The sequence below is a fragment of the Pseudomonas sp. BF-R-30 genome (assembly GCF_019956175.1).
Lineage (GTDB): Bacteria > Pseudomonadota > Gammaproteobacteria > Pseudomonadales > Pseudomonadaceae > Aquipseudomonas > Aquipseudomonas jessenii.
This window is the reverse complement of the sequence record NZ_JAHBDE010000024.1, coordinates 1-57,671: the sequence shown is the minus strand read 5'-3', so window position 1 is coordinate 57,671 and position 57,671 is coordinate 1. Positions and strand designations below refer to the sequence as shown.

46 protein-coding genes (1 of these 46 running past the window's edge) are annotated in these 57,671 nt (G+C 59.3%); 27 read left to right on the top strand and 19 right to left on the bottom strand.

Annotated features, from left to right (window positions below; translation table 11 throughout):
• The 5 genes from KGB20_RS14840 to KGB20_RS14820 form a co-directional block, all read left to right on the top strand.
• Positions 1-894 carry the 3' portion of a KamA family radical SAM protein gene (locus KGB20_RS14840; protein ID WP_154947917.1) on the top strand. It extends 447 nt beyond the left edge of the window, so 894 of the gene's 1,341 nt are visible here — the last part of the coding sequence; its start codon lies off the left edge, out of view; the stop codon is at positions 892-894.
• Positions 895-925: 31 nt separating this feature from the next.
• Positions 926-1,801: a branched-chain amino acid aminotransferase gene (locus KGB20_RS14835; RefSeq protein ID WP_154861638.1), complete on the top strand. Its 876-nt coding sequence runs from the start codon at positions 926-928 to the stop codon at positions 1,799-1,801.
• A gap of 18 nt (positions 1,802-1,819) precedes the next feature.
• Positions 1,820-2,578, top strand: a complete 759-nt coding sequence (locus tag KGB20_RS14830; protein WP_102669145.1) for a TauD/TfdA family dioxygenase — start codon at positions 1,820-1,822, stop codon at positions 2,576-2,578.
• A 67-nt stretch (positions 2,579-2,645) separates the two neighbouring features.
• Entirely contained in the window at positions 2,646-3,605 is a 960-nt protein-coding gene (locus KGB20_RS14825) for a diiron oxygenase (RefSeq protein ID WP_154861639.1), read from the top strand.
• Positions 3,606-3,619: 14 nt separating this feature from the next.
• On the top strand, positions 3,620-4,420 hold the full coding sequence (locus KGB20_RS14820; protein ID WP_154861641.1) for an N-acyl homoserine lactonase family protein: 801 nt from the start codon (positions 3,620-3,622) through the stop codon (positions 4,418-4,420).
• A 650-nt stretch (positions 4,421-5,070) separates the two neighbouring features.
• Here the strand turns inward: KGB20_RS14820 and KGB20_RS14815 are convergent.
• From KGB20_RS14815 to KGB20_RS14800, 4 genes are all read right to left on the bottom strand, one after another.
• A complete protein-coding gene (locus KGB20_RS14815; RefSeq protein WP_154947344.1) occupies positions 5,071-6,501 on the bottom strand; it encodes a PLP-dependent aminotransferase family protein in 1,431 nt (476 codons plus the stop codon).
• Between the two features lie 218 nt (positions 6,502-6,719).
• Positions 6,720-7,424, bottom strand: a complete 705-nt coding sequence (locus KGB20_RS14810) for a hypothetical protein (RefSeq protein WP_150815026.1) — start codon at positions 7,422-7,424, stop codon at positions 6,720-6,722.
• Between the two features lie 324 nt (positions 7,425-7,748).
• Positions 7,749-9,269 (bottom strand): sensor histidine kinase, encoded by a 1,521-nt coding sequence (locus KGB20_RS14805; protein ID WP_154947345.1) that lies wholly within the window; start codon positions 9,267-9,269, stop codon positions 7,749-7,751.
• On the bottom strand, positions 9,266-9,985 hold the full coding sequence (locus KGB20_RS14800; RefSeq protein WP_154947346.1) for a response regulator transcription factor: 720 nt from the start codon (positions 9,983-9,985) through the stop codon (positions 9,266-9,268). Before KGB20_RS14800 ends, KGB20_RS14805 begins: the two co-directional genes overlap by 4 nt.
• Positions 9,986-10,284: 299 nt before the next feature.
• Here KGB20_RS14800 and msrB point away from each other — a divergent pair, with 299 nt between their 5' ends.
• From msrB to msrA, 3 genes are read left to right on the top strand one after another with little or no spacing between them, the layout of a single operon-like run.
• Positions 10,285-10,803, top strand: a complete 519-nt coding sequence (gene msrB, locus KGB20_RS14795; protein WP_150815022.1) for a peptide-methionine (R)-S-oxide reductase MsrB — start codon at positions 10,285-10,287, stop codon at positions 10,801-10,803.
• Between the two features lie 34 nt (positions 10,804-10,837).
• Positions 10,838-12,613: a cytochrome c biogenesis protein DipZ gene (locus tag KGB20_RS14790; RefSeq protein WP_150815021.1), complete on the top strand. Its 1,776-nt coding sequence runs from the start codon at positions 10,838-10,840 to the stop codon at positions 12,611-12,613.
• A gap of 30 nt (positions 12,614-12,643) precedes the next feature.
• Positions 12,644-13,351, top strand: a complete 708-nt coding sequence (gene msrA, locus KGB20_RS14785) for a peptide-methionine (S)-S-oxide reductase MsrA (protein ID WP_154947347.1) — start codon at positions 12,644-12,646, stop codon at positions 13,349-13,351.
• 46 nt (positions 13,352-13,397) lie between these two features.
• Here msrA and KGB20_RS14780 read toward each other — a convergent pair whose 3' ends face one another.
• A complete protein-coding gene (locus KGB20_RS14780; protein WP_154861652.1) occupies positions 13,398-14,303 on the bottom strand; it encodes a LysR family transcriptional regulator in 906 nt (301 codons plus the stop codon).
• 102 nt (positions 14,304-14,405) lie between these two features.
• Between KGB20_RS14780 and KGB20_RS14775 the strand changes: the two genes are divergently transcribed.
• Positions 14,406-15,581, top strand: a complete 1,176-nt coding sequence (locus tag KGB20_RS14775) for an aspartate aminotransferase family protein (RefSeq protein WP_150815019.1) — start codon at positions 14,406-14,408, stop codon at positions 15,579-15,581.
• Between the two features lie 128 nt (positions 15,582-15,709).
• Here KGB20_RS14775 and KGB20_RS14770 read toward each other — a convergent pair whose 3' ends face one another.
• The gene (locus KGB20_RS14770) at positions 15,710-16,210 is read right to left on the bottom strand and encodes an adenylate kinase (RefSeq protein ID WP_154861653.1); all 501 of its coding nucleotides are present in this window, start codon (positions 16,208-16,210) and stop codon (positions 15,710-15,712) included.
• Between the two features lie 252 nt (positions 16,211-16,462).
• Positions 16,463-17,389, bottom strand: a complete 927-nt coding sequence (locus KGB20_RS14765; RefSeq protein ID WP_154861654.1) for a hypothetical protein — start codon at positions 17,387-17,389, stop codon at positions 16,463-16,465.
• Between the two features lie 466 nt (positions 17,390-17,855).
• On the opposite strand from KGB20_RS14765, the gene KGB20_RS14760 reads away from it, so the two are divergent.
• Positions 17,856-19,004, top strand: a complete 1,149-nt coding sequence (locus KGB20_RS14760; RefSeq protein ID WP_057716332.1) for a hypothetical protein — start codon at positions 17,856-17,858, stop codon at positions 19,002-19,004.
• A gap of 209 nt (positions 19,005-19,213) precedes the next feature.
• Here the strand turns inward: KGB20_RS14760 and KGB20_RS14755 are convergent, their stop codons facing one another.
• Complete coding sequence (locus KGB20_RS14755) at positions 19,214-21,136, bottom strand: alkaline phosphatase D family protein (protein ID WP_150815016.1); 1,923 nt, start codon at positions 21,134-21,136, stop codon at positions 19,214-19,216.
• Between the two features lie 204 nt (positions 21,137-21,340).
• Between KGB20_RS14755 and KGB20_RS14750 the strand changes: the two genes are divergently transcribed.
• The 7 genes from KGB20_RS14750 to KGB20_RS14720 all read left to right on the top strand — a co-directional run bounded on the left by KGB20_RS14750 (position 21,341) and on the right by KGB20_RS14720 (position 27,764).
• Positions 21,341-22,321 carry a quinone oxidoreductase family protein gene (locus KGB20_RS14750; protein WP_008050013.1) on the top strand — a complete coding sequence of 327 codons (981 nt, stop codon included), beginning with the start codon at positions 21,341-21,343 and terminating at the stop codon, positions 22,319-22,321.
• Between the two features lie 13 nt (positions 22,322-22,334).
• The gene (locus tag KGB20_RS14745) at positions 22,335-23,183 is read left to right on the top strand and encodes a TauD/TfdA dioxygenase family protein (protein ID WP_057716330.1); all 849 of its coding nucleotides are present in this window, start codon (positions 22,335-22,337) and stop codon (positions 23,181-23,183) included.
• Positions 23,184-23,298: 115 nt separating this feature from the next.
• On the top strand, positions 23,299-24,351 hold the full coding sequence (locus KGB20_RS14740; protein WP_150815015.1) for a 3-keto-5-aminohexanoate cleavage protein: 1,053 nt from the start codon (positions 23,299-23,301) through the stop codon (positions 24,349-24,351).
• A 92-nt stretch (positions 24,352-24,443) separates the two neighbouring features.
• Positions 24,444-25,775, top strand: coding sequence for an MFS transporter (locus tag KGB20_RS14735; RefSeq protein WP_154861659.1), 1,332 nt, complete (start codon positions 24,444-24,446; stop codon positions 25,773-25,775).
• Positions 25,772-26,434, top strand: a complete 663-nt coding sequence (locus KGB20_RS14730) for a DsbA family oxidoreductase (protein ID WP_223532636.1) — start codon at positions 25,772-25,774, stop codon at positions 26,432-26,434. Before KGB20_RS14735 ends, KGB20_RS14730 begins: the two co-directional genes overlap by 4 nt.
• Positions 26,431-26,757, top strand: coding sequence for a Rieske (2Fe-2S) protein (locus tag KGB20_RS14725; protein ID WP_057716326.1), 327 nt, complete (start codon positions 26,431-26,433; stop codon positions 26,755-26,757). Before KGB20_RS14730 ends, KGB20_RS14725 begins: the two co-directional genes overlap by 4 nt.
• Positions 26,754-27,764, top strand: coding sequence for a YeiH family protein (locus KGB20_RS14720; protein ID WP_154947349.1), 1,011 nt, complete (start codon positions 26,754-26,756; stop codon positions 27,762-27,764). Before KGB20_RS14725 ends, KGB20_RS14720 begins: the two co-directional genes overlap by 4 nt.
• 179 nt (positions 27,765-27,943) lie before the next feature.
• On the opposite strand, the gene KGB20_RS14710 is transcribed toward KGB20_RS14720, so the two are convergent.
• Complete coding sequence (locus KGB20_RS14710; RefSeq protein ID WP_150815013.1) at positions 27,944-28,960, bottom strand: AraC family transcriptional regulator; 1,017 nt, start codon at positions 28,958-28,960, stop codon at positions 27,944-27,946.
• Positions 28,961-29,316: 356 nt separating this feature from the next.
• Between KGB20_RS14710 and KGB20_RS14705 the strand changes: the two genes are divergently transcribed.
• From KGB20_RS14705 to KGB20_RS14670, 8 genes are all read left to right on the top strand, one after another.
• Positions 29,317-29,883: an RBBP9/YdeN family alpha/beta hydrolase gene (locus KGB20_RS14705; protein WP_154947350.1), complete on the top strand. Its 567-nt coding sequence runs from the start codon at positions 29,317-29,319 to the stop codon at positions 29,881-29,883.
• Between the two features lie 124 nt (positions 29,884-30,007).
• A complete protein-coding gene (locus KGB20_RS14700; RefSeq protein ID WP_154947351.1) occupies positions 30,008-32,011 on the top strand; it encodes a DUF1302 domain-containing protein in 2,004 nt (667 codons plus the stop codon).
• A 41-nt stretch (positions 32,012-32,052) separates the two neighbouring features.
• On the top strand, positions 32,053-33,411 hold the full coding sequence (locus tag KGB20_RS14695; protein WP_057716322.1) for a DUF1329 domain-containing protein: 1,359 nt from the start codon (positions 32,053-32,055) through the stop codon (positions 33,409-33,411).
• Between the two features lie 103 nt (positions 33,412-33,514).
• Entirely contained in the window at positions 33,515-34,606 is a 1,092-nt protein-coding gene (locus tag KGB20_RS14690; protein WP_154947352.1) for a WD40/YVTN/BNR-like repeat-containing protein, read from the top strand.
• A 16-nt stretch (positions 34,607-34,622) separates the two neighbouring features.
• Positions 34,623-37,142 carry an efflux RND transporter permease subunit gene (locus KGB20_RS14685; RefSeq protein ID WP_223473698.1) on the top strand — a complete coding sequence of 840 codons (2,520 nt, stop codon included), beginning with the start codon at positions 34,623-34,625 and terminating at the stop codon, positions 37,140-37,142.
• A gap of 6 nt (positions 37,143-37,148) precedes the next feature.
• Positions 37,149-38,927: an acyl-CoA dehydrogenase C-terminal domain-containing protein gene (locus KGB20_RS14680; protein ID WP_154947354.1), complete on the top strand. Its 1,779-nt coding sequence runs from the start codon at positions 37,149-37,151 to the stop codon at positions 38,925-38,927.
• A 24-nt stretch (positions 38,928-38,951) separates the two neighbouring features.
• The gene (locus KGB20_RS14675; RefSeq protein ID WP_154947355.1) at positions 38,952-40,595 is read left to right on the top strand and encodes a fatty acid--CoA ligase; all 1,644 of its coding nucleotides are present in this window, start codon (positions 38,952-38,954) and stop codon (positions 40,593-40,595) included.
• 293 nt (positions 40,596-40,888) lie between these two features.
• Positions 40,889-41,230, top strand: coding sequence for a potassium channel family protein (locus KGB20_RS14670; protein WP_154947356.1), 342 nt, complete (start codon positions 40,889-40,891; stop codon positions 41,228-41,230).
• A gap of 154 nt (positions 41,231-41,384) precedes the next feature.
• Here the strand turns inward: KGB20_RS14670 and KGB20_RS14665 are convergent, their stop codons facing one another.
• The 5 genes from KGB20_RS14665 to KGB20_RS14645 form a co-directional block, all read right to left on the bottom strand.
• Entirely contained in the window at positions 41,385-41,606 is a 222-nt protein-coding gene (locus KGB20_RS14665; protein ID WP_057716316.1) for a formate dehydrogenase subunit delta, read from the bottom strand.
• A complete protein-coding gene (gene fdhF, locus KGB20_RS14660; protein ID WP_154947357.1) occupies positions 41,603-44,479 on the bottom strand; it encodes a formate dehydrogenase subunit alpha in 2,877 nt (958 codons plus the stop codon). The genes KGB20_RS14665 and fdhF overlap by 4 nt, the downstream gene beginning before the upstream one ends.
• The gene (locus KGB20_RS14655) at positions 44,476-46,035 is read right to left on the bottom strand and encodes a formate dehydrogenase beta subunit (RefSeq protein WP_154947358.1); all 1,560 of its coding nucleotides are present in this window, start codon (positions 46,033-46,035) and stop codon (positions 44,476-44,478) included. The genes fdhF and KGB20_RS14655 overlap by 4 nt, the downstream gene beginning before the upstream one ends.
• On the bottom strand, positions 46,035-46,511 hold the full coding sequence (locus KGB20_RS14650) for a formate dehydrogenase subunit gamma (RefSeq protein ID WP_154947359.1): 477 nt from the start codon (positions 46,509-46,511) through the stop codon (positions 46,035-46,037). Before KGB20_RS14650 ends, KGB20_RS14655 begins: the two co-directional genes overlap by 1 nt.
• Before the next feature lie 750 nt (positions 46,512-47,261).
• Positions 47,262-47,573, bottom strand: coding sequence for a DUF3077 domain-containing protein (locus KGB20_RS14645; RefSeq protein WP_154947360.1), 312 nt, complete (start codon positions 47,571-47,573; stop codon positions 47,262-47,264).
• Between the two features lie 655 nt (positions 47,574-48,228).
• Between KGB20_RS14645 and KGB20_RS14640 the strand changes: the two genes are divergently transcribed.
• On the top strand, positions 48,229-48,723 hold the full coding sequence (locus KGB20_RS14640; protein ID WP_223473699.1) for a hypothetical protein: 495 nt from the start codon (positions 48,229-48,231) through the stop codon (positions 48,721-48,723).
• A 396-nt stretch (positions 48,724-49,119) separates the two neighbouring features.
• On the opposite strand, the gene KGB20_RS14635 is transcribed toward KGB20_RS14640, so the two are convergent.
• From KGB20_RS14635 to KGB20_RS14615, 5 genes are all read right to left on the bottom strand, one after another.
• A complete protein-coding gene (locus tag KGB20_RS14635) occupies positions 49,120-50,166 on the bottom strand; it encodes a hypothetical protein (protein ID WP_154947361.1) in 1,047 nt (348 codons plus the stop codon).
• Positions 50,166-51,701, bottom strand: a complete 1,536-nt coding sequence (locus KGB20_RS14630) for a hypothetical protein (RefSeq protein ID WP_154947362.1) — start codon at positions 51,699-51,701, stop codon at positions 50,166-50,168. The genes KGB20_RS14635 and KGB20_RS14630 overlap by 1 nt, the downstream gene beginning before the upstream one ends.
• Positions 51,701-52,513 carry a hypothetical protein gene (locus KGB20_RS14625; protein ID WP_154947363.1) on the bottom strand — a complete coding sequence of 271 codons (813 nt, stop codon included), beginning with the start codon at positions 52,511-52,513 and terminating at the stop codon, positions 51,701-51,703. The genes KGB20_RS14630 and KGB20_RS14625 overlap by 1 nt, the downstream gene beginning before the upstream one ends.
• Before the next feature lie 9 nt (positions 52,514-52,522).
• Positions 52,523-53,962, bottom strand: coding sequence for a DUF1542 domain-containing protein (locus KGB20_RS14620; protein ID WP_154947364.1), 1,440 nt, complete (start codon positions 53,960-53,962; stop codon positions 52,523-52,525).
• A gap of 740 nt (positions 53,963-54,702) precedes the next feature.
• Positions 54,703-55,032: a hypothetical protein gene (locus KGB20_RS14615; protein ID WP_154947365.1), complete on the bottom strand. Its 330-nt coding sequence runs from the start codon at positions 55,030-55,032 to the stop codon at positions 54,703-54,705.
• Between the two features lie 895 nt (positions 55,033-55,927).
• Here KGB20_RS14615 and KGB20_RS14610 point away from each other — a divergent pair.
• Positions 55,928-57,379 (top strand): DUF1254 domain-containing protein, encoded by a 1,452-nt coding sequence (locus KGB20_RS14610; RefSeq protein WP_218279796.1) that lies wholly within the window; start codon positions 55,928-55,930, stop codon positions 57,377-57,379.
• Positions 57,380-57,671: the final 292 nt, after the last annotated feature.

Here is a 57,671-nt window from a genome sequence, read left to right as displayed (position 1 = left end):
GCGTACTGCACCTTCTGTTTCCGCTGGGCGCAGTTCATCGGCGAGGAAGAACTCAAGTTCAACGCCCGTGAGTCCCAGGAGCTGGTCAGTTACCTGAGGGTGCACACCGAAGTGACCGACGTGCTGATTACCGGCGGCGACCCGATGATCATGAACACCCGCTCCCTGGCCGGTTACATCAAGCCGCTGCTGGATTTGCCACACCTGAAGAACATCCGCATCGGCACCAAGTCCGTGGCGTACTGGCCGCAGCGTTTTGTCAGCGACAAAGATGCACCTGAACTGCTGGAGCTGTTCCAGCGCATCGTCGCGGCGGGGAAAAACCTGTCGATCATGGGCCACTACAACCACCCGGTGGAGATCCGCCAGACCATCGCCCGCCAGGCCATCGAGCGTATTCGCTCGACGGGCGCGACGGTGCGCATGCAGGCGCCGGTGATCCGCCACGTCAACGAAAACCCCGCTGACTGGGCGGCGCTGTGGACCGAAGGGGTGCGGCTCGGGGCGGTGCCTTATTACATGTTCGTCGAGCGTGACACCGGGCCCAGCCACTACTTCGCGATGCCGCTGGCCCGGGCCTTCGAGATCTTCCAGGCGGCGTACCGCACGGTATCGGGGCTGGCGCGAACGGTGCGCGGGCCATCCATGAGCACCTTCTACGGCAAGGTGTTGATCAATGGCATCGAGACCGTCGCCGGGGAAAAGGTCTTCGTCTTGCAGTTCCTCCAGGCACGCAATCCGCAATGGGTGTTGCGCACGTTCTACGCGCGCTTCGATCCGCAAGTGACCTGGTTCGACGACTTGCAACCGGCCTTCGGCGAGCGTGCGTTCTTCTTTCAGACCGAGTTCACCGCCGTGCCGGAATTGATACCCGTGTTGCTGGAAACGGCGTAGGAAAATTCATGAACAATGGGGAGATATGGATATGAGCAGTATCCCGTTTGATCAGCGCGAGGGCGTTATCTGGCTCGACGGCGAGTTCGTCGAGTGGTCCCGGGCGCAGTTGCATGTGCTGACCCATGGCCTGCATTACGCGAGCACCGTGTATGAAGGCGAGCGGGTCTACAACGGCAGGATTTTCAAGCTGCGCGAACACAGCGAGCGCTTGTATCGCTCGGCGCAATGGATGGACTTTGCCATCCCCTATGAGATGGCTGAACTGGAAGCGGCGAGCCATGAACTGCTGCAACGCAACAAGGTTGTCGACGGCTACCTGCGCCCGGTGGCCTGGCGTGGCAGCGAGATGATCTCCACCTCGGCACGTTTCAACCGTGTGCATGTGGCCATCGCGTGCTGGCAGTGGCCGAGCTATTTCGACCCGGCGGCGCGCATGGCTGGTATCCGCTTGAAGACCGCGAGCTGGCGCCGCCCGCCACCGAGCAGCAGCCCGTTCGAGGCCAAGGCCTCCGGGCATTACCAGATAGCCACGCTGAGCAAGCACGACGCCGAGAACACGGGTTACCACGACGCGCTGATGCTCGACTGGCGCGGCCACGTTGCCGAGGCCACCAGCGCCAATGTGTTCTTCGTCAAAGGCCGGACGTTGCATACGCCGCTGCCGGATTGTTTCCTCAACGGCATCACCCGCCAGACCGTGATCGAACTGGCCAAAGCGCTGGACTACCAGGTGGTCGAACGCACGATTTTGCCTACAGAGCTTGGCAACTTCGATGAGTGTTTTCTCACCGGCACCGCCGCCGAAATCACCCCGGTGCAGAGCATCGATGAGCAGCATTATCGACCGGGTGACGCCTGCCGCGACTTCATCGCCGCTTACACCTCAACCGTCAACGCCGGATAACCCGCCAGGAATCTCACCATGTCAGACCAAGGGATTGTTGCGTCTCAACCTTGCATTTCGCTCGGCCATCGTCACGAAGAACTGTCGACGTTGGGCTGGACGGTGCTGATCCCGGACGAATTTGCCGATGATGTCGTAGGCACCTTGTGCGAGTTCGGTCGGATCATTCCGCAGTTCAACGGCCAGACGGCCTTTGCCATTACCCGCAAGCCGGGTTACGAAGACTTGCCATATTCCCAGAGCATGAACGGCATCGGCCCGCACACTGAAGCGCCTGTGTACGGGCCGCCGCCACGCTATCTGGCGTTGCATTGCCATAAACAGGCCAGGTGCGGAGGCGGGCACACCGGGTTGGTGGACGGTTATGAATTTCTCAAGTCCCTGGAGCGCAGCGAACCGCAACTGCGTGAGTGGCTGGATGACACACCGGTAGAATTTGTCGCCACCGCCAAACCGGGTGAACCGGGACAGCGGCGGGTCAAGGAATACATCCTCACGCCTACGGAAGACGGGGATATTTTCCGCTTCAGCTACAACCAGTTTCACTACGGCGACGTGAACCCGTCCAAGGAAGCGTTGCAGCAATCACTGGTGACCAACAACACCTCGCCGCTGGCCAGGTTTGCCGTGCTCGGCGAAGCGTACTTCGTCGAGCACAACGTTCCGGTGTTGATTCCCGACGGATGCCTGCTGATTTGGGACAACTGGCGGATGATTCACGCCCGCAGTCGTTACACTGACCCGGCGCGCAACCTGACCCGCTATTGGCTGGCCTGATTTTTCCGTCGCCCTACATTCTTTTGGCGTACCCCCTGGCGGGTACGCGCCTTACAGGTATCGCGTCATGCAAACAGCAATCGAGATCGCCCAGGTCGATCATCAACTGATCGTGCGGCTCAACCAGGCCTGGACCAAGCGCGCCACAGTGTGTTCGCCGGACAGGGGCCAGGCGGAAGAAGTTTTTGATCCCGCGCGGCCGGACTACCCGGAGTGCATGGTGCCGTTCTTCCATCATCCGAAATTCCAGGCCTTGAGCGACGAGCTCAAAAGCAGCGTGGTGACCTGGGGCTGGATCGGCTACAACCTGCGCACCGTCACCGCCGAAGAACACGTGGTCAACCCGGCACTCAGTGTCATCGCCAATCAGTACCTGGGCAAGGATGACTGGCATTTTCGCGAGGCCATGCAACAAACCCTGATCGACGAGCACTACCACACGCTGATGCACCTGCGCGCCATCGAACGGACCAAACTGGACCGGGCGCTGGATCAGGATCTGGACTTGCCACCCTCCGTCACTTACCTGCGCCTGAAAGCCCAGCGTGAAGCACTGCCCGAGCAATGGCAGCGGGATCTGGCGGCGATCACGTTTGCGGTGGTGGCCGAGATCAGCGTCAACGCCTATCTGGACTTGCTGGCGGACGACCAGACCATCCAGCCGCAGAACCGCCGGGTGGCCGAACTGCACAACCGCGACGAGTACGCCCACAGCAAGGTGCTGGCCGAAGTGGCGAAGGTCATGTACGCCAACATGCAGCCCACTCAACGGGAATTTTTCGCACGCAACTTGTCAGTGGCGCTGAGTGCTTTTATCGCTCAGGACTACTCCATGTGGGAGGCGATTCTGACGCAGCTCGGGGTCGAGGAGGCGGCGCTGATCATTGCCGACACCCGCGAGAGCAACAGGAATGCGACCATCATGCGTGACTACAGTGGCCTGCATAAATTGGCCCATGACCTGGGTATCAGCGACCAGATCGATTTCGACTTTCGTCCGACCCTCAAAACCACGGCGGTCGCCTGAACCCGGAGGTGCTTATGTCCACGCCTGTGTACGAAGTGTTCGCCATCCGTGTCGGTGCAAACGCCCAGCGCACCGCCAGGGAGAATTTTCTCTACGACGCCTGCTGCGGTGATCCGAATGCGCCGATGCCGCTGGACTACTACTTCTGGGTCATCCGCAATGAACAACAGGTGATCGTGGTCGACACCTGTTTCCAACCGTCCACGGCGCACAGGCGCAATCGTCAGATGTACCGCCTGCCGGAAGAATCCCTGCGGCAACTGGATATCGATCCGGCCCGGGTCGAGCACCTGATCCTTACCCATTTGCATTGGGATCATGCCGGCAACCTCGGGTTGTTCCCCAAGGCGACCGTGCATTTGCAGGACGCGGAGTTGCGTTTCTGCACCGGGCCGAAAATGGTCCATCGCACGGTGAACAAAACCTACGAAGTCGAGGACGTGATGTCGGCGTTGCCGCCGCTGTTCGAAGGGCGGATGCGTTTGCACAACGGTGTTGTCGAGGTCGTTCCGGGCGTGACCCTGCATCCGGTAGGCGGGCATACGCCCGGCAGTCAGGTCGTGCGGGTGAACACTGAGCGCGGCTGGATCGTGCTGGCCTCGGATGCCGCGCATTTGTGGATCAACATTCGTGAGCGCAGTCCGTTTCCGATTCTCGATGACCTGGCGCAAACCCTTGAAGCCTTCACTGAGATCGACCGTCTGGCCGACAGCGAAGACCATGTCATCCCCGGCCACGACCCGCTGATTGCCGAGCGTTTTCCGCACTGGAATGATGACCCGCATATCATTTGCCTGCACCTGAATCCGCTCTGAAGATCACCTACAACCCTGTGGGAGCGAGCTTGCTCGCGAAGACGGCGGCACATCCAGCAACGATGTGCCTGATACACCGCTTTCGCGAGCTAGCCCGCTCCCACATTTGGTCGCTGTCGTTCACCGATGTTGTGCCCACCGAAAGTCCCTTGTGGGAGCGGGCTTGCTCGCGAAGACGGCAGCACAGCCAGCGACGATGTGCCTGACACACCGCTTTCGCGAGCAAGCCCGCTCCCACATGTGGTCGCTGTCGTTCACCGATGTTGTGCCCACCGAAAGTCCCTTGTGGGAGCGGGCTTGCTCGCGAAGGCGGCAGCACAGCCAGCAACGATGTGTCTGACACACCGCTTTCGCGAGCAAGCCCGCTCCCACATGTGGTCGCTGTCGTTCACCAATGTTGTGCCCACCGAAAGTCCCTTGTGGGAGCGGGCTTGCTCGCGAAGACGGCGGCACAGCCAGCAACGATGTGCCTGACACACCGCTTTCGCGAGCTAGCCCGCTCCCACATTTGGTCGCTGTCGTTCACCGATGTTGTGCCCACCGAAAGTCCCTTGTGGGAGCGGGCTTGCTCGCGAAGGCGGCAGCACAGCCAGCAACGATGTGCCTGACACACCGCTTTCGCGAGCAAGCCCGCTCCCACAGGTTCGTGTTCAACCTTGGTTTTTCAGGATTTGTCCCAACGTCGCCAAAGCCTCATCAATCCGCGGCGAATACGGCGCGCCACAGCCAATGCGCACAAAGTGATCGAAACGCCGGGCATTGGAAAAGATATCCCCAGGTGAAATCTGGATGCCGGCCTTCAACGCGTCGTGAAAAAACGTCATCGATGAATGCCGGCGAGGCAGTTCCACCCATAACAGCGTGCCGCCTTGCGGGTGGGTCACGCTGGTGCCGATGGGAAAATAGCGGGTGATCGCTGCGCTCATCTGCTCGCGTTGTACGGTCAGGGTTTTCCTCAACCGCCGCAGGTAACGTTCGTAGGACGGGGTCTTCATGAACGCACTGGCCGCCAGTTGCGATAACGCCTCGCACCCGCGCGACTGCGTATGCTTGAGCATCTCCACGCGGTCGTGCCATTTGCCGGCGCTGATCCAGCCAAGGCGCATGCCCGGTGCCAGGGTTTTGTTCAGCGAGGCGCAATAGATCACGTTGTCGGTGCTATCCCAATGTTTGAGCGTGGACAGCGGCTGCTCAGTGTCCACAAGGTCGCCGTAGGTGTCGTCCTCGATCAGCACGGTGTCGTGCTCGGCGCACAGTTTCACCAGCCGTGCCTTGTTGGCGTCGGGCATGATGCTGCCCAACGGGTTTTGCAGGTTGGGGATGACGATCAGCGCCTTGACCCGTTCGGGGCCTTGCAGCAGCCGTTGCAGGGCCTGCAGATTGAGCCCGGTATGGGCCGAGGCCGGGACTTCCAGTACGCGCAGGTTCAGGCTTTCGAGAATTTGCAGCAGACCGTAGAAGGTCGGCGACTCCACGGCCACGGTGTCGCCGGGGCGGGTGACCGCACGCAAGGCCAGATTGATCGCCTCGGTGGCGCCGTTGGTGATCACGATCCGCTCGGGGGCCAGGTGGGTCTTGCTGGCCAGTGCCCGCCGGGCCAGGATGTTGCGCAATGCGCTGTTGCCGCAGGCGCCGCCCGCGGTGCCGAGCAGGCAGGCGTCGTAGCGCAGCGCCTTGATCATGTTGTCTTGCAAGGTCTTCAGTGGGTAAAGCTGCGGCGCGCAGTAGGCGCTGGCGAAATTGACCTTGATCGTCGCGCGCTGACTGGCCTTGAGCACCGCGCAGACCTGTTCATGAATGCCGACATACGCGCGGGTATCCAGCGCTGGCGCCGAGGTCGTCGGGATGGGCCTGGGCACAGTGTCGGGCTGGCGAATGTAGTTGCCGGAGCGTGGCCGGGCTTCCAGCACGCCATAGTCTTCCAGCTCCCGGCACACCTGCACGGCGGTCGACAGGCTGACGGCGTGTTTTTCCATCATCAACCGAATCGAGGGCAGGCGTTCACCGGTTTTCAGGGTGCCGCTGCGGATAGCGTCCAGGTAGTGGTTGGCCAGTTGGCGATACAAGGGGGGCGTGTTCATGATGACCTCGGCAGTTGCACCACTGAGGTCTGGGCTGGAAAGTGAGTTGACGCTCCCCGCAGGCGGACCCGTGGTGCTCATGGGTGAAGGGAAGTGGTGTTCTGCGTCGATACTGGAAGAGTAATCGCGGTTTTGCCCGAATCACGGGCAATAAAAAGCCCCGCACTGATGGCGGGGCTCATGGGGCAGTCCCTGAGGACCTTGTGGCGAGGGGCGCCTTACTGCGCGGCGATGCTGTACCCGTCGAACGCGGTCTGCTGCTGCAGGGCGGTGATGATGTTCTTGCGGTTGACCGCTTGCTCGGCGCCGCTGTTGTCCAGGAACGTCTCGCTTTCCAGTTCCGCCTCTTCGCCTTCGCCAACGAAGGTGAAGCCGAGGAATTCGAGGGCTTCACGGTCGACGCTCAGGCGCGAGCGCGGGGTGCGCATCGGCAGGGTGACGCTGATGCCGTTCTTGCTGATGGTGAACACTTCGACTTCTTTCTTCGCCTTGGCGGCTTTGCTCTTGCCGCCGCTCGGGTTGCTGATGGCCTGGTGGGTCTGGTTCAGCACCTTCAGGGCCAGGCCGTAGACGATTTCCTGGAACGCCGGATCGTCCTTGAAGCTGGACAGGATGCGGCTGATCGGGAATTTGCCGCTCAGGTCTTCGAGGGCGGCGATATCGGCGGCCTCGGCGTCCTTGAGCTGCTTGAGCTGGCCCATCAGTTCGTAGGCTTTATCGTCATCGAAGCTGTCGTGGGCCTGGCGGATCGCGGCGCGCAGTTCGCGGATCTGGTCGCTTTCGCGGGTGGACTGGAACGCGTCCAGCACCATCTCGCTGATGGTCTTGGCCTGAGGCACGTGTTGTGAAAGATTGATGGAGTTTTCGTATTCCGCTTTGGACGACAAGGTGATAACGGTTTCAGCGGTATTGGAATCGGACATTGAAATTTCACTACTTCTTTGAACTTGAATAGGGGCGAAAAAGCCCGGGGGCTTTTTCAGGCCGACTAATCTATTGGACCGGGGCGGCGTTGTCACGGATCAACAGGCGGCCGGTCATGTTTTTGCTCCCCTGTAGGAGCGAGCCTGCTCGCGATGGACGTTAACGATAACGCGTTCATTCCGGGTGTACGCGGTGCCCTTGAGACCATCGCGAGCAAGCTCGCTCCCACAGTGGTTTGGGTTGTTCGCAGATCTTGCGTACACCCACTCACCCTGTGGGAGCGGGCTTGCCCGCGATGGGGCCCTGTCAGGCACCACAACTTTTCAGGCCTGCCGCGGGGTATTCAGGTTCATCGACCGCACCGCCAACGCAGTCGCCGTTTCCTCATCGATCGGCAGCGAAAACCGGAACGTCGCACCCCGCCCCGGCACATCGATCAACTGAATCTCGCGCCCGTGCAATTGCAGGATGCGATGCACGATCCGCAACCCCAACCCGCCATCACGGCGTGCGCCGCCGATATTGAACGGCCGCAGGAACAACCCTTCGCGCAGTTCCGGGGCGATGCCGGGGCCGGTATCGCTGACCGTGACTTCGATGAATGAGCCTTGCGGGCGCAGGCCCAGTTCGACCTCGCCACCGGCCGGGGTATGGCGCAGGGCGTTGTCGAACAGGTTGGTCAGCACACGCTCGATTAGCCCAAGGTCGGCGCAGGCCGCCGAGACGTTGGCGGCAAAAGTGGCCTTCAACTCGACTTGACGCGCTTCGGCGGTGAGTTCGAATTTCTGGAAGATGTCCTGGGCCAGGTCAGTCAGGGAAAAGCGTTCCAGCACCGGCTGTACGAAGCCATGTTCCAGCCGCACCAGTTCCAGCAGCGACTGCGCCAGACCACCCACCTTGCGGCTCTGGTCCAGCGCGATGCCCAGATAACGACGACGGTCGGCAGGGGACAGCGTGGCGTCCTTGAGCGACAGGGTTTCCAGATAACCGTGCAACGAGGCCAGCGGCGTGCGCAAGTCGTGGGAGATGTTCGCCACCAGTTCGCGGCGCTCCTGATCCTGGCGGGTCAACGAGCGCCATTGCTCGCCCAAGCGTGTCTGCATCTGTCTGAACGCCGCATCGAGTACGGCGATTTCATCGTGGCTCGCGGCTTTCTCCACCGCGACGGGCAGGGCCGGTGTGACCGGCACCCCATCGATGTCGAACTGGCTGACGGTTTCGGTCAAGCGGCGCAACGGCCGGGTGATCAGGGCAAATGCGGTGAGACCGGCAATCAGGCACAGCAACGCCACCAGCCCGATGGACAACAGCGCGGTGTTGAGCGCTGCACTGGTCGCACCGCGTTCGGCCAGGCGGTCGTGATCCTCGCCGAGCAACACCACATAGAGATAACCGGCCGGCTTGCCGTCGACCTTCAGCGGCGCAGCACTGAACACCTTGCGCGCATCGACGCTGCGCGGGTCGTCGCCGAGAATCGGCAGGGCATCGCCCCGCAACAGGCGCTCGATCGGCGCCAGGTCGATCCGCTCACGACGGATCCGGCCTTCGGGCGCGGCGCTGCCGACAATCTTGCCCTCGGTGTCCAGCAGGTACACCTCGACGCTCGGGTTGACCTGCATCAGCTTGCTGAACAGGTCACGCACGGCATTGGGCATCAGGCCCTGTGTGTCCATCAGCACCGTGTCACTGGCGATGTGCTGCGCCAGGTCCCGGGACAAGCCTTGCACCACTTCCTGCTCATGCATCTGGTTGGAGCGCACCTGCAACCACGCCGACGTGCCGCAGCACACCAGCAGCAGCACGGCGAACACCAGGGACAGGCGTTGCGTCAGGGTCAGCCTCATGGCCGTGGTTCCTCCCCTGTGGCGAATTTGTAGCCGCGCCCCCAGACCGTGAGGATGCGCACCGGTTGCGCCGGGTCGGCCTCGATCTTGGCACGCAGGCGGTTGATGTGGGTGTTGACCGTGTGCTCGTAGCCTTCGTGGCTGTAGCCCCACACGGCATTGAGCAGGTCCATGCGCGAAAACACCTTGCCGGGCTGGCGGGCGAAGAAATACAACAAGTCGAACTCCCGGGGCGTGAGGTCCAGGCGTCGTCCATCGAGGGACACTTCGCGGGTGATCGGGTCGATGGCCAGGCCGTCGGTGAGCAGGCTGCCGGCGTCCATCTTCAGGTTGCGCGCCATGGCATCGACCCGGCGCAGCAACGCCTTGACCCGGGCCACCAGTTCAAGCATGGAAAAGGGCTTGGCCAGGTAGTCGTCGGCACCCAGTTCGAGGCCGAGAATCCGGTGCACTTCGCTGGAGCGCGCACTGGTGATGATGATCGGCGTGTAGCGGGCCATGGCGCGGGCGCGGCGGCAGATTTCCAGGCCGTCGACACCGGGCAGCATCAGGTCGAGGATCAGTGCGTCCCAGTTGCCTTGCTGCAGCAGGCGCATGCCTTCATTGCCATCGGCGCTGTGCACCACCTCGAACTGCTCGTCGCGAAGATGCAGGCAGATCAGGTCGGCGATATGCATATCGTCCTCGACCACCAGGACGCGTTTGGTCTGTTCCATACAGCTCAATCCTTCGGCGCATTGTGCGTAATGCCACTCGGTCAAGGTGCAAAAACTGTGGGAGCGAGCTTGCTCGCGATGGCGCAATGTCAGTCAACGACGATGCTGACTGTGCAATCGTCATCGCGAGCAAGCTCGCTCCCACAGGAAATGCATTGTTCAAAATTGGCGTTATGCATTGTGCGGGTTTTTCGGCGCCCGAGTTATCACGAATTGTTTAACTTCCCGTGAGGATTTGGCGATCACCCAAAGCCTAGGCTGTGTTCTATGAAACACCCCTGGATTTTTTGGAGGCGAGCATGTTTTCACGACGGCAATTTCTTGTAGCGAGCGGCGGGCTGGGGGTGGCAGCCCTGGCGATCGGCCTGTTGCCGAAGTTTTCCACAGGCTCGGCCTTGATCAGTGAAGCCAGCGCAGCGGAGGTATTCGAAGTGACCCACAGCGACAGCGAATGGCACGCTCTTCTGAGCGATGAACAGTACGAAATCCTTCGCGAAGAGGGCACCGAGCGGGCCTACAGCAGCCCGCTGAACAACGAGCACCGCGATGGCACGTTCGTCTGTGCCGGTTGCGAGCTGCCGCTGTTTTCCTCGGCGACCAAATTCGACAGCCGCACCGGTTGGCCAAGTTTCTGGGCACCACTGGACAAGGCCGTGGCGACCCGCCAGGACCGTGCGTTCGGCATGGTCCGTGAAGAGGTTCATTGCCGGCGCTGTGGCGGGCATCTGGGGCATGTCTTCGACGATGGCCCGAAACCCACCGGCCTGCGTTACTGCATGAACGGCCTGGCGATGAAATTCGTGCCCATGACGGTGTGATTCCATTCCACTCACTTTTTTGCAGGTAATCGCCATGTGGCTGCTGGTCCTCGCTTATCTCGGTGGTGTGCTGACGATTGTCAGCCCGTGCATTCTGCCGGTGTTGCCATTTGTCTTCGCCCGCACCGGGCAACCCTTCGTCAAAAGCGGTTTGCCGCTGCTGGTGGGCATGGCGCTGACCTTCGCGCTGGTCGCCACGTTGGCGGCGGTGGGCGGTGGCTGGGTGGTGCAACTCAATCAGTACGGGCGCTGGCTGGCGCTGGTGTTCGTGGCGTTGTTCGGTCTGACGCTGTTGCTGCCGCAACTGGCCGAGCGTCTGACCCGGCCACTGGTGGCGGCGGGCAGTCGTTTGTCGGAGGCGGCGGGTGCCGATGCACGGCCACGTCCCGGTGCTTCGCTCCTGATCGGCGTGGCCACCGGCTTGCTGTGGGCGCCGTGCGCCGGGCCGGTCCTGGGCCTGCTGCTGACCGGTGCGGCGCTGCAAGGCGCCAGCATTCAAACCACCTTTTTGCTGCTGGCGTACGCCGCCGGTGCCGCCACTTCCCTCGCGCTGGCCTTGTTGCTGGGCGGCAAAGTCTTCATCGCGATGAAGCATTCGATTGGCGCGGGCGAATGGCTGCGTCGCGGCCTTGGTGCGGCGATGCTGGCCGGTGTGGCAGCGATTGCCCTGGGTCTGGATACGGGGATTCTGGCGCGGTTTTCCACGGCGTCGACCGGTGGTATCGAGCAAGCGCTGGTGGAGAAACTGTCCGGCAAGTTACCGCGTAACAGCGGGGCGATGATGGCGCAAAACTCGACCTCCGCCGGCGCGGTGCAAGTGGCTGACAAAACCCCGGGCACCTTGCCGGTCGAAGGCAACCTGCCGTCACTGGAGGGCGCCGTGCAATGGCTCAACTCGCCACCCCTCGATGCCCAGGCCTTGAAAGGCAAGGTCGTGCTGGTGGATTTCTGGACTTACTCCTGCATCAACTGCCTGCGCTCGCTGCCCTATGTGAAAGCCTGGGCCGAGAAGTATCGCGATCAAGGCCTGGTGGTGATCGGCGTGCATGCGCCGGAGTTTGCCTTCGAACGCGATGTCAGCAACGTCACCAAGGCCATGAAAGACCTGGGCATCAACTACCCGGTGGCCATCGATAACGAGTTCAAGATCTGGCGCGCCTTCAACAACGAGTACTGGCCGGCGCATTACTTTGCCGACGCCCAGGGACGCATTCGTTATCACCATTTCGGCGAAGGCGCGTACGCCGAATCGGAGCGGGTCATCCAGCAATTGCTGCGCGAGGCGGGGGCGGCCAAGGTCGCCGACGGGCTGATCAGTGCCAAGGCCGATGGCGTGCAAATGGCCCCGGACAAGGACGCCGTGCAGTCGCCGGAAACCTATGTCGGCTACCAGCGCGCTGAGCATTTCGTGCCCGAAACCGCGCTGGTACCGGACAAGGTTGCGGCCTACAACCCGCCGACGCAACTGGCCCTTAACGACTGGAGCCTGGGCGGCCAGTGGCATGTCGGCCCGGAGCGGGCCACCGCTAGCGCCCCGGCCAGCCGCATCGTCTATCGCTTCCACGCCCGTGATTTGCATTTGGTGCTCGGCCCTGGCGCCGATGGCAAACCGGTGCGTTTCAAGGTGCTGATCGACGGCAAGGCCCCCGGCGATGCCCATGGCATGGACGTGGCACCCGATGGCAGCGGCACCGTGACGGACCAGCGTTTGTATCAACTGGTGCGCCAGAGCGGTGGCGTAACCGACCGGACCTTCAGTATCGAGTTTCTTGATCCGGGTGCGTCGGCTTACGCCTTCACTTTCGGCTGATAACTGTTCAACGCTTCAGGAGTTCGCCCCATGAAAACACTCTTTACCTGGCGCCGTACCCTGCTGGGGCTGGCGGCTGCCGGCATCATCAGCCAATGCTCGGCCTTCTCTTTCGGCGGTGCCGAAAAGGCGGTCATCCTTCCACCGCCGGCCCTTGATGAAACCACCCAGGCCCGCAGCGAAACCGCGGTGTTCGCCGGCGGCTGCTTCTGGGGCGTCCAGGGGGTGTTCCAGCATGTCAAAGGCGTGAAGAACGCCGTCTCCGGCTACGCGGGCGGGGCGGCCAATACCGCGCAATACGAGCGCGTCAGCAACGGCAATACCGGCCATGCGGAGTCGGTCGAAGTCGCGTTCGATCCAGCCCAGGTCAGCTATGGCACCTTGCTGCAGATCTACTTTTCCGTGGCGCACAACCCGACCGAACTCAACCGCCAGGGCCCGGACAGCGGCACCCAGTACCGCTCGGCGATCTTTACCAAAAACGCTGAGCAGCAGCGGGTCGCACAGGCCTATATCACCCAGCTCGATGCCGCGCATGTCTTCGACAAACCGATCGTGACCAAGCTTGAAACCTTCAACGGTTTCTACCCGGCGGAGGAGGAGCATCAGGATTTCCTGACCGAGCATCCGACCTATCCATACATCGTGATCAACGATTTGCCAAAAGTGGCGCAGTTGAAGCAGTTGTACCCGGATCGTTATCAGGAACAGCCGGTGTTGGTGAAGGCGGGGATGTAGTGAATGGGGAATCGACGACCCTGGCACTGAATCGTCGGTCAGCGGATCAGTGCTTGCCCCACAGCTGCATGGCGAATTCGACGAAACGGCGCAACTTCGGCAAACGGTGGCGATCCTGGGCATAGACCAGGTGCATCGGCCGGCTGGGCGGACAGTAATCGGGCATCAAGGCCAACAGCTTTCCGTCCTTGAGGTCCTGCTCGACCAAGGCGTCGGGCATCATCACGATGCCCATGCCGGTGCGCGCCGCTTGATGCAGTCCGGCGGAACTGTTGATCAGCATCGGCCCGCCGACCCCCACGCTGACTTCGCCATCGGGACCGGCCAGGCGCCATTCCTTTTGCACCGATTGCCAGTCATCTCCGGCCGGATAGGCAAAGGACAGGCAGTCGTGATGGCGCAAGTCTTCAGGTGTTTGCGGAGTGCCGCGACGGGCCAGGTAGTCCGGTGACGCACACATGGTCAGGGTGTAGTCGATCAGCGGGCGGGCGATCAGGTTGGAGGGCTCCAGCGCCCCGAGGCGAAACGCTACATCGAGGCCGTTTTCCAGCAGATCCGGGCGTCGGTTGGTCAGCACCACGTCGAGTTTCACCCGCGGGTTTTGCCGGCTGAACTCACTCAATGCCGGGGCCAGGCGCTCGGTCCCGAAGGTCAGGGGCGCGGTGATGCGCAAGGTGCCGCTCGGTTCGTCCAGAGCCTGCTCGGCCAGTCGCTCGGAATCGGCCACCAACCCCAGCACCTCCAGGCAGCGCTGGTAATACGCGGCGCCGAACTCGGTCAGCCGCTGGCGCCGCGTCGTGCGGTTGAGCAGGCGCACACCCAGCCGTTGCTCCAGGGCCTTGAGGTGATTGCCAACCATGGTCGTGGACATTTCACACTGCAAGGCGGCGGCGGTCATGCTGCCGGTCTCCACCACTTTCACGTAGACGGTCATTGCCTGGAATAAATCCATTATCAAGCTCTGCTTTTAAATGATTGAAGTTTTACGGTGTTTATCCAGCTCTGGTGGCTAACCATACTGCAAAAACACCGACCCTTGCTGGAGCTTGATGTCATGACCGCCGCCTGCCTGATGAGCACTTACCAACCCCTGGCCTTGAGTTTCAACAAGGGCCTGGGCACTCGCCTGTGGGATCAGGCCGGTCGCGAATACCTGGATGCGGTCGCCGGTGTGGCGGTGACCAACGTCGGCCACTCCCATCCGAAAATCGTTGCCGCCATTACCGAGCAGGCCGGGTTGCTGCTGCACACCTCCAACCTCTACAGCATCGACTGGCAGCAACGGCTGGCGCAGAAACTGACGCAGCTGGCGGGCATGGACCGGGCGTTTTTCAACAACTCCGGGGCCGAAGCCAACGAAACCGCACTGAAAATCGCCCGGCTGCATGGCTGGCACAAGGGCATCGAGCAGCCGCTGGTGGTGGTCATGGAGAATGCGTTCCATGGCCGCACCCTAGGCACCTTGTCTGCCAGCGATGGCCCGGCGGTGCGCCTGGGTTTCAACAAGCTGCCGGGGGATTTCGTCAAAGTGCCGTTCGGCGACCTCGGCGCGCTGGACAAGGTGCAACAGGCCTTTGGCTCGCGGATCGTGGCGATCCTGATGGAGCCGATCCAGGGCGAAAGCGGCGTGCAACTGGCGCCGCCGGGTTATCTCAAGGCCGTGCGGGAACTGTGCAACCGGCGCTCATGGCTGATGATGCTCGATGAGATCCAGACCGGCATCGGCCGCACCGGCCAGTGGTTCGCGTTCCAGCACGAAGGCATCGTCCCGGACGTCATGACCCTGGCCAAAGGCCTGGGCAACGGCGTGCCCATCGGCGCTTGCCTGGCCCGTGGCAAGGCGGCCGAACTCTTCACGCCGGGCAGCCACGGCAGCACGTTCGGCGGTAATCCGCTGGCCTGCCGAGTCGGATGCACCGTGCTGGATATCGTTGAAGAACAAGGGCTGCTGGAAAACGCCCGGCGTCAGGGGGCGCGCCTGCTCGAAAGATTGCGCACAGAACTGGCGGGCAACCCGAACGTCTCGCAAATACGCGGCCAGGGCCTGATGATCGGCATCGAACTCAAGCAACCGATCCGCGACCTGAGCCTGATCGCCGCCCGGGATCAAGGCTTGCTGATCAATGTCACGCGGGGGAAAACCATTCGCCTGCTGCCGCCGCTGACCCTTGATGAGCGGGAGGTGGAGATGATTGTCAGGGGGGTGAGTGGTGTGGTGAAGGTGGCTTGAAATACGCTCCCTGGGCACCGCAATACCTGTGGGAGCGAGCTTGCTCGCGATAGCGATGGGTCAGTCACCATTGATGTCGAATGTGTTGCCGTCATCGCGAGCAAGCTCGCTCCCACAGGTTTTGTGCTTTAACCGATGGGTAATATTCCTGCTTCTGAAGCGAAGTCGGTGATTTCAACCCGATTGGTCAGGCGGATCTTCGAGGCACCAAAGTCATCGAACATCCGCTGATGCGCCGCAAATCCACTTGAGTCGTCACGGGTGCGATAGTTGCTAGCCCACTCCAGCATTGCAATGAATCGTTCGTCATCGTTGGCTTCCCGCCGGCGAATGTTGGCAACGCAATCGACGTCATCGATACACAGCCAGATCAACGCCGTGGCCCGGTGGAGGATTTCACTGACGATCCAGCCGTAACCCCCTTCGATCACCCAGCGCTCTTCATCGGCAGCGATCCGCGCCATTCCCAGCGCTTCATTTCGGGGGCGGGGGATGCTGTGTTCGTCGGACAGCCAGTGAATCCGGTCGAGATCGGTCCAGGGCACACGCAGTTGCTCGGCCAGCCGCTGCGCCAGCCAGCTCTTGCCCGAGCCGGAGTTGCCGATGATCAAGGTTCGGGTGAGGTTCATGAGAGACACCGATCAATTGTGGGTGTGAACCTGCTCGCGAAAGCGGTGCTTCAGTCAGCATTGATGCTGGATGTGCTGGTCTTATCGCGGGCAAGCCTGCAGGTACACCAGAATCTGCCGGCCTGTGCGCCTTGAGGTCCATCGGTAACTTGCCGTGCGTCACTGCTTATCATTTCTGTAAGCCCTTTTATAGTGTCAGTTTTTAGACATCGCTGTGATGTGGGTGGTTGTAGTGAGAGCGATTAGGTTGGCTCAGTTGTGAGTTGGGCTTACCTTTACTGCTGGGCTCAGGAAATCTATGTGATAGCCAGAGGAACCGTCCCCAATTGCTATATGAACGCCATTAATTCCTTCGTTTAATTGAGAGTTGATTTTGTAGTCAATGCTATTTGCGATTGTTTCGTTTACTCCAATAGCAAACTCAGTCAGCTTGAGGCCTCTAGGTCCTGCTGCAAGATCCAATAGTTTTATGTGTTCATTGCCATTTATTTTCAGTGAGGTGATTGTGTTTTCTTCAATGGTCAATAGTGCGCCTTCTTCAGATATGCGATCATTCAACCATTTTAAAGAAGTATTTAAGCCTTCTGGTAAAGCTGGGTTGGGTCTTCTAAGAACTGTAAGTGTTCCGGATATTTTTAATGTTCCGTGAAAGGAAAACGGACTCGGCTCTTGTGGCTTCATGTGAGCATAATGGACTTCAAAAAACTCCGCCACGGACTGAATGAAATCGTTTTCTATATCCTCGGTAATCAAAGCATAAGGCTGAGCGTGAGGGGCTATCGTTATTTGCGCGTCAGCGTCATTTCCGGTCAAGAAAAATGAGTTGTGTGAATTGAGCATGTTCAGTACACGTCTTTGTGTGCTTAGCGCTTGTTGAAAGTCGCTTATCAATAACAGATTCAAACTATAAAGTGCTGCTTTTAAAGTAGGCTCGAATACTTGTGTTGCACAAAAGATGCTTTTTTTGTGTTTGGTATTTTTCGCAATTTCAAATGTCTTTTTCGCTGCATCATTAGTGAATGAAAAGATGATGCTGTTTTTGGGGAGTCTGTCGATGTCAGAAATGTTGAGTGTCTTGAATCCTAAATTAGAGCACTCTTGGAGGAACTCCTCAAAGTCCGCAATTATGGAAGGCTCTTCTTGACCAAAGAGCGTTGTTATCATCGTTCTGGATAACATTGGTACCTCCTTTTTTGTCGGTGGGCGGCAAGAGTGATCTTGACGCCCATTTTCATCATTTACTCTTCAGTATGAGCCCAAGCTAACGGCGCCCAGCCAAAATTTTCCGGGCCGGAAGTTATGCGGGTGAGCTTTTCTTTAACGACATTTTTCTTTTTCATTTGATCGTCCTTTTTCATTTTGTTGGTTTTGTGCTCCCTGGTGGTCCTGAGGGGGCGAAATAATTAACACAGGTTTTTTTTGATGTATTAAATAGGTTGCTTGAGGTTTTTTAGAACTAATGATGCTTTTGAAGTGTCTTGTGAGAGGCTCTTGGTTATTTGTGTAAGTAGTGGCTGTAGTCCTCTTCTGAAAATTTAGTTTTTCACCGAATTTGGTTGTGAAGGACGATCTGAAATCGTTAGGTTGGTCTACGGGACTCTTTTTACGGGGGGCTACATTCAATTGTTAGTAAGGGGGTTGTTTAGTGCAGGAATCAAAGAAATATCTGACGGATACGTCCGTACACCAAGCCTTGTTACTGGCTGATCTAACAGAACCCGCTGCACCCGATCACGCCATTCGATTATTACTCAAGGAGGTCCTTCAAGGATTAACGGATAAAGGCTGGCCACAAGCGCAAGTGCAGACGGGGCCGAGAATTGTCTCCGCTGAAGAAAACTACGGATTGCTCGGTTATGACCCAGCAGAAATCACCCTCGGAAGTGCACACACCCGCTGGGTCGATGAGTGTTCGTTGCTGCGAACGCAAACCACCAGTCAAATTCCAGCAGCGCTTCAGCGAGCTGCCCAGCTACGGCAACCGGGGCAGTCAATATTATTGGCCGCGCCTGGTATCACTTTTCGTCGCGACAGCCGGGATCGTTGGCATTGTGCGGAACCCCATCAGATGGATATCTGGGTGCTCGGTGATCCTGATTTGTCGACGCATGAGCATTTACTTTGCTTGGTCGGCGATATCCTTAAATCTGCCGTGCCAGATATGCCTTGGATCTACAGTGATAGTCCGCATCACTACACTGAGGGCGGGATCGAAGTAAACCTGTTGAATGACGGCGTCCCTGTCGAGGTTCTGGAGTGCGGTCGAATTGCCAAATCATTATTGGAGCGACTGAAGATCGATCCTTTGCGTCATGGAGGACTGGCGCTGGGAATGGGATTGGATCGCTTGACCATGCTGCGCAAAGGCATCCCGGATATTCGTTTGCTACGTGATCAGAACGAACGAGTACAGGCACAGATGCATGATCTGAATCTGTGGAGCGCCGTCTCTCGGTTGCCTTCGATTACTCGAGATATTTCGTTAGCGGTAACGCCGGGGCTGAGCGAGGAGGTGTTGACTGAAAGGATGTTGCAGGCAGCTGGCGATTGTTCAGATTGGATCGAGGAAATGCAGATCAAAGGGCGCTGGGCGTTCACAGAACTGCCTCTGCAGGCCATTGATCGCCTCGGATTGCTGCCGGGGCAGGAGAATGTGCTACTACGTGTTGTACTGCGTGATTGTTCGCGATCAATCACCACTGCTGAGGCGAATGCCTTGTATTCGAAAATTCAGGTGGCACTCCATGAAGGTACGCCGGGGGCGGGTTACAGAATGGATTCCCCCAATATTTAACTGGCCTCTTCGCGAGCAGGCCCACAGGATCTGGAAATAGCACAAGAAGTGTATACGCCAGAAATCCAGTGTGTGCGAGCCTGCTCGCGAAGGCGGTATGACAGTCACAATTGTAGAGTCTGACAGACAGCATTCGTCGGTACGCCGCCCGGAGCAGGTCAGATCGCCGCACCGTCGCTTCCACAGTTTTTTGTGGTGTCTTCTCTGCCTCAATCATCGCTTGCCGGCGCAATCATCCGGGTCTTCGGTGAGCCGTTCGAATTGTGCTGATAGATGGTCTGCGGCTGTCCCAGGTCATTGAAATACACCTGGCCGATCCCCGCCGAGTTCCATAGCCGCTCACCCGCTTCGGCGTGTTCGGGCACGTGGGGCACGATGCGCATGCGTCGACGCTTGGTCAGCCAGTTCAACGGTGAGCGTGGCGAGTACAGCCAGCGGTTGAGGCGGTCGAACCACTCGAGCAGGCTGGGCGGGAATTCATTCTTGATGCCGCTGCTGGTGATCTGCCAGATGCGCGGTCCGGCCTTGCGGTGGCGGATCAGCACTTCGTAGACGAAGGAATAGTGCACATCGCCCGACAGCACTACGTAGTTACCCGGGGTGCGCGAGTGGCGGAAAATGTTCAGGATCACCTGTGCCGCGCCGCGATGGGCCATCCAGTTTTCCGCGTCCACCAGCAGTGGATAACCGCACCAGCTGAATACCCGCTGCACGGTTTCAATCAGTTTGACGCCGAAGATCGGTGCCGGTGAAACGATGATTGCGCTCGGGTGGTCCAGCAGTTCCTGTTGCAGTTCGCTCAGGGCTTCCCAGTCGAGCAAACCGGAAGGCTGCTTGAGGTTCATCTCGCTGCGCCAGCGCCGGGTGCGGGTGTCGATCACCACCATGGCCGGGGTGGTCGGCAGCACGTAATGCCAGTGCTGAAACTTCAGCAGATCACTGATCAAGTCATCCTGAACCGTGCTGTCGAGGTGAAGGTCGCGCGCACTGTCGCTCAAGGCTCCGGACTTTTCCAGCAGGGTAGTGAACGCATCCGGGTTGTTGCCCCAGCCCTGGCACAACATGTACGCCAGCAGCGCGTTGCCGATGATGCGCCGGGAGAACGGATGGCCGTAGGCCGTTTCCTCCCATTGCGCGGAAAGGTTCCAGTCATCGGTGATGTCGTGGTCGTCGAAAATCATCAGCGTCGGCAGATGCGCCAGTGCCCGCGCGACGTTGCCAAGGCCTGTCTTGAAGGCATCGATGCGCGTCTGCTCAAGGGCGTAGCGCTTGAGCCTTTGCGGCGTCAGCGTCGGTGCCTGGGGCGCGATCAGGGTCCAGGGCACTGGCGACCAGACCAACAAGTACATGGCCATGACTTCGGCGAAGGTCACCAGGTGATTGTCGGCGCTGCTGCTGGTGAAAATCGGCTTGCGCGCGCCACCGAAAAATCGCTCGCGCAGGGTTTCATTGCTTTGCAGTGCCGGCAGCAGATCCGCGCGGTGGTAGTAACTGGCCGGATGCTCGTAGAGCCTGGCGCTGTCGCTGACCACCGCGCCTTCGAGGTGCTCCCCGAACAGGCCCAGACGCTCGATCAAGGCGTGAATCGCCCGCAACATCGGCCCCGCGACATCGTCGGCGTAGACCTGATCGCCAGTCATCATCAGCAGTGCCGGGCGGTCCTTTGCCGCGTGTTCCTGGGCCAGCAACCGGTCGACGCACAGCAAGCCGTCTGTCGCCGGGTGATGAGGTTTGCGGCAAGAACCGTGCAGCAACTGATCGACCCGTGCGCGCAGGACGAAGTTCGGGCAATGGGCATCGCCATACAGCAGGTGCGGTGCCCAGTCGGCGATGCCTTTTTCTGTGCCATCGATCAGCAGGTCATAGTCGATCGACTCATCCCGGGGCAGGGCGCAATCGAGTTGCACATCGATCAAGTGCACAAAGGCATGAGCCCCCACCGCAATCACTGTGCATTGCCCGGCATCGAGTCGGATATCGCCGACGCCCTGCAAGCGCAAGGTCAGCGCCAGCGCCCGGGAACCCACCAGCCACAGCACCAGCCGCATGGGCTCAAGACGCCGCAACAGCGGGCCGGCCAAGACCGGCGGCAGGGCTGGGTGATCGTTGGACAGTGGCAGTGCTTCGGACATCCGGGGTCAAGGCTCTTGGGGCATCGAGGCGGGCGATGATAGCGCAGGTGACGACCGGACCGGCTAGAACGATCCCGTTTCTGCCTGTCACCAAATGAAAAGCCATTGTCGTCTGATGAGAAGCGTCTCAAAGGGCCTCGTCCTACAGTCCAATCAGCGCAATTCGATGCAACACGCCCATATGCAGATTGGAGAATAAGAAAAATGGCCAAAGCCGTACGCTTCTACGAAACCGGTGGTCCCGAAGTTCTACGTTATGAGGACGTCGAAGTCGGCGAACCCGGTCCCGGCCAGGTTCGCCTTCGTCATGTGGCGGTTGGCCTGAACTATGCCGACACCTATTTCCGTAACGGTACCTACCCGATTCCGATGCCCAACGGCATGGGCGTCGAGGCCTCTGGCGTAGTCCAGGCCGTTGGTGAAGGGGTCACCAACGTCGAGGTCGGTGATCGCGTCACCTACACCGGTTTCCTCAACACCCTCGGCGCCTACAGCACCGAGCGCCTGATCCCGGCCGCGCCGCTGATCAAGCTGCCGGAAACCATCAGCTTCGAGACCGCTGCCGCGATGACCATGCGTGGCCTGACGTCCTCGTACCTGATGCGCCGCATCTACGACTTCAAACCGGGCGACAGCATTCTGTTGCATGCCGCCGCTGGCGGTGTCGGTCTGATCGTTTCGCAGTGGGCCAAGTTGCTGGGCCTGAACGTGATCGGCACGGTTTCGACCGAGCAAAAAGCGGAAATCGCCCGGGCTCACGGTTGCGACCATACGATCAATTACAGCCATGAAGACGTCGCCGCTCGCGTTCGCGAACTGACCGATGGCGTGGGCGTCAACGTGGTGTTCGACAGCGTTGGCAAGAACACCTTCATGGGTTCGCTGGATTCGTTGAAACCCCGTGGCCTGATGGTCTGCGTGGGTACCGCGTCCGGCCCGATCCCGGCGTTCGACCCGGTGATGCTGGCGATGAAAGGTTCGCTGTACCTGACCCGTCCTGCCCTGGCCAACTACATCAGCGACCCTGCGGAAAAAGCCGCCCTGGCGGGTGAGTTGTTCGACCATGTCGGCAGCGGCCGGATCAAGATCGAGATCAACCAGCACTACGCCCTGCAGGACGCCGTGCAGGCCCATCGCGACCTTGAATCGCGCAAGACTACCGGCTCATCGATTTTCGTCGTTTAAGGAGCGGCCAGCCATGAAAGTCGAACAATTGACCTGCAGCATTGGCGCCGAACTGATCGGCGTCAACCTGGCCGACGCAGTGCATGACGATGGTCTGTTTGCCGAGATTCGTGCCCAGTTGCTCAAGCACCGCGTGGTGTTCCTGCGTGATCAGGACATCACCCGCGCCGAGCACGTGGCCTTCGCCCGGCGCTTCGGCGAGCTGGAGGATCATCCGGTGGCCGGCAGTGATCCGGAGCATCCGGGGCTGGTGCAGATCTACAAGAATCCTGACCAGCCGATGGACCGCTATGAAAACGCCTGGCACACCGACGCCACCTGGCGCGAAGCACCGCCGATGGGCTGCGTGCTGCGTTGCGTGGAATGCCCGCCAGTGGGCGGCGACACCATGTGGGCCAACATGGTCCAGGCCTATGCGAATTTGCCGGAAGACGTAAAGGTCAAGATCGCCGACCTGCGTGCCCGCCACAGCATCGAAGCGAGCTTCGGTGCCGCCATGCCGATTGAAAAACGCCTGGCGCTCAAGGCGATGTACCCGGACGCCGAACACCCGGTGGTGCGCACCCATCCGGAAACCGGCGAGAAGGTGCTGTTCGTCAACGCTTTCACCACCCACTTCAGCAACTACCACACCCCTGAGCGGGTGCGCTTCGGCCAGGACGCCAACCCCGGCGCCGGCGAGTTGCTGCGTTACCTGATCAGCCAGGCGTACATCCCTGAGTATCAGGTGCGCTGGCGCTGGAAGCCCAACAGCATCGCCATCTGGGACAACCGCAGTACCCAGCATTACGCCGTCATGGACTACCCGCCGTGCCATCGCAAGATGGAGCGTGCCGGGATTATCGGCGACAAGACGTTCTGATCGAACGCCACCTGCATCCGCACTCGCAGCATTCGCACTCGTAAACACGTCTGCCCGGCACGACCCCGGGTGGGCGGAACAATCATAAGAACTGGCATAAGAACTGGAGTTAACCATGCAATTCTTCGACGATTCCCTGCACCCGGAAAACATGGAAAAGGTAGTCATTACCGTGGCCCCGTACGGCCCGGAGTGGATGCCGGAAGACTTCCCGGAAGACATCCCGTTGACCATGGATGAGCAAGTCCAGAAAGCGGTCGAATGCTATGAAGCCGGCGCCACCGTGCTGCACCTGCATGTGCGCGAACTGGACGGCAAGGGCTCCAAGCGCCTGTCGAAGTTCAACGAGCTGATCGCCGGTGTGCGTGAAGCCGTGCCAGACATGATCATCCAGGTCGGCGGCTCGATTTCCTTCGCTCCGGAAAGCGATGGCGAAGCGGCCAAGTGGCTGTCCGACGACACTCGCCACATGCTGGCCGAGCTGACGCCGAAACCGGATCAGGTCACGGTCGCGATCAACACCACGCAAATGAACATCATGGAACTGTTGTATCCGGAGTACCTGAAGGGCACCTCCCTGGACAACCCGTTGATCCACGCCGCCTACAGCGAAATGACCGTACCGGCAGGTCCGGCCTGGGTGGCCGAGCACCTCAAGCGCCTTATGGAGAACGGCATCCAGCCACACTTCCAGTTGACCGGCATGCACGCCATGGAAACCCTCGAGCGCCTAGTGCGCAGGGGCATCTACAAGGGCCCGCTGAACCTGACCTGGATCGGCATCGGCGGCGGTTTCGACGGCCCGAACCCGTTCAACTTTTTCAACTTCATCCACCGCGCGCCGGACGGTTGCACCCTGACCTCCGAATCGCTGCTCAAGAACGTCATGCCGTTCAACACCATGTCGATGGCCATGGGCATGCACCCGCGCGTGGGCAATGAAGACACTATCATTGATCACAAGGGCGATCGTTTCGGCTCGGTTGCACAGATCCAGCAAACCGTGCGCATTGCCCATGAACTGGGTCGTGAAATCGCCACCGGCAAAGAAGCCCGCGAGATCTACCGCATCGGCGTGCAGTACGAAACCATCGAAGAAACCCTGTTGGCCAACGGCATGGCCCCCAACCGCAAGGTTGGGCAGAAAGGTGTACCGCAACGCGGTTGACCTAGGGTCGGGGCGAGAGGCCGTGACCTCTCGTCCGCCTGACCGTTACACGCTTGATAAGAAAAATAAAACAAAGCTCTTGAGGAGGCTGCATGGCCTTTCACCCAATAGCCGCTGACGATGACGACTCCTGCGGAGTCGGCGTTGCGCGCCAATATGCCTGGATCGTCTTTGCCCTGACGTTCGGTCTGTTGATTTCCGATTACATGTCGCGTCAGGTACTGAACGCGGTATTCCCCCTGCTCAAGACTGAGTGGGCGTTGAGCGACGGACAACTGGGTCTGCTTAGCGGCATCGTTGCCCTGATGGTCGGCCTGCTGACATTTCCCCTGTCGTTGATGGCCGACCGCTTCGGTCGGGTCAAGAGCCTGGCGCTGATGGCTTTCCTGTGGAGCGTGGCGACCCTGGGTTGCGCGCTGGCTCAGGACTACCAGCAGATGTTCATTGCGCGGTTCATGGTCGGCGTCGGCGAAGCCGCCTACGGCAGCGTGGGCATCGCGGTGGTGATTTCGGTGTTCCCCAAACACATGCGGGCCACCCTGGCCAGTGCCTTCATGGCCGGCGGCATGTTCGGTTCGGTGTTGGGCATGGCTTTGGGCGGTGCGATTGCCGCCAAGCTGGGCTGGCGCTGGTCGTTCGCCGGCATGTCGCTGTTTGGCCTGGTGCTGGCGATGCTCTATCCGCTCATCGTCAAGGAAGCGCGCATAGCGCCACGACGTGCCGCGCAGATTGCGAACAAGACGGCTGCCGCGGTCAAGCGTCCGCTGCGCACGCTGTGGTCCAGCCGTTCGGTGGTGTCGACCTACATCGCCAGCGGCTTGCAGTTGTTCGTCGGCGGTACGGTGATGGTGTGGATTCCCAGCTACCTCAACCGCTACTACGACATGCCTACCGACAAGGCCGGTGGCATGGCGGCAATCATCGTGTTGTGCAGCGGTGCGGGGATGATCCTGTGCGGCATGCTCAGCGATCGCCTGTGTCGGAACTCGCCGGAGCGCAAGGTCAGCCTGGCCATTGGTTTTTGCCTGGGCAGTTGCCTGTTGCTGTCGGCAGCGTTCGCATTGTCGGCAGGGCCTGTGCAACTGGCGCTGGTCTGTCTGGGCATGGCGATTGCCACCGGCACCACCGGCCCCGCCGGTGCGATGGTTGCCAACCTGACCCATTACTCCGTCCACGGTACGGCGTTCGCCACGCTGACCCTGGCCAATAACCTGCTGGGGCTGGCACCCGGGCCGTTCCTGACTGGCCGTGTGTCCGACCTCATCGGGCTGCATGCCGCTTTCCAATTAGTGCCACTGGTCAGCCTCGCGGCGGCAGCGGTGTTTTTCTATGCCAAGTGTCATTACCAAAAAGATATCGCCCGGCTTGAGGGTCAGAGCGTGCCTGAGCCTGTCAGTGCAGCCGGGATAGAGGTGAAGTTGTGAGTCGTCGTTTACGTATTGATGTGTTTTTCGATTTTATCTGCCCCTGGTGCCTGATCGGCAAAGGCCAGCTGGAGCATGCGCAGGTGCAGTTTCGCAGTCGTCACCCGGATGTGCAGATCACCACGGTGTGGCATGGCGTGCAGTTGCTGCCCCAGATACCGGTAGAAGGTGAACCTTTCGCCGATTTCTACCGCAAGCGCCTGGGCAATGCCGACGCAATGACCATGCGCCAGAATCAGGTACAGCAGGCTGCCGGGGCGGTTGGACTGGCCATCGACCTCAGCCGTATCGAGACGATGCCCAACACCGCGGACGCCCATCGTTTGTTCGAGCGTGCCAGCGCACTGGGCAATGCCAGTCAGCGTGAAATGTTGCTCGAGCGACTGTTCGCCGCTTATTTCCTGAGACGTGAAAACCTCGGTTGCCGTGAGACCTTGCTTGCCATTGCCCGCTCCTGCGGCGTCGCTCCGGACGGGGTGCTCGATTGCCTGAAGGGCGATGCCACGCCGTTTGAAGGATCCCCCGACGCGACCAGTGGCGTGCCGAGCTTCAAGTTCGATAACCGCATGACGGTGATCGGCGCACAACCTGCTCAGGCGCTGCTCGCGGCCATGACCGAAGCCCTCAAGGAAAGTGATCGCGAGCGGCAGCCAGCATGACCCGACGCATTCCCGTGCCAGCCGGCAAACACCCGCAGGCTGGAGGCCGGGCGCTGTTCGAGTTCGAAGACAAAAGCCTGGCGCTGTTCAACGTCGACGGGCAGTTGTTTGCCATTGACGACAGCTGCCCGCACCAGGGCTCTTCCCTATGCGGGGGGCGTCTTGAAGGCCGGGTGATCCAATGCCTCGCCCATGGTTTGCGCTTCGATTTGCACAGCGGCTACCTGCTCAACTCCAGGCAGGTCAAAGTCACCAACTACCCGGTCGAGATCATCGACGGCCAGGCGTTTATCGTTATCGCATCCGAGGAGTCCGCGCCATGAGCGCCATTGCTCTTACCCGTATCCACAGTCGCACGCGCGAACTGGCACCTGGGTTTATCGTCAGTCTGATTGTCGCGGCCGCCGCGTCGTTCTTGTCCGAACACTACGGTGCGCCGGTCATGCTGTTTGCCTTGCTGTTGGGCATGGCCCTGAATTTTCTCGCCGATGACGGCCCCTGCAAGGCCGGTATCGAGTTCACCGCCCGCACCGTGCTGCGCATCGGCGTGGCGCTGCTGGGCATGCGCATCACCCTGGAGCAAATGGCCGCGCTGGGCTGGAAGCCGATTGCACTGGTGGTGATCCTGGTGGTGGTGACCATCAGCGTGTCTGTGATCGCCGCCAAGGCCCTGGGCTTCCAGCGCCTGTTCGGCATGCTCACCGGCGGCGCGACGGCCATCTGTGGCGCTTCGGCGGCCTTGGCGCTGGCAGCGGCGCTGCCGAACCATCCGCAGAAAGAGCGGGCGACCCTGTTCACCGTCATCGGCGTTTCGGCGTTGTCGACTCTGGCGATGATTGTCTATCCGATGATCGCCAACTGGCTGCAGTTGTCGCCGCAGGTGGCGGGTGTGTTCCTCGGCGCCACGATCCACGACGTGGCCCAGGTGGTCGGTGCCGGCTACAGCATGTCGACCGAGACCGGCGACACGGCCACGGTGGTCAAGCTGATGCGCGTTGCGATGCTGCTGCCGGTGATCGTCACTGCAGCGATGATCACCCGCATGCAAGGCGCCGATCCGACCGGCAAGCGCCCGCCGCTGTTGCCGTGGTTCGCCGTCGGTTTTCTGATTCTGGCCTGCATCAACAGCACCGGATGGATAGCGCCTGCGGTGCAGGGATCGGTCAACGAACTGTCGCGCTGGTGCCTGGTGATTTCCATCAGTGCCCTGGGCATGAAGACCCGCTTGCGCGAGCTGGCAGCGGTCGGGATCAAGCCGATTCTGCTGATGGTGGGGGAGACGGTGTTCCTGGTCGTGCTGGTGCTGTTGTTGCTGCGCTGGGGCTTCTAATCATTGGCCTGGCCGGAAACCTGTGGGAGCGGGCTTGCTCGCGAAGGCGGTGTATCAGTCGAAATTGATGTTGGCTGACACGACGCCTTCGCGAGCAAGCCCGCTCCCACAGGGATTGCAGTTCCAATCTCGCGCTTTCGGCGACTGTACCAGCAGTCGCCGTTTTTTTTGCCCTGCTGTCAGGACGGTTTCGCCCCAGCCTGTTTCTGCGCACGCCACGTCGCCGGCGGCATGCCGAACTGGCTGATGAACCAGCGGGTAAACGAGCTCGCCATCGAGTAGCCGAGCATGTCGGCAATGCGGCTGAGGGAGTAGTTGGGGTTGTCCAGATAACGCAGCACCAGGTCGCGGCGCACGTCGTTGATCACGTCGTTGAAGGCGCAGCCGTCGTCCTTGAGGCGGCGTTGCAGGGTGCGCACGTTCATGCCCTGGCTCTGGGCCACCTGCTCAATGGTGGCGCGCCCCATGGGCAACAGCAGGTAGATGGCCTTGCGCACCTCGAACAGCATCGAGGCGCCTTCGTGGTTCTGCAGCGAGTCGAGGTAGCCCTGGGCATAGCGGGCCATGGCCGGGTCAGCGTTGGGGTTGGTCATGTCGAGGCTGATGTCAGGGCAGACGATGCCGTTGAACTCGCTGCCGAACTCCAGGTTGCAGCCGAACAGCCGGCGATGCAGGTGCAGGTTGTCCGGTGGCTGGTGCATGAAGTTGACGCTGTAGGGATGCCAGTGTGAGCCCAGCAGGGCCGAGCACAGCCGGAACATTACACCGATGGCCAGCTCCGTGGCCTGGCGGCTGGGCATCGGCGTTTCGGTGACCACCTCTTCGCGAATGATCACCATCTTGCCGGCCTCCTCAATGAAGATGGCCAGCGAGTCATTCATCAGGTGCCGGTAATCCACGACGACCTGCAAGGCATCGCGCAGCGTGCGCTGGTGGCTGAGCAGCAGGCTGACCACGCCGAAGTCCGAGAGCTGGCGCGATTCGGCCATGCTCAGGCCGAAGGTCTGGCAGCCGCTGGCGGCGGCCGAGTCTTCCAGCAAACGGACGGCGGCATCGATATGGATGCGGTGTTCAGGGGCTTGCAGTTGGGCCCTGCTCAAGCCGACACCGGCCAGCACGTCGCGCGGGTTGAAACCCAAGTACTGGGTGACCTCCAGGTAGTTGGTCAAGACAGCGGCGCGAACAAGCTTGGTCATGCGAAAGTCTTCCCTGTGCCGATGGCGGTTGGCGTGAGCGTGGCGACTATATCCAGCGTATCAACAGTTGAACAGTTGTCATGTCGTTGATGGATTTCATGCCATACAGTCACCAATCTTCTACGCTGCATGGAGCCATCAGCGCTCATCCGTTGATTACAGTGACCTTGCGCCAACCTGCGGGGATTTTCGACCAGTGGTCGCACTGTCCTGCTGTCGGACAATTTGTCATCAAAAGAAAAGTGCATGACGTCCAATGTAAAGCGCTTCGGGTGGGCGCTCTTTAATGTCGACACTACAAAAAGCCCCTGGCGAAAACAGCCAGTCGAGTTATCGAGAAAGCGAAGGTGTTGACCGTGGACAAACTGCAAACTGCCGCCACCATTCTGATCGTTCCGGGTCTGCGCGAGCACGTGGCCGAACATTGGCAAACATTGCTTGCCGCCAGGCTGAGCAACGTGCGCAGTGTTGCGCCGCTGGAGACCGACAAACTCGATTGCATGGCCCGTGTGCGGGCGATTCAACACGAACTCGAACAAATCGACGGCCCCGTGATTCTGGTGGCCCACAGCGCCGGTGTGCTGATGGTCGCGCACTGGGCTGCGCACTACAGCCGTCCGATCAAGGGCGCTTTGCTGGCCGCGCCACCGGACCTCGATGCGGTCTGGCCGTCAAACTATCCGTCTTCCGAAACCCTGCGTAGCCAGGGCTGGAATCCTCTGCCGCAAGGCCCGCTGCCATTTCGCAGCATCGTGGCCGGCAGCACCAACGATCACTTGGCCAGCCTTCCTGCGGTCACCCGCATGGCAGAAGGCTGGGGCGCCGAATTGCTCAATCTGGGCGATGTCGGCCACCTCAATCCGGCCGCAGGATTTGGCCACTGGCAGCAAGCTGAAGCACTCATCCTGGAGATGGATCGCTAGTACAAGGAGCTGGACTGGCAGTACGCCAACCGGCATTTGCCCTTATTCCTTAAACGCAAACCCATCAATGTTTGCGCGAGGGCGGCTGCGCTTAAAACAAAGACAAAAAAGCGGAGACAACGCAATGCACAACAATAAGAGTCACGGCTTCACCGCTCCACGCTACACCTTGCTGGCCTCAGCCATTCTCGCGGCAACGGTACCTGCGGCCCATGCGGTCGAGATCGAGACGGGGAATCCGGACTGGAACGTCCGCGTGGATAACACCATCAAGTACAACTATGGCGTGCGCACCGAAAGTGCCGACAAACGCATGTTGGGAACGCCGAACAATAACGACGGCGACTACAACTTCCGCAAGGCCGGGACCAACATCACCAACCGTATCGATCTGTTGACCGAAATGGACGTGGTCTACAAGAACGCCATGGGCTTTCGCGTCAGCGCCGCCAGCTGGTACGACAAGGCCTATGACAACACCGGCTCCAACTCCAACCCGTTCGTCAACGGCAATGGATCGACCTCGGGCCTGATCGCCAATGACCCGCGCCTGGCCGGGGTCACCCGTGACAACGTCGGCAACGGCAGCTCGCACCTGAGCAATTATGCCCAGCGCTACTACAGCGGTCTTTCGGGCGAAATCCTCGATGCCTTCGTGTTCTACAGCACCGAAGTGGGCGAGGAGTCGATGTTCAGCGCCAAGGCCGGTCAGCACAACGTGTTCTGGGGCGAGACCATTCTCAACCCGGTGCACTCGGTCAGCTATGGCCAGTCCGGCCTCGACCTGGCCAAGCTTGCCGCGTCGCCGGGTACCGAGGCCAAGGAACTGTTCGTTCCGCGTAACCAGTTGTCGATGTCGTTCACCGTCAATCCCGAGCTGACCGTGGGTGCCCAGTATTTCCTGAATTGGGATGCCGCGCGTCTGCCGGAAGCGGGCACCTATTACGGTGGTTCCGACCTGGTCGGCTTCGGCGCGCAATCGTTCCTGTTGGGCAACACCAATGCCGTGGTACCGGGCAGCCCGCTAGGTTGTGGCCTGGCGCCGTGCAACGCCTTGACCAATGTGCGTCGTGGCAAGGACCTGACTCCGCATGACAGCGGTGACTGGGGCGTCATGGCCAAATGGTCGCCGGCTTGGCTGGATGGCACCCTCGGCGTTTACTACCGCGAAACCTCGGAAATCCTGCCCCAAGCCTATCTGGACGCCAGGGGCATTACCTCGGCCAACCCGAACGGCACCCGCCCGGCGGGGCAAGTGCCAGCGGTGATCAACACCCTCAATTCGCTGGACACCGCCACCTATCAACTGGCCTATGCCGACAACATCAAGATCCTTGGCCTGAGCTTGTCCAAGGACGTGGGTGGCGTGAGCGTGGGTTCGGACCTGAACGTTCGTCACAACATGCCGCTGGCCAGTATCCCGGCGATCGTCAGTACCCGCAGCCCGCTGGGCCTGGGGCAAGGGCTTGGCCTGCTGCCTGCACGTACGGACGCCACCGGTGTGGTCTATGACACCCCGAGCCGTGGCGACAGCATGAGCGCCACCGGTGACACCCTGCACTGGACGCTCAACGGTCTGATGACCCTGCCGAAAACGCCGGTGTTCGATCAGGCGACTGTGCTTGCCGAGTTGTACTACAGCAACCTGCTCAAGCTCGATAGCAAGAACGAAGCGCTCTACAAGGGTAAGGACAGCTATCGCGGCATCGACGCGCCAACCCGTGACAACTGGGGTCTGGCGGTCAACTTCACACCGACCTGGTACCAGGTATTCCCCGGTGTCGATCTCAACGCGCCGATGTCCGTCAACGTCGGTCTCGACGGTGTGTCGCCGGTCTCCGGTGGCGGTGCCAAGGACACCGGCAACTATGCCGTGGGCGTGGGCGCCATTGTCTACAACAAATACTTTGTCGACCTGAAGTACGTGGACTCTTTTGGCCAAACCGACAAGTGCAACGTCAGCGGTGTGAGCACCGGCTCAAAGGGCGGTGACGGCTCCACCCCGAACGCCTTCAGCGGCAACGAAAACTACGCCTGCTACGCCGGTGGCTACTCGTCCTTCTCCGGAGGTGGTGCCACGACTGAGGACCGTGGCGCCGTGTACCTGACGATGAAAACAACATTCTGATTCACCACTGATTTGCTCAATGCAAGCAGGAGAATAACAAGATGAAATTTGTAAAAACCGTGTTGGCCGCTTCGCTGGCCATGGTCTTCGCCGCTCAGGCACAGGCTGCTGTTTCAACCCAGGAAGCTGCCAAGCTGGGCACCAGCCTGACACAGGTAGGGGCTGAAAAAGCCGGGAACGCTGATGGTTCCATTCCTGCCTACAACGGTGGCCTGACCACCCCGCCGGCCAGCTTCAAGGCCGGCGACAGCATGCGCCCGGACCCGTTTGCCAGTGAAAAGCCGGTACTGGTGATCGACGGCAAAAACGTCGACCAGTACAAGGGCATGCTCACGGCGACCACGGTAGAACTGGCCAAGCGTTTCCCGACGTTCCGTGTCGACGTATTCCCGACGCACCGCACCGTTTCGCTGCCTCAAGCGATTCTGGATAACGGCGTGAAGAACGCCAGCGGCGCTAAGTCCCTGGAAGGTGGCCTGGCCATCGACAACGTGCTGCCGGGCATTCCATTCCCGATTCCGCAGTCGGGCAACGAAGCGATGTGGAACTTCCTGTTGCGCTACCAAGGCGTCAGCATCAGCTCCAAGTACGACTCCTGGAACGTTGACTCCGCGGGCGTTCCAAGCCTGGCGACCACCGGGCAAGCGAACATCTCCTACCCGATCTATGAAAACCTCTCGCAGCCGATCAGCAGCGCCGACGTGTACTACCAGATGAAGCTGGCATACACCGGCCCTGCGCGCCGCGCCGGTGAGGCGATCATGCTCAAGGACGCCGCCAACCCGTTGCAGCAACCGCGTCGCGCCTGGCAGTACTTGCCGGGGCAGCGCCGAGTGAAACTGGCTCCGAGCCTGGCTTACGACACGCCAAACCCGGGTACCGCCGGTGCGGGCACCTACGATGACGTGTTCGTCTTCAACGGTGCGCTGGATCGCTACGACTGGAAGCTGGTGGGCAAGCAGGAAATGATCGTGCCCTACAACACCTACAAGCTGACCTACGTGCAGGATCCGAAGTCGCTGACCACCGCCAATCACCTGTCACCTGACTTCGTACGCTGGGAAAAACACCGTGTATGGGTCGTCGAAGGCAACCTCAAGGCCGGTGCTCGTCACATCTACCAGAAGCGCCGCTTCTACCTCGACGAAGACAGCTGGACCGCTTTGGCCTCGGATCAATATGACGCCCGTGGTCAGCTCTATCGCGGTTCCTTCGCCTTCCTGAGCCAGAGCTATGACAAGCAGGTTCCGGACTCCACGCCGTTCATGATCTACGACCTGGTCGGTGGCTCCTACAACATCAACGGCGTAGTCGGCCCTTACGGCGGCATCAAGTACATCGAGCCGCTCTCCAAGGCCCAGTGGTCTTCGGAATCCCTGGCCGGCGCCGGTATTCGCTAAGCCAACCGCAAGCAGACGCTCCCACATGACCTGCACGGCGCAAGGTTTGAACGTCAGGCACACCGATGTGTGCCCCGGCGCGGTTTTCCGAAGAGGACGCAGCATGTGTTCGTATAAAAATAATATTTTGCAGCTGGCGTTTGGCGTTGTGCTCGGCCTGTCGCAGGGCATCGCCCAGGCGGCCGATTACGTCGATGTACTGGACCTGCCCGCCAGAGTCAGTGCCTTGGCGATCAACAGCCCGTTGTCCGGCATGACCCGCGCCGGCGGGCGTGTGATTGCCGTCGGCCAGCGTGGCCATATTCTGTTTTCCGATGATTCGGGAAACCACTGGCAACAGGCCGCCGTACCGGCCAGTGCCGACCTCACTGCGGTGAATTTTCCGACCACCACCCAAGGCTGGGCGGTGGGTAATGACGGCGTGGTGCTGCACAGCAGCGACGCCGGCGCGACTTGGCAAAAGCAGCTCGACGGCCGTCAGATCGGCGCCTTGCTGGTCAAGCATTACACGGCGCTGGCCAGCGCCGAACCGGGCAATGAGCAATGGCCCCAGTTGGCCATGGAAGGCCAACGACTAGCCGATCAGGGCGCGGACAAACCGCTGCTCGGCGTCTGGTTCGCCAACGACAAAACCGGCTATGTGGTCGGGGTATTCAACCTGATCCTGCGCACCGACGACGGTGGCCTGACCTGGACGCCATTCCAGGACCGCACCGACAACCCCCAGGGTTTCCATCTCAACGCCATCGCCTCTACCCGCGACAGTGTGTACATCGCGGGCGAGCAAGGCCTGCTGCTCAAATGGGACGACAGCGCCCAACGCTTCAATGCGGTACCGACGCCTTATCAAGGCAGCTTTTTCGGCGTGCTCGGCAAGCCTGGCGAAGTGCTGATCTATGGCCTGCGCGGCAACGTGCTGCGCAGCACCGACGGCGGCCAGAGCTGGACCGCACTGGACACCGGCCTGCACGTCAGCATCACCGCAGGCCTGATCGATGCCCGTGGCAATTATCGCTTGTTCACCCAGGGCGGGCAGATGCTGGTCAGCCAAGGAACGGGCGCGCAGTTGCATCTGAAGCAGCAACCGGCACCGACCCCGGTCGCCGGCGCCACCCAGTCCGCCGATGGCGCCTTGGTGCTGGCAGGCAGCCGTGGTGCCCGGACGCTGTCCGCCGATCCAGCCCTCGAACCCTAAGAGCGAGAACCCAGACATGGGCAATATCAAACAAGACGCCATGCCGGTGATCCGCGAACTGCGGGATTTCGACCACCGCTCCGGCAACCTCCTCGAACGGCTGGTGTTCAACTACCGCCCGCTGTTCATGCTGCTGATGGCGCTCGCCACCGTGGTGCTGGGCTTCATGGCCGTGACTCGCCTGGAGTTGCGCCCAAGCTTCGAAAAAATGATTCCCCAGAGCCAGCCCTACATCCAGAACTTCCTGGAAAACCGCCAGTCGCTGCGCGGTCTGGGCAACTCGGTGCGCGTGGTGGTCGAGAACACCCAGGGCGATATTTTCGATCCCGAATACCTGGACGTGCTCAAGCAGGTCAACGATCAACTGTTCCTCACCGAAGGCGTCGACCGCGCGTGGATGAAGTCGCTGTGGAGCCCGGCCGTGCGCTGGACCGAAGTCACCGAGGACGGTTTCCAGGGTGGCCCGGTGATGCCCGACACCTATTCGGGGCAGCCTGAACAGATCGAACAGTTGCGCCAGAACATCTCCCGCGCCGGTGTGGTGGGCAGCCTGGTAGCCAGTGATTTCAAGTCGACCATGCTGATCGTGCCGCTGATGGACAAAGCCGCCGCCGGCGGTCAACGCATCAACTACCACGCCTTCTCGCAGATGCTCGAAGAGCAGTTGCGCGACAAGATCGAATACGCTGGTGACAGCGCTGCGCGTAAATCCGGGGTCGAAGGCACCGGTCATTACAAGGTGCGGGTGATCGGCTTCGCCAAACTCATGGGCGACCTGATCGACGGCCTCATTCAAGTGATGATGTTCTTCGGCCTGGCCGTCGTCACGTCGCTGATCATCATCTACGCCTACACCCGTTGCGTGCGCAGCACCCTGCTGGTGGTCGGCTGCTCGCTGGTCGCGGTGGTCTGGCAACTGGGCATCGTCGCCTGGCTCGGCTACGCCATCGATCCGTACTCGGTGCTGGTGCCGTTCCTGATCTTCGCCATCGGTGTGTCCCACGCGGCGCAGAAGATGAACGGCATCATGCAGGACATCGCCCGCGGCACCCACAAACTGATCGCTGCGCGCTACACCTTCCGCCGTCTGTTCATCGCCGGCGTCACCGCATTGCTGGCCGACGCCGTGGGCTTCGCCGTGTTGATGCTGATCGATATTCCGGTGATCCAGGACCTGGCGATCACCGCCAGCATCGGCGTCGCGGTGCTGATCTTCACCTCGTTGCTGCTGATGCCGGTGGCGCTGTCCTATGTCGGTGTGGGCGCGAAAGCCGCCGAGCGTGCGCTGAAAATCGACAATCGCGCCGAACACCACAAAGGCTTCGGCAAACTGTGGGACCTGCTCGACCGCTTCACCACGCGCAAGTGGGCCACCGGTGCCGTATTGGTCGCAGTGTTGATGGGCATCGGCGGTTTCATGGTCAGCCTGAACCTGAAGATCGGCGACCTGGAAAGCGGGGCGCCGGAGCTGCGCGCCGACTCGCGCTACAACCGCGACAACGCCTACATCACCAGCCACTACGCGCTGTCCAGCGACCTGTTCGCGGTGATGATCAAGACCGCGCCGGAAGGCTGCCTGAACTACAAGACCCTGGTGCTGGCCGACCGCCTGGCCTGGGAGCTGCAACAGTATCCGGGCGTGCAGGCGACCGCGTCCTTGGTCAACGCGGTACGGCAGATCACTGCCGGTACTTATGAAGGCAACCCCAAGCTCAACAGCATCCAGCGCAACCAGGACGTGCTCAACTACGCCGCGCAGCAAGCCTCGGTCAACTCGCCGGAGCTGTTCAACACCGACTGCTCGCTGATGCCGGTGATCACCTTCCTCAAGGATCACAAGGCTGAAACCCTCGATGCCGTGGTGGCGATTGCCGACAAGTTCGCCAAGGAAAACAGCACCGAGGATCGCCAGTTCCTGCTCGCCGCCGGTACCGCGGGGATCGAGGCCGCGACCAACATCGTGGTGCGCGAAGCCAACCGCACCATGCTGCTGTACGTGTATGCGGCGGTGACGCTGTTCTGCCTGATCACCTTCCGCAGTTGGCGCGCCACACTGGTGGCCCTGTTGCCGCTGGTGCTGACCTCGATCCTCTGCGAAGCCTTGATGGTGGCCATGGGTATCGGCGTGAAAGTCGCGACCTTGCCGGTGATCGCCCTCGGGGTGGGCATCGGCGTCGACTACGCCTTGTACCTGCTCAGCGTGCAATTGCACTTCCAGCGCCAAGGCTTGCCGCTGTCCCAGGCCTATCGCAACGCCGTGTCCTTCACCGGCCGGGTGGTCGGGCTGGTGGGCATCACCCTCGCCGCCGGTGTGGTGTGCTGGGTCTGGTCGCCGATCAAGTTCCAGGCCGACATGGGCATCCTGCTGACCTTCATGTTCCTGTGGAACATGCTCGGCGCGCTGATCCTGATTCCCGCTCTGTCGTACTTCCTGCTGCGCGAACGGGCACCCAAGCCCGGTTCTGTCGCGGCAACCGAAAACACCGAATCCACTGAACGTCCCGGCATGCCCCATGCCGTGACCACTTCCGAGTAAGCCAAGATGTCTGATTACAAAGCTCCCCTGCGCGACATGCGCTTCGTACTCAACGAGGTTTTTCAGGTGTCCCGGCTCTGGGCACAATTGCCCGGCCTGGCCGACGTGATCGATGAAGAGACCGCCGCCGCCATCCTCGAAGAGGCCGGCAAGATCAGCGGCGAAGTGATCGCGCCACTGAACCGCGCCAGCGACGAACAGGGCTGCACCTGGAACGGCGGCGCGGTCACCGCCCCGGACGGTTTTGCCCAGGCCTATCAAGCCTTCGCCGAAGGCGGTTGGGTGGGTGTCGGCGGTGATCCGCAGTACGGCGGCATGGGTATGCCCAAGGCGATTTCGGCCCAGGTCGAAGAGATGGTCAACTCGGCCAGCCTGTCGTTCGGCCTGTACCCGATGCTGACCGCCGGCGCCTGCCTGTCGATCAAGGCTCACGCCAGTGAAGAACTGAAAGCGGCTTACTTGCCGAACATGTACGCCGGCACCTGGACCGGTTCGATGTGCCTGACCGAAGCCCATTCCGGCACCGACCTGGGCCTGATCCGCACCAAGGCAGAACCCCAGGCCGATGGCAGCTACAAGGTCAGCGGCAGCAAGATTTTCATCACCGGTGGCGAGCACGACCTGACGGAAAACATCATCCATCTGGTACTGGCGCGGCTGCCCGATGCACCGGCAGGCCCGAAAGGCATCTCGCTGTTCCTGGTGCCGAAAGTGCTGGTCAACGCCGACGGTTCGCTGGGTGAAAACAACGCGCTGTCCTGCGGCTCCATCGAACACAAGATGGGCATCAAGGCGTCCGCCACCTGCGTGATGAACTTCGACGGCGCCACCGGCTGGATCGTCGACGCACCGAACAAAGGCCTGGCGGCGATGTTCACCATGATGAACTACGAGCGTCTGGGCGTGGGCATCCAGGGCTTGGCCCAAGGCGAGCGCTCGTACCAGAACGCCGTCGAATACGCCCGTGACCGTCTGCAAAGCCGTGCGCCAACCGGTGCGCAATTCAAGGACAAGGCCGCCGACCCGATCATCGTGCACCCGGACGTGCGCCGCATGCTGTTGACCATGAAAGCCTTGAACGAAGGCGGCCGTGCGTTCTCCAGCTACGTGGCCCTGCAACTGGACATCGCCAAGTACAGCGAAGACGCACCGACACGCCAGCGCGCGCAGGATCTGGTATCGCTGCTGACGCCGGTGGCCAAGGCCTTCCTCACCGACATGGGCCTGGAAACCACCCTCCATGGCCAGCAGATCTTCGGCGGCCACGGCTACATCCGCGAGTGGGGTCAGGAGCAACTGGTGCGTGATGTGCGCATCACCCAGATCTACGAAGGCACCAACGGCATCCAGTCCCTGGACCTGGCCGGGCGCAAGATCGTCGGCAGCGGCGGGGCGCTCTACCGCTTGTTCGCTTCGGAAATCCGCAACTTCACCGCCAACGTTGGCGCTGACCTTGCCGAGTTCATCCAACCGCTGAACGCCGCCGTCGACACTCTCGACGACCTGACCGCGTGGCTGCTGGACCGGGCACAAAACAACCCGAACGAAATCGGCGCGGCCTCGGTCGAGTACCTGCATGTGTTCGGCTACACCGCTTACGCCTACATGTGGGCGCGCATGGCCAAGGCCGTCATGAGCGGCGATGGCGAGGACGATTTCTACACCAGCAAACTGGCCACCGCGCGTTTCTACTTCGCCCGGTTGCTGCCGCGTATCCACTCGTTGAGCGCATCGGCCAAGGCCGGCAGCGACTGCCTCTACGAGCTGCAAGCCGATCAGTTCTGATCGAAAGGACAAGGAACCTTAAACATGATGGCGACAAAAATAATTCCGCCCGCCGACGGCGCCTATGCCTACCCCTTGCTGATCAAGCAATTGCTGCTGTCCGGCGTGCGCTACGAGCCGGGCCGGGAAATCGTCTACGCCGACAAGCTGCGCTACAGCTACCAGACCCTCAACAAGCGTATTCGCCGCCTGGCCAATGCGCTGACCGCAGCCGGGGTCAAGGCCGGTGACACCGTGGCCCTGCTCGATTGGGACAGCCACCGCTACCTGGAATGCTTCTTCGCCGTGCCGATGATCGGCGCGGTGCTGCACTCGGTGAACATTCGTCTGTCGCCGGAGCAGGTGCTGTTCACCATGAACCACGCCGAGGATGACCTGGTGCTGGTGCATGATGATTTCCTGCCCTTGGTCGAGCAGATCCACGGTCGGCTGGAAACCGTTAAAGGCTACCTGCAGCTCACCGATGACGAGGCGACCACGACCTCGCTGCCGGTGTTGGGCGAGTACGAGCACCTGCTGTCCCTGGCCTCGGACCAGTACGATTTCCCCGATTTCGACGAGAACTCGGTCGCCACGCTGTTCTACACCACCGGCACCACCGGCGACCCGAAAGGCGTGTACTTCAGCCACCGCCAGTTGGTGCTGCACACCCTGAATGCCGTCGGCACCCTGGGCGTCTATCAGGGCCAGCCGCTGCTGCGCTCCGACGACGTGTACATGCCGATCACGCCGATGTTCCATGTGCATGCGTGGGGCGTGCCGTATGTCGCGACCCTGATGGGCATCAAGCAGGTCTACCCGGGCCGCTACGAACCCAACAGCCTGGTCAAGCTGTACCGTGAAGAGAAGGTGACCTTCTCCCACTGCGTGCCGACCATCCTGCAGATGATCCTCAACTGTGAGGAAGGCAAGGCGACCCGTTTCGATGGCTGGAAAATGCTCCTGGGCGGCAGCGCGCTGACCCTCGGCGTGGCCAGCGAAGCCAATGCCAAAGGCATGGTGGTGCACGCAGGCTACGGCATGTCCGAGACCTGCCCGTTGCTGTGCCTGACGTACCTGCGCGATGAAGACCTGCAGCTGTCCGCCGAAGCGCAACTGCCGATCCGCATCAAGACCGGCACCCCGGTGCCATTGGTCGACCTGAAGATCATCGACGCCGACGGCAAAGATGTGCCCCATGACGGCGAGTCCCTGGGCGAGATCGTGGTACGCGCGCCGTGGCTGACCCAGGGCTATCTGAAAGCCCCGGACAAAGGCGCGGAGCTGTGGCACAACGGCTGGCTGCACACCGGCGACATGGCCTCGATCGACAAGCTCGGCGGCGTGGAAATCAAGGACCGCATCAAGGACGTGATCAAGACGGGCGGTGAGTGGATCAGCTCCCTGGAACTCGAAAGCCTGATCAGCGAACACCCAGGCGTGATGTCTGTCGCCGTGGTGGGCATTGCCGACGAACAATGGGGTGAACGCCCGATGGCCATGGTCGTTTGCGAGCCCGGGCAATACCTCGACCGCAAGATTCTGGAGACGCACCTGCAAGCCTTCGTCGATGGCGGCCGCATCAACAAATGGGCGATTCCCAAGCAGTTCAAGTTCGTCGCCGAAATCCCCAAGACCAGCGTCGGCAAGATCAACAAGAAGCTGATTCGGGAAACTGAAGCGAACTGACCCGAACTGACCCGAACACTGTAGGAGCGAGCTTGCTCGCGATGGACTCAAGGGCGTCGCGTTTATCCTGTAAACACGCGTTATCGTTGACGACCATCGCGAGCAAGCTCGCTCCTACAACGAATTCAACAGTGGGCGGTTTCTGGATAGTTTGCGGGGCGTCATCTTTGTCATAGTCCTCGTCAGAGATAACGCCCCGTTAGTCGCAGTTTTCAGCGCCTGTGCCAAGCTGAACGGGGTATTAGCGCCGGGCATTCAAATGTCGGCCAGTCAACCCCCAGGAAGCCCATGCCATGAACCTCGCCCGTGCATCAAACGTCCGCCACGAGTTCTACAAAGCCGTCTGGTTCTATTTAAAAGTGGTCTGGCCGATCTTCTCGATACTGCTTTTGGTGATCATTGCGTTCGGCCTCATCATCGCCCACCTGGAAGGCTGGGGCCCATTAGACGGTATCTACTTCGCCTTCGTGACCGGCCTGACCATCGGCTATGGAGAGCTGGTGCCCAAACTGGGTGTGTCGCGGGTGCTGGCGATCCTGCTGGGTTTCAACGGCGTGCTGATGACCGCGACATTCGCGGCGATCAGTGTCCGGGCCATTGAAGTGACGGTGACGGCGGCGAGGAAGGAGGTATAGGGTGTAGCCTGGTCAACCCAAAGCCAAACCCCAACACAAAACCCTTGTGGGAGCGAGCTTGCTCGCGATAGCGGCGTATCAGCCAGCAAAAATGCTGAATGTTAAGCCCTCATCGCGAGCAAGCTCGCTCCCACAGTTTTTTGCAGCCAGCAGGCTAAGCCTCCCAACCCGCCCCAGTCACCGCCGCCTGCACCAGCGGGTGCAAGTCCGCCCCTTGATGCTCCGTCTGCCACGCCAGCAATTCCTTGCGCATGCTGGGCGCCCAGTACATCTGCATATGATTGCGCACACTGAGCACCGCCTGTTGCTGGTCGGGCTGGCTGGCAAAGTACTGGGCGATCTGGTTGGCCATCTTGATCAGGTTGTTCGTGCTCATCGGCGTACCTCCGCTTTGGCGCCACGGCCCCGGTCCTTGAGCAGACGATGCTGTTCATCGCTGAATTCCTGGAAGCGTTTTTGCCACTCCGAAGGATGATAAACGCGGCTGACTTCCACGGCGGTGACCTTGTACTCCGGACAGTTGGTGGCCCAGTCCGAGTTGTCGGTGGTGATGACGTTGGCGCCCGATTCCGGGAAGTGGAAGGTGGTGTACACCACGCCCGGGGCGACCCGTTCGGTGATCCGCGCACGCAGCACGGTTTGCCCGGCGCGGCTGCCGATACCGACCCAGTCACCTTCGTTGATGCCACGGCTCTCGGCGTCGGTCGGGTGGATTTCCAGGCGGTCTTCGTCATGCCAGGCGACGTTGTCGGTACGCCGGGTTTGAGCACCGACGTTGTACTGGCTGAGGATGCGCCCGGTGGTCAGCAGCAGCGGATAGCGGCTGTTGACCTTTTCCTCGGTGGGCACGTAGCCGGTGAGCATGAAGCGCCCCTTGCCGCGCACGAACTCCTCGATGTGCATGGTCGGCGTACCGTCCGGTGCCTCGGCGTTGCACGGCCATTGCAGGCTGCCGTGGCTATCCAGTGCGGCGTAGCTGACGTTGGTGAAGGTCGGCGTCAGGCTGGCGATCTCATCCATGATTTGCGACGGGTGCGTGTAGTTCATCGGGTAGCCCAAGGCATTGGCCAGGGCCACCGTGCCTTCCCAGTCGGCCTTGCCGCCCAGCGGGTCCATGACTTTGCGTACCCGCGAGATACGCCGCTCGGCGTTGGTGAAGGTGCCGTCTTTTTCCAGGAACGAACTGCCCGGCAGGAACACATGGGCGAACTTGGCGGTTTCGTTGAGGAAAATATCCTGCACCACCACGCACTCCATGGCCGACAAAGCGGCGGTGACGTGCTGGGTATTCGGATCGCTCTGGGCGATGTCTTCGCCCTGGCAATACAGACCCTTGAAACTGCCGGCCAGTGCCGACTCGAACATGTTGGGGATGCGCAGGCCCGGGTCGGGTTGCAGGGTGACGTTCCAGGCCTGTTCGAACTGCGCCCGCACCACCTCGTTGGAGATGTGCCGGTAGCCAGGTAGTTCATGGGGGAAGGAGCCCATGTCGCAGGAGCCCTGAACGTTGTTCTGCCCCCGCAGCGGGTTCACGCCCACGCCTTCGCGGCCGATGTTGCCCGTGGCCATGGCCAGGTTGGCAATGCCCATCACGGATGTACTGCCCTGGCTGTGCTCGGTAACGCCCAGGCCGTAGTAGATCGCCGCATTGCCACCGGTGGCATACAGGCGCGCAGCGGCACGGATGTCGGCAGCGGGTACACCGCAGATCGGGCCGAGGGCTTCCGGCGAGTTTTCCGCGCGGCTGACAAACTCACTCCAGGTCGCGAAATCGCTACCCTCGCAACGGGCGTCGATAAAGGCCTGGTTTTGCAGGCCTTCAGTGATGATCACGTGGGCCAAGGCATTGAGCATGGCGACGTTGGTGCCAGGGCGCAGAGCCAAGTGATATTCGGCGCGGGCATGCACCGTATCCACCAGATCGATGCGCCGTGGATCGATGACGATCAGCCGTGCGCCTTCACGCAGGCGGCGTTTGAGTTGCGAGGCGAACACCGGGTGGGCGTCGCTGGGGTTGGCGCCCATCACCAGGATCACATCGGCCTGCATCACCGAGTCGAAACTCTGGGTACCGGCGGACTCGCCCAGGGTTTGTTTCAGGCCATAGCCGGTCGGCGAGTGGCAGACCCGTGCGCAGGTGTCGACGTTGTTGTTGCCGAAGGCGGCGCGCACCAGTTTCTGCACCAGATAGGTTTCTTCGTTGGTGCAACGGCTGGAGGTGATGCCACCGATGGAGTCGCGGCCATATTTTTGCTGCAGACGTCGGAATTCGCTGGCGGCGTAAGTCACCGCTTCATCCCAGCTGACTTCCTGCCAAGGGTCGCTGATGTGCTTGCGGATCATCGGCTTGGTGATGCGATCCGGGTGGGTGGCGTAGCCCCAGGCAAAGCGCCCTTTGACGCAAGAGTGGCCATGGTTGGCCTGTCCGTTCTTGTCCGGAACCATACGCACCAACTGGTCGCCTTTCATCTCGGCGCGGAACGAGCAACCCACGCCGCAATAGGCACAGGTGGTGATCACGCTACGTTCCGGTTGGCCCAGCTCGACCACGCTTTTTTCCATCAGCGTCGCGGTAGGGCAGGCCTGCACGCAGGCGCCGCAGGACACGCATTCCGAATCGAGGAAGTTCTCGCCACCGGCCGCAGCCACGCGGGACTCAAAACCACGCCCGGTAATGGTCAGGGCGAAGGTGCCCTGGGTTTCTTCGCAGGCGCGCACGCAACGGTTGCAGACGATGCACTTGCTCGGGTCGTAGTCGAAGTAGGGGTTGGAGGTGTCTTTCACGTCCTCCAGATGGTTTTCGCCTTCATAGCCATAACGCACTTCCCGCAGGCCGACCTGTCCGGCGACGGTTTGCAGCTCGCAGTTGCCGTTGGCCGAGCAGGTCAGGCAGTCCAGCGGGTGATCGGAGATGTACAACTCCATGACATTGCGCCGCAGGGTCGCGAGCTTTGGCGTCTGGGTATGCACGGTCATGCCTTCAGTGACCGGCGTGGTGCAGGACGCGGGGTAGCCGCGCATGCCGTCGATCTCCACCAGGCACATGCGGCAGGAGCCAAAGGCTTCCAGGCTGTCAGTGGCACAGAGTTTCGGAATGGTGGTGCCCAGCAGCGCGGCGGCGCGCATCACCGAGGTGCCTTCGGGCACGCTGATGCTGCGGCCATCGATGTTCAGGGTGACCTGCACCTGGCTGTCGCGGGCTGGCGTACCCAGATCGATATCGGTTTTCGGGTCGAAGAGAGTGATCATTGCTCGGCCTCCGAGGGCTGCAAGCCGAAGTCGGCGGGGAAGTGCTTGAGGGCGCTGGCGACCGGGAAGGAAACCATGCCGCCCAATGCGCACAGCGAACCGTATTGCAGGGTGTCGCACAGGTCCTTGAGGATGATTACCTGCTCATCGCGACCACTCGCGTCAGGCGCGGCGAGCAGGCGGTCGATCACCTCAACGCCACGGGTCGAGCCGATGCGGCACGGGGTGCATTTGCCACAGGATTCCTCGGCGCAAAACTGCATCGCGAAGCGCGCCATGTGGGCCATGTCCAGGCTGTCGTCAGCCACCACCACACCACCGTGACCAAGCATGGCGCCGATGGCCGTAAAGGCTTCGTAATCCAGCGGTGTATCGAATTGCGAAGGTGGCACCCAGGCGCCAAGCGGGCCGCCAACCTGTGCGGCCTTCAGCGGCCGGCCACTGGCGGTCCCGCCGCCGTAGTCTTCCACCAGTTCGCGCAGGGTCAGGCCAAAGGCCCGTTCCACCAGACCGCCGTGACGAATATTGCCCGCGAGCTGGAAGGGCATGGTGCCCAGGGAACGGCCCATGCCGTAATCGCGATAGAACTGCGCACCCTTGGCCAGAATCAGCGGCACCGAGGCCAAAGTCAGCACGTTGTGCACCAGCGTCGGCAGGCCGAACAGACCCTTCAAGGCAGGAATTGGCGGCTTGGCACGAACGATCCCGCGCTTGCCTTCGAGGGAGTCCAGCAACGCGGTTTCTTCACCACAGATGTAAGCACCGGCACCGACTCGCACTTCCATATCGAAGGCCTGGCCGCTGCCGCCGACATTGGCGCCGAGGTAACCGGCGTCTCGGGCGATGTTCAACGCCGCACGCAGCGTGGCCACGGCATCCGGGTATTCCGAGCGCACATAAATGTAGCCGTAGGTGGCCCCGACGCAGAGACCGGCAATGGCCATGCCTTCGATCAGCAGGAAGGGGTCGCCTTCCATCAACATGCGGTCGGCGAAAGTGCCGGAGTCGCCTTCGTCGGCGTTGCATACGATGTACTTTTGCGAAGCTTCGGTCGCACGTACCGTGCGCCATTTGATCCCGGCGGGGAAAGCCGCGCCGCCACGGCCACGCAGGCCTGAATCGAACACCGCCGTCGCGGTCTGCTCGCCGCCAAGGGCGATGGCCTGGGTCAAGCCCTCGAAACCGCCATGAGCCCGGTAATCCTCGAGGGACAGCGGCCGGGTAATACCAGCACGGGCGAACAACAGGCGTTGTTGAGTCTTCAGATAAGGCAATTCTTCCACCAGTCCCAAGGCCAGTGGATGAGCGGACGGCTCACCTTGCAGGGCATCGAGCACCGACGGCACATCGGCAGCGGTCAATGGGCCGAAACCGATCCGGCCTTGGGGGCTGTCCACTTCCAGCAGCGGCTCCAGCCAGTACAGGCCGCGCGAACTGGTGCGCTGTAGCTCCAGCGGCAGATTGCGTTCCTTGGCCTGAGTGATCAGGGCCACGGATACCTCATCGGCACCCACGGCACGGGCTAGCGAATCACAGGGCAGATAGAGAGTCGGCATCACGCGTCCTCCCGGCAAGCGTCGAGCAAGGCATCCAGACGCTCAGCGCTCAGCCGCGCATGCACCCGACCATCCAGCTCTAAAGCAGGCGAACAGGCACAGGCACCGAGGCAATACACCGGACGCAAACTGATGCTGCCATCGGCGCTGCTACCGTGATCGTCCAGTTGCAGCCGCTCACGCAACTGCTCGGCCAACTGCTCGGCACCGCGGCTCTTGCACGACTCAGCCCGGCACAGCCGCAGGATATGTTTGGCCGGCGGCGCGGTACGGAAGTCATGGTAAAAACTGATCACCCCACGAACCTCGGCCTGGCTCAGATTGAGGGCATGAGCAATCTCGGGGACGGCGACATCGGGGACGTAACCGATGCGTTCCTGAATATCATGAAGAATGGGCAACAGCGCACCCGCAGAGCCCTTGTGGCGCTCCAGCAGACTGTTGACCACAGGCAGGTGCAACATCTCATCAGGCATTCAGCAATCCTCACGGTCACGGACAAACCAGATGGTCGTCGGTCGTCCGAAAGTGTCGGCTGCGGCACTCACACCACGTCACGGTATCGTGGCATTTTCAGGCCGTTGGCCAGGGCACCCTGAGCGGGCATCTTGTTGTGCCCGACGCGGTCTTCGCCGCATCTCTACTGGGCATAAAGGGCAGCTTGCCACGCTGCTGTTGATCGACCTGCACCAAAGCGACGTGCTCGGTTCTGCCTACGACTATCCATTAAGTCTAGATGAGTGCCGCAAGGGGCGTTCACACACTGGCCTAATGCCCGAAGGGCTTGTCGAAGGCTGATGTATAGCAAGCATTACAGGTGAGAAGAAGCATCAGAACCGTGGGCAATTTTACGGAACAGATCCGCCGATCCATTCCGCTACAAACCGAAAGCCATCCCCCGAACCGAACACAAAAAGCCCCGAAAAACCTCAAGGCCAAGCCGAAATACCACCCGCCACACAACCCCCCTGTGGGAGCGAGCTTGCTCGCGATAGCGCCAGCCCAACCACCCTCAATGCTGAAGATTGCACCACAAACCCACTCACACACTGGGGCCAAACAATGCCCGCCAGCCCACTGCAACCCCCTGTGGAAGCGGGCTTGCTCGCGAAAAACGCAAGGCATCCACGTGTCCCGCTGAATACCCCGGCCACCGCAACCAAGCCCGCTCTCACAGCGTCACGCCTGACTTGTGAAACCAAAAACTATCCTGGCGCTTTCGCTCACTACCCCTCAGCCTTAGCCCCCGTCCGCTTAGACGCCAGCACATTATCCCGATCCCGAGTAAGCACCTTCACCGCATCATCCACCAACGCCTTACTCATCGAAGTCAGATAATGCGCAGCCCAGGCGTGACGGTCAGTGTCTCTGGCATAAGCGGCATCTTCAGTGAGCGCCTTGGCCAGGAACAGAAAATCGGAGGCCATGGACAACGCATCGCCAAGAGGAACCCCGCGAGTGACATGAAACAGCGCTTGATCCGCACAGTAGATGGCCGGTGTCAGGCCGATAGTTTTGAGTTCAGGTTGTTCAGTCATTGGCCACCTCCGAGGATGGAGAGGCAATGGGGGAGGGGGTTACGCGATTGGGAATTGCTTTGAGGGAATAGCCAAATTTCAAACGGATTTGTCTTGGTCATGGTCAACATCCTTGATTTGAGGAGCTGCCACGAGCCTTCTCACGGGCTTGGGTGACAGCCGTGCGCGGGGTGAGAAACCGGCAATCAAGGCAACCGGTAGACCCGAAGGTCTCCCACGCACAGCCGCCATAAAGCCATATCGCAGACGAAAAAAAACGCCACGACAGGTTTTGGGGCGCTTTGCGCCTTGATTGTTTCGGGCTCTCACACCCGGTCGCTGAATTGGCAGCGACGGTGGGAGGGTATCGTGTAAGCCCCGTACCTGCAACCTCGACGACAATGCAGTTTCCATCGACAGAGGCTGGGGTCAAAAACAGATTCAGTCGTGGGCTATCGGACACTAATCAACCTCTCGAGAGTAGGTCATCTCGGTTGCGTCGCTGATAGACTGAGTTTTCTGCAGCTGCTGGGACTGCCCAATAGCCCGGTCGTAAGATGAATATCAAAGAGTTTTGCCAAGCTAATGAATTCGATATGAGCAAATGTGCAGTAAATTTAGGTGGCGGCAGCTTCACAATGACGGAGCTAAAAACTTCACCTGTCGAGTTTTGAGCTTGGCAGAAGACGATTTTGAACGGGGGGGGCTGTCTGCGCTTATTAACGCAACGACTAATTCAAAGCGCGCGATTGTCTGTCAGATTGATCAGTTTTTGATTTCTTTTGGCTATCCATCGCTTAGGTGGAATGTTCCGAAGAAATTAGAGAGATTGCGCGCGCTTGGTCTACTGGCGTCGAGCCTATTGCGCAAAATAGTTGATGTGCGGAATATTCTTGAGCACGAATACAAAACCCCTGACCTTGAGTTTGTAAAAGAATCACTGGATATCGCAAGTGTTTTTGTAATGTCTGCTACTGCTATGTTCATTCCGTTCGACGATGTATTGGAGTTCTCACTGCCTGAATCAAGTGTTAGAGATAACTCGGTACGCGCATTACTATCGGGTTGGACCGAGAGCCTCGGGGTGTTTTTTACACCGTCTATGCGTATGAGTTCGACGAGTTTTACAGTCGATGCATTGGTCAATGCAAGATTCCATCAGGGCATTTAATTTTCGAGGCGATCGTGAAGCTTTCCGCCTCTTTGATGCTCCGATATAAGGTCGACCAAGCTTTTGAAAATTTTGATAAGGCCTACGCGCAGCTTTGAGATGAGGTTCACCCTTAACTATCACAAAACATCTTTCAAGTAATCCTTGAACGCGAAGACTGGTGCGTCCAAGTGCTCCGATTTTACGGATCACTCGCAAGCCACGTTTAATGAAGTGGCAAGGCAACTAAATAGCCATAGCCGCCTTCGGAAAACACTGAGCTGCGAAACGCCCGCTGAACGATTTAGCCAATCTGTTGCATCGATCGCTTGAATCCACATTCACTAGCTGCCGCTCGTGTAAGACTTGCGCAGAGCCAGTCTCAAATCATCGAGACGCCCCGCAGGTCAAACCTTCCTACCACCGTCTGGTTTCGATTTTGTAGAAATTGCTTTCGATCTGTATCCGGCGTCGATCGGATAGTGGCGCACTTTGGATCTGACTGGTCAAACGTACGAAGTACCGGCATTCATTTTTTTCGCCGAGCGCTTTGATTGCCGATGTCACTCTCACAAATTCATCATACCCACGAGTGGTGTTTGTCATCAGTTCGACAAATCCAGGAAGGGCTTGGGCATCAGCAAGCCGTGAGGCAGGCCATGCAGGCTCAAACGTCAACTGATCGTCCTTGGTATAGACGGTAAGAAACATTTCGGGCTTGCCAGCACTGTCAGCCCAGCAGGGTGGGAAATCCCCACCTTTGCCACGGTTGAGCTTGTTGTTCAGGAACTGGACTTGCCCCTTTAAATCACTGTTCGACTTTTGCAGTGCGACAGGGTTAAGTCCTGCCTTGTCTGCTTCTGCGTAAGCCGCAGCGTCCTTAACGATCTTTTGAACCTGATCAGCCGAAGGCGTCGAATCGATGTTCAAGCCGCTTTTAACTGCCGCCTCTGTGGCGCTCAATTCTTCAACGCGCTTCACCACATCAGTTGGCTTGATCTCTTGTGAGGGGTCAGCAACCAATTTTTTGAGCTGTTCATAGGACATTAGCGTTTCAAGCACGAGCCGCTTTGCGTCCTGGCCTTTGTCCTTGCTACCACTTTCTTCCAGAGCCTTGTCGATCGGTGCCAACGTAGCGAGCTGCTCGTCCTTCTGGGTTAACAAAACTTTCAGACGCTCCGATTCATCTCGGGCTTTGGAGGCATCCACGAGCTTGCTGACAATCTCATCTGGGTTTTTGATCCCGATATGCTGAAGCTTCACCTTGAGAGCTGCCGTGGCTTCGCTCACCGCTTTTTCGCGATCACTCAACTCACTAAGACCAGCAACCCTCTGCTCAAGTGAGTTTTTTTCGTTCGTTAGCTTCCATACCTGCCAGCCTGTCAGAAGCAAAAGGAGGAAGGCGAGCACCATCCAGATTTCCGTAATCGACAGGTTGAATACCTGGTCATTTTTTTGAGTCATCAAGCAGGTCTCACTTCAGGAGTCTGCTGTCCCACATGCTGCGCAATGGGTTTTTCAGCATCTGCCTGAATGACAGACTCGTTGACTGCCGGCTGGCGTACTTCAATCTGATTGATGTGCTCTATTTTGCGAACAAGCTTATCGAGATGCTCGTGCGCAGCTTCGATCGCCGCGTTTCCTGCCACAACCTGAGACGTCAGCACGCTGTGAGTCTCGTTATTCGCTACGATCGCCTGAATCAGTGGAGTCAGCGTGGATTTGATCGATTCGGAGAATGCTTCGTTCGCACGTAGATTTACCTCACCCACCGCACGGAAGGCTTCTCCTATTTCCTCGCTGAGAACCGCTCTGGAATCGTCCGCTTCAATGATCTGGTGAAGGGCTTGAAGCCTTTCAACCACCTGTTCGATCGCTTGGCGGTTCACCTTAATTTCTTCCTGGAAGTCTTTCTGATAGTCATCCAGGGTATCCAAAAACTCCTTCTGCACTCGATCTACACCATCAAGCAAAGTGGTGCCTTGGCTGCTCATTGCGTCCATCAAACGCTGCTGGCTTTCGACGATGCCGCTGACCGATTGGAAGGTCTCTTCCAGTGTCTGAGTTTTAGCATTCAAGCCTCTAATGGCGGTTCCAACGGAGCGAGCAGCGGTCTTCACATCGTCGACGAGTGTGGAAATGTTTGCGTTAACGCCTTCGGTCGTTTGCGCAAGCGTATCGATAGACGGCTTTAGTTTGTTAGCGAATAGGTCGTCCGGGAAGAGTGTTTGCTCCAGACGCCTGGTGGCCAAACTGCCAAAGTCGAGCGCATGAGCTTCCATTCGTTCGAGCGTGCTCGCGCTTTTATCGGCTAGACCGTTAATGGTCACCAGAAGGTCATCGCTGGCAGTTTTAGCATCCTTGAGCATAGCGTCGAAAGCTTCGTTACTTCGCTGAGTGGCATTGGCAAAATAAGCATCCATCGCACCTTTACTATGCTTAGTCAGCTCTTCGATCTGCTCCCTGGCTCCGGATGTCGTTTCTTTGGATATCGATACGACCTCATCGCGGAAGCGGGTGAGCTTTTCACGGGTTTCTTCGAACATGAAAGCGAGCTGCTCGGAAGCACTGATAGCGCGCTCCTCTACGCTTCGGACAGCGTCGTTCTGATCCGGCCGGAACCCTACGTGCAACGTGCGGGCAACCATACCGATAGCCGTGCTGACCATAGCAGCACCAAAGCGAGTCGCCATATTGGTGAGGTTGTCACCGATACTTTGGATGTCGAGTAGGCAAATAATGATGCTCACTACCGTGAACAGGAAGCCGAGGTAGTAAATCGAGTCAGCAAATTTGGCCAGAGTCAGTCGGACGTCGTATAGCTCACGCACGCGGTAACCAACCCCCCAATAGGCAATCATCACGGAGATTGGAATGATGAACCCGAACCAAAAAGGGTCGCTGAGTTTCAGGCTGATGCTGGCACAAGCAACTTTGATAAATAATGCGATCAAAAACCAGGTTTGTACACGGTGAATGGCTGCATGTTGACTCTTCATTACAGCCCCTCCATGGGGATAACATCACCTAACGAAGCACCGTTAGCAGAAAAATACGCAGCCCAGAACTCCGAACGCCTGTTGTAAGGGGTCACTGCTGGTTCTGCTGCCATCATGTTGATAATTACTGCCACACCATCCAGATGAGGAGCTGTAGCCTTCTGGCTATAAGATGTTGTTGAGAATTCCTTGTAGTTAAGCTTTGGGTTCTTATACATGGTGAAAGACTCCATATTTGCCGCCATATCGGAGTATATGATTAGCTGTTTTTCACCTTTCGCATTACTGTGAGAGAACCCTCTCTGGCTAGTCAGCTGGAGCATTTCAAAGATAGGAGAAGTTTTAGCTCGTACGTCCAAGGGGATCCGATTGACTACAGCCTCCAATGGCTTTACGAATTTTTCATTGAAGTCGCGATCCACGAACTTCTTGGTCTTCGAGATTTCATCTCCCTCAGCCCATTGGCCAGGGTTGCACTTTTCGAACACTGGTTCTGCATTGTGCTGATAGTCTTCACCCAATAGGAATACCGTGAGCATGGCGCCTTTGGGAAGGTCATTCATGATCATGTCTTTCAGGCGCTGCTTAAGCGCCGTTTTCTGGGTGAAGGGAAATGGTGATGTGTTGTCGATCAGTACGACATATTGACCTTTGGCCCCACTCGATGGGCACAACGTGACCTTATCGAGCTTGTCTTGCTTGAAGTTGAACCATAGGGCAGTGGCTACGCCAATGATCAGAATCATGGCTGCAACTACATACATCACCAGCGTGACCGGAGAGGTCGCATTACGCTTTCTATATACAGACATGGATCGATCCTAGAGCCGACTTTCCAGAGGCTTCAATTGGTCAAACTTTTGAACGAAGGAAGATTGCACTTTGGCCCGAGTGGGTTGCAGGATCCCCAGCATCTCACTAAGCATCTTCTCCTGAGTTTCCAAGCGGGCTTCATCACGTTCTAGCCCAAAATCTGGCAAGTCTTGCGGCTCTAATGCGATAGGGTTGTTGAAGTAGTCCGGACGTGGCTTGTCTGATGGACGAGCCATCTGATTCTCGTATCGATAAGCCTCGATAAGGGCTTCTATTGTTTTGTCCGCCAAAATCAGGTGCTCAGTAACCTTTTTCTTGGCTACTGATTTTTCGCCCATGCTGTACTTAAAGTATCGAACAGCTTCAGTGGCATTTTTGACATTGGCATCGATCTGAGAAAGTGTCTTTTCCTTTTCTTCCTCAAGAGCTGCTCGAAGGTTGGCTATGATTTCAAATTTGTTCTGATAGGCCTCTACATACGCCCCGTATATTTTGGAGTAGCCCGGGTAGCGATCCATCCAGCGATAGCCGTGATGGAGCGCTACCAAGCCAAAAAATACTGTGATCGCACAGAGCGCGATGCTGTTGATATCCGTGAATGGAGATTCACCGAGAAGAAAGCTATCAATGGCGAACTGAATCTGATTAGTGGCTTCGTCATCGATCAACGGCATCACGTGACGGAGGTAGGCCATGGAAACGCCGATACTGCACGTCCAAGCAACTCCGATACCGAAGCACAGCCACCCAAGGGCGCGGCGCAATCCGTTGACATGATTTTTGTTGGTGAACACACGACCGACAAAAAAGGGCAGAGCAAGGTTCAGTACTGCCAGGGTGAGAGCCATGAGCAGTCCGCTTATCAGTCCTCCAACGAGGCCGCTAGCGAAGAAATTCGCATTGATAAACGACTCAGCAGCACAGAAAATAATGAGTAAGCAGATCTTCTTGCCGTGGTCGAGAGGGCCTGGCAATTCCGCAGGCGTATCAGGTAACTGGTTGGCTTCGCGGAATCTCTCAAGAATGGTCTCGTGAGACTTCGAAATCCTGATGGACTCCTGAAGCTCTCCATTTGCACTAGATAGAATGGAATCTGCCTTGCGACCGAATTCGTCTCCAAGCTGGACTGTATGGTCGAAATCTTTTGTGAGGTCGACAGCATCTAGCCTGGACTGAATTTGCTTAAGCCACCGCTCGCCCGTCTTGAAGGTGGCCGCACGCAACTTTCCCACTGTGCCTTGGATTTGATGCTCAGTTTCAGTCAGACGAGTGTCGCGAAAGTCCGGAACCCCTTTTGCACCGTGAGCGCGGGCGGTTTCGATGACTTTGAGATCAGCCTTGATTCTGTCCGGATTGATTTCAGGGAAGCTTGCCTCACCCTCGTGACGCTCGCCACTGCCCAGGAAAAAATTCCTGATCCCCAGCCACACCCTTTTCAGAAAAGACATCTCAAAATTTCCATAACTCGTGATTATCAACGAATCCTTGTTTCACCCAACCGGACGAACCGGGCCGATGTGACCCGAAATAGGTTCAGGAAAGGGCGTTTTTAGTAGATTCGTTATCCTTAACGCGTAAGCCCATCGGCAGAACGCCGACATCGGCACGGGGTCATCGCAACGATCTTACGATCAAGCGATGCTGGTTTTTTTGATGGTATCGTCCGCAACCTCGTTATTTTTAGCCACAGCTGCGTCTTAATCGCCTACGACAGTTGTGGGTCGGTTGTGCGAGGGCCTCAGTTACGCAGGCATAGTGTCCAAGATCTCAATTATGCACATGCTCCACGCGAGCCATCCTAGCGGAAAAGCAAGTACCATCAAAGTGCCACTCGTAGGGTCGTGGGGCGTTTCACAAAAGCCCGTCTGGGAGAGGGTAGATAGCTGGGAAGACATTGTCCCAGTCGCGCGATGCAAGCGCATCACAGGCCCGAGGTGCACCACTAAAACACAGCTGGCAACCCCTCTACACACCGGACTTATGATGCTTTCTGATAGCTGATTCAATTGCGTAAAGATAACGGCAGCTATCGTTTAATGCCCGCTTTTGGTCGGAAGTGGATTTGGATAACCCAGGTAGGCGATGAAAAGATTGGGAAATGGGTATGAAACAGGGGCAGGATAAGACGTGATGTTCTACCTCGGTCCGGCTCACGGGCATTCCCGCTTTTTAGGCTGCTCACCTTCATTCATTGAATGTCTTTCAGGTAATCCTTAAGCGCAATGAGCGGAGCATCAAGCTCCTCCATCGCCTGAATCCCGGCAAACTCCCCCGCCAACCTCCGCAACTCCCGCCCCAACGGCTTATCCACACCCCCAACAGCCTCCAGCGCCAACCCCACACACTCATCCACCTTCAACTGAATCCCCTCAACATCCCCCCGTCGCACCAGCAACTCAAACACATCCCGCTGGTAATCCCCCATCACCAAATCATCCCGCAAAATCGGGCTCTGATCTTCCGTCTCATAAGCCAGTTTGAGGGAGAAGAGGGCGACGGTTTCCAGGTGCAATTCCATGGGGGAATCCTTGATGAGTGTCTTACTGACCGAGGGGGGAGGGTTAAAAAATCGCTGGCAAGCCAGCTCCTACACAGGGCGGTGGGGTGTCAGGTGCTTTTCTGCGGGCGAAAAAAAAGGCCTTGCAAAGCAAGACCTTTCTTAATTTTGGTGCCCGAGGGAGACTCGAAAATAACATTAATTACTTGATTAGTATAGATTAAATTGGATGTACATCTTTTTGTGTACATGAATTTATACTTGGCATGTATTTTGATGCGAGTAGGTTGGCGGGGAAAGTTTATGATTCCGTCTTTTGAATTTCCGACGAGATGCATGTTGTGTGAGTCATTGTTTTTAACAAAGCAATCAGGTTTGGCGGAGTCTGGCCTGCCGCTATAGGCAACTGTCGACCCATAGCGGTCTTTGGCGGACCTCAAGAGTTAATCTCTGACTATCCGCTTTTTGGCTGCTGATCACGATTGGCTGTTCTCGAAGCCAAATGGTCCATAACGGCGCGCGTAAATATTACGGAACTGAATCTGAGCTGCTCAGCTGCGCAAGGGGATGCTGGCTTATTGTGATCTACACTCCCTGGGCGTGTGAGTTGGCGCTTCGCCACAGGATTTACTCAGTCGCTAAGTAAAGAGACAGACCTGAATTTCAGTGGGTCGCGGTCTGTGTGGGGGCACGCCAGTCGATCAGCAAAAAAACTTGTCTGGCAATCGTGTATCAGGCGAGTTCGACAACGCCTGGATTGAAACCCTGATCGCCCACATGACCTGGCACTACTGAAAAAAGTCGGGAGGGTTTCAAGCATTCAAATTATTTCACCGTGGTCATGAACGCTCACGGTGCCAGCTTGCTCAAAACTAACGAGGTGGAAATGAACAGGAAGTCTAACCGGGGCTGGACAATGGCTGCGGCACTCGTCGTCGTGGGTTCAACGCTTTTTGCGGGGTGTGCGAGCAAGAACGATCCGATCACGCAGGCAGACAAGACGGATGTGACCAAGGGCGTACCCGCGCCGAGTCTCGAGCAGACCAAGGCGATCGCCGAGGAAGGCTTTATTTACGGCTTACCGCTGGTCATGAACTACGCCGTGATGAACGAATATGCTGTGGACAAGGGCGGCCCGCAATTCAAGGCGCCGTTCAACCAGATCAAGAACGAGCCTCGCGTCTTCACCTACCAAGACACGGCCATCATCACTCCGAACAGCGACACCCCGTACTCGTTTGTCTGGCTGGACCTGCGCGCGGAGCCGATGGTGATCTCGGTGCCGGCAGTGGACAAGCGGCGTTACTACTCGGTGCAGATGATCGACGGTAACACTTACAACTACGGTTACATCGGCAGCCGTGCCACCGGCAACGAAGCGGGCGACTACATGGTGGTCGGTCCTGATTGGAAAGGCGTGCCCCCTCCCGGTATCAAAAAAGTCTTCACCTCGACCACTCCCTTCGCCGTGAGCGCCATTCGGACTCAGCTCTACAACGCCAAGGACATGCCGAATGTCGAGAAGGTGCAAGCGGGCTACAAGGTCCAGCCGCTGTCCGCCTTCCTCCATCAACCCGCGCCGCCCACTGCGCCGAAGATTGATTTCGTGCCGGCTACGACGGAAGGCATCAAGGCCAACTTCTTCGAGTACCTGTCGGCCGCGATGGAGTATGTGCCGCCATCGGCTGACGACAAGGAGATCCGGGCCAAGCTGGCGAGCATTGGGGTGGGACCCGGTCGCAGCTTCGAATTTAAAGACCTCTCGCTCGAGCACAAGGCCGTGGTCCTGCTCGGGATGAAGGCCGGTGACGAGAAGGTCGACAAGTTCCTCGCGAGCGGGACGAAGATAATCAACGGCTGGAGCGTAGGCGCGTACTTCGGCGACCAAACGTTCTATAAGGCCGACTGGCTGAAACGTGCTGGTGCCGCGAAAGGCGGCCTCTACGGCAACGACGCCGTCGAGGCGATGTATCCCAACACGCGCACCGACGGCACCGGCCAGACGCTGGATACCAGCAAGCGCAAGTACACGCTGACTTTCCCGGCCGGCAAACTGCCGCCAGTCAATGCCTTCTGGTCGGTGACCATGTACGACGGCAAGAGCCAGCTACTGGTCAAGAATCCGCTCAACCGTTACCTGATCAATTCGCCGATGCTGTCGGCGATGAAGAAAAACACGGATGGTTCACTGACGCTGTACATCCAGAAAGACTCCCCCGGCAAGGCTAAGGAGGCAAACTGGTTGCCCGCGCCTGACGACACGGTCTTTCTGGTAATGCGCCTCTACTGGCCGAAGACCGCACCGCCTTCGATTCTTCCCGCTGGCGACGGCAGCTGGCAGCCACCGGCGCTGGTGGTCACGAAGTAAATCTTGCGGCCCATTGCTGATACTCGCCGTAGGTTGGTGTCGGCTTGTGCTGCCTTTTTGCCAATAGCAGCCAAACATCAAGGGCTGCTATTGGTCGATTGTTGTCCGTTGCGAAGGGCTAAAAACGACCCTATATAGCGGCCGGTGGGGACAGGCAGAAACCGGCCCAGAGTGTGTAAAAACGCCTTCGTGAACCCTTGCTATGATTTCTGAGGAATTCATCGCAGGGATCGCCCATGAAGCGCTTTATCCAAGGTGAACATCGAGGCCAAGGTACCTTACTTCCCGAAAG

Bases quoted from the DNA above. Each gene is read 5' to 3' on its own strand.
- KGB20_RS14745 (WP_057716330.1), top strand. From the start codon at position 22,335: ATGAAAGTCGAACAATTGACCTGCAGCATTGGCGCCGAACTGATCGGC.
- KGB20_RS14780 (WP_154861652.1), bottom strand. From the start codon at position 14,303: ATGGATTTATTCCAGGCAATGACCGTCTACGTGAAAGTGGTGGAGACC.
- KGB20_RS14645 (WP_154947360.1), bottom strand. From the start codon at position 47,573: ATGACTGAACAACCTGAACTCAAAACTATCGGCCTGACACCGGCCATC.
- KGB20_RS14670 (WP_154947356.1), top strand. From the start codon at position 40,889: ATGAACCTCGCCCGTGCATCAAACGTCCGCCACGAGTTCTACAAAGCC.
- KGB20_RS14815 (WP_154947344.1), bottom strand. From the start codon at position 6,501: ATGAACACGCCCCCCTTGTATCGCCAACTGGCCAACCACTACCTGGAC.
- KGB20_RS14770 (WP_154861653.1), bottom strand. From the start codon at position 16,210: ATGAACCTCACCCGAACCTTGATCATCGGCAACTCCGGCTCGGGCAAG.
- KGB20_RS14625 (WP_154947363.1), bottom strand. From the start codon at position 52,513: ATGTCTGTATATAGAAAGCGTAATGCGACCTCTCCGGTCACGCTGGTG.
- KGB20_RS14790 (WP_150815021.1), top strand. From the start codon at position 10,838: ATGTGGCTGCTGGTCCTCGCTTATCTCGGTGGTGTGCTGACGATTGTC.
- KGB20_RS14695 (WP_057716322.1), top strand. From the start codon at position 32,053: ATGAAATTTGTAAAAACCGTGTTGGCCGCTTCGCTGGCCATGGTCTTC.
- KGB20_RS14610 (WP_218279796.1), top strand. From the start codon at position 55,928: ATGGCTGCGGCACTCGTCGTCGTGGGTTCAACGCTTTTTGCGGGGTGT.
- KGB20_RS14735 (WP_154861659.1), top strand. From the start codon at position 24,444: ATGGCCTTTCACCCAATAGCCGCTGACGATGACGACTCCTGCGGAGTC.
- KGB20_RS14825 (WP_154861639.1), top strand. From the start codon at position 2,646: ATGCAAACAGCAATCGAGATCGCCCAGGTCGATCATCAACTGATCGTG.
- KGB20_RS14665 (WP_057716316.1), bottom strand. From the start codon at position 41,606: ATGAGCACGAACAACCTGATCAAGATGGCCAACCAGATCGCCCAGTAC.
- KGB20_RS14680 (WP_154947354.1), top strand. From the start codon at position 37,149: ATGTCTGATTACAAAGCTCCCCTGCGCGACATGCGCTTCGTACTCAAC.
- KGB20_RS14810 (WP_150815026.1), bottom strand. From the start codon at position 7,424: ATGTCCGATTCCAATACCGCTGAAACCGTTATCACCTTGTCGTCCAAA.
- KGB20_RS14655 (WP_154947358.1), bottom strand. From the start codon at position 46,035: ATGCCGACTCTCTATCTGCCCTGTGATTCGCTAGCCCGTGCCGTGGGT.
- KGB20_RS14820 (WP_154861641.1), top strand. From the start codon at position 3,620: ATGTCCACGCCTGTGTACGAAGTGTTCGCCATCCGTGTCGGTGCAAAC.
- fdhF (WP_154947357.1), bottom strand. From the start codon at position 44,479: ATGATCACTCTCTTCGACCCGAAAACCGATATCGATCTGGGTACGCCA.
- KGB20_RS14775 (WP_150815019.1), top strand. From the start codon at position 14,406: ATGACCGCCGCCTGCCTGATGAGCACTTACCAACCCCTGGCCTTGAGT.
- msrA (WP_154947347.1), top strand. From the start codon at position 12,644: ATGAAAACACTCTTTACCTGGCGCCGTACCCTGCTGGGGCTGGCGGCT.
- KGB20_RS14700 (WP_154947351.1), top strand. From the start codon at position 30,008: ATGCACAACAATAAGAGTCACGGCTTCACCGCTCCACGCTACACCTTG.
- KGB20_RS14720 (WP_154947349.1), top strand. From the start codon at position 26,754: ATGAGCGCCATTGCTCTTACCCGTATCCACAGTCGCACGCGCGAACTG.
- KGB20_RS14675 (WP_154947355.1), top strand. From the start codon at position 38,952: ATGATGGCGACAAAAATAATTCCGCCCGCCGACGGCGCCTATGCCTAC.
- KGB20_RS14630 (WP_154947362.1), bottom strand. From the start codon at position 51,701: ATGAAGAGTCAACATGCAGCCATTCACCGTGTACAAACCTGGTTTTTG.
- KGB20_RS14800 (WP_154947346.1), bottom strand. From the start codon at position 9,985: ATGGAACAGACCAAACGCGTCCTGGTGGTCGAGGACGATATGCATATC.
- KGB20_RS14740 (WP_150815015.1), top strand. From the start codon at position 23,299: ATGCAATTCTTCGACGATTCCCTGCACCCGGAAAACATGGAAAAGGTA.
- KGB20_RS14650 (WP_154947359.1), bottom strand. From the start codon at position 46,511: ATGCCTGATGAGATGTTGCACCTGCCTGTGGTCAACAGTCTGCTGGAG.
- KGB20_RS14690 (WP_154947352.1), top strand. From the start codon at position 33,515: ATGTGTTCGTATAAAAATAATATTTTGCAGCTGGCGTTTGGCGTTGTG.
- KGB20_RS14615 (WP_154947365.1), bottom strand. From the start codon at position 55,032: ATGGAATTGCACCTGGAAACCGTCGCCCTCTTCTCCCTCAAACTGGCT.
- KGB20_RS14620 (WP_154947364.1), bottom strand. From the start codon at position 53,962: ATGTCTTTTCTGAAAAGGGTGTGGCTGGGGATCAGGAATTTTTTCCTG.
- KGB20_RS14750 (WP_008050013.1), top strand. From the start codon at position 21,341: ATGGCCAAAGCCGTACGCTTCTACGAAACCGGTGGTCCCGAAGTTCTA.
- KGB20_RS14830 (WP_102669145.1), top strand. From the start codon at position 1,820: ATGTCAGACCAAGGGATTGTTGCGTCTCAACCTTGCATTTCGCTCGGC.
- KGB20_RS14755 (WP_150815016.1), bottom strand. From the start codon at position 21,136: ATGTCCGAAGCACTGCCACTGTCCAACGATCACCCAGCCCTGCCGCCG.
- KGB20_RS14765 (WP_154861654.1), bottom strand. From the start codon at position 17,389: ATGTTATCCAGAACGATGATAACAACGCTCTTTGGTCAAGAAGAGCCT.
- KGB20_RS14710 (WP_150815013.1), bottom strand. From the start codon at position 28,960: ATGACCAAGCTTGTTCGCGCCGCTGTCTTGACCAACTACCTGGAGGTC.
- KGB20_RS14725 (WP_057716326.1), top strand. From the start codon at position 26,431: ATGACCCGACGCATTCCCGTGCCAGCCGGCAAACACCCGCAGGCTGGA.
- KGB20_RS14635 (WP_154947361.1), bottom strand. From the start codon at position 50,166: ATGACTCAAAAAAATGACCAGGTATTCAACCTGTCGATTACGGAAATC.
- KGB20_RS14685 (WP_223473698.1), top strand. From the start codon at position 34,623: ATGGGCAATATCAAACAAGACGCCATGCCGGTGATCCGCGAACTGCGG.
- KGB20_RS14805 (WP_154947345.1), bottom strand. From the start codon at position 9,269: ATGAGGCTGACCCTGACGCAACGCCTGTCCCTGGTGTTCGCCGTGCTG.
- KGB20_RS14835 (WP_154861638.1), top strand. From the start codon at position 926: ATGAGCAGTATCCCGTTTGATCAGCGCGAGGGCGTTATCTGGCTCGAC.
- msrB (WP_150815022.1), top strand. From the start codon at position 10,285: ATGTTTTCACGACGGCAATTTCTTGTAGCGAGCGGCGGGCTGGGGGTG.